Below are 57,671 nucleotides of genomic sequence, written 5' to 3'. Positions count from 1 at the left end.
TGCGGTTCGCGGCGTCGGCGCCGTCCCAGCGCGCCACGGTGTCGGAGATGACGGTCGCCAGCTCCGGCGCGAAGCGGCGCACCACGTGCCCGGCGGCGTCGGTGAGGTGGCGCTCCACGCGCGCGGCGAACGCTGCGTCGTCCACCATGCGGTGGCCCAGGTCCACCAGCGCCTCCTCGCTGCGGGTGCGCAGCGAGGAGGACGGGTCGGCCAGGGCGTCGTTGAGGTAGCCGCGCACGCTCGTCCACAGCCCGGCCAGGGTGTCGGCCAGGCCGGGGGAGCTCAGCAGCCGCCGCTGGAACTCGTCGGCCTTCGCCCGGGTGTCCGGGTCGTTCTGCAGGGCGTCGGCGTAGCGGGCCAGCAGGTCGTCGATGGCCCTGCGGCCCGGGTGCTCGCGGTCGGCGGTGACGTCGTCCACCCACCGCTGCGCCTCGGTGTGGACCCGCTTGCCGAGGCGCTCGTTGAGCCAGTCCGGTGCCCACAGCGGCGCCCGCTCCTCCACGAGGCGGCGCACCGTGTGCTCGTTGGCCCGCAGCCAGCGCTGCGCCTCCGCGAGGGTGAGGTCCACCACCGGGCGGTGGGTGCCGTCGCGCACCACCTCGGCCAGCAGGCGGCCCAGCAGCGGGCTCCACGGCTCGGCCGCCAGCCGGCGCACCACCACCTGGTCCAGGACCCCGGTGACCTCCTCGTCGCGCAGGATCCCCAGCGCGCCCGTCAGCACCGTGGCGGCCTCGTCGACCACCCGGGCGGCGCCCCCGCGCCCGTGCAGCCAGGAGCCGACCCGGGCGGGGACCCCGGCGCGCTGCACCTTGTCGCGCACGACGTCCTCGGCCAGGAAGTTCTCGGCGACGAACTGCTCCAGGCTCTTGCCCAGGGCCTCCTTGCGCCGGGGGATGAGGGCCGTGTGCGGGATCGGCAGCCGCAGCGGGTGCCGGAACAGCGCGGTGACGGCGAACCAGTCCGCCACCGCGCCGACCATCGCGGCCTCCGCGCCGGCGTTGACGAAGCCCCAGGCCCCGTCGCGGCCCAGCGTGGCGGCGTACACGAGCGCGGCCACCACCAGCAGGCTCGTGGCGACCAGCCGCATGCGCCGCAGCCCGCTGCGGCGCTCGGCGTCCCCCTCGCCGTCGCCGGGCAGACCGGGGGCGGTGGGCGTGGCGGGGGTGCGCGGCGCGGGGTGCGTGGTGCTGCTCACCGCGCCATCCTCGCCCACGTCCCGCCGGCCCTCACGCCGCCGCCCCCGCCACCACGACCGCCCCGCCCTCAGCTCACGGGGTGACCGCGGAGCGCACCGCCTGCTGCACCGCGCTGAGCAGCTGCGAGCCCGGCGCGGGCACGCCGGTCCCGGCGCAGGTGACGTCCTGCTCCGGGGCGACGCCCGTGGTGAGGAACTCGTCGACGACCGCGTCCACGCACGGGTTGCCCGCGGAGGCGTACAGGGCGTGGTCGCCCTCGTCCTCGACGGTGATCAGGACCGAGGAGCCCAGCGCCTCGTGCGTGGCGAGCGCGCCCTCGTAGGAGGTCGCCGGGTCGTGGCGCGACTGCACGATCAGCAGCGGCGGCAGGTCGCGACCGTCCGGGCGCGGCAGGCTCAGCGGGGCGCGGTCCCAGTAGCCGCACGGCTGCTGGGTCACGGCCCAGCCGCGCAGCGGGTACTGCGAGCCCTGGATCTGCCCCAGGTCGTTCCAGAACTCCTCCCCGCGCGACCACGCGGTGTCGTTGCACGTGGTGGCCAGGAACGTGGCGGCGAACGAGTCCGCGTGGGTGGGGCGCTCCTCGGCCAGGCGCTCGGGCAGCAGCTCCTGCACGCGGCGGGCCAGGTCGCCGGCCGCGGCGTCCGCGGCGGCCCCGGCCGCTGCGTCCGCACCCGCCGCGGCGCGCAGGCCCGTCACCACGTCCAGGCTCCGCAGGATCCACGCCAGGGACTCGAACTGGGTCTTGGAGTACATGGCCTGCGCGACGAGGGCGTCGACCACGCTGCCGTCCACGAGCGTGACGCCCGACAGCTGCAGGGGGCGGGCGGCCAGCTCGGCGCGGACCCGCTCGTAGGTGCCCTCGACCGCGCCGGCGGTCGGGCCCAGGCCGAACAGCCAGTCGTAGCTCGCGGCCCAGGTGGCGAAGTCGGCCTCGAAGCGCCGCTGGAACGCCGGCGGCTGGTTCTCGCTGAACACCTCCTGGAAGGCGGCGGTCGCCTCGACGCTGGAGTCCAGCACGAACCGGCCCACGCGCGCGGGGAAGTACGTGGCGTACTGCGCCCCCAGCCAGGTGCCGCCGGAGTAGCCCACCCAGTCGATCGTGTCGCGGTCCAGCGCGTGCCGGACCAGGTCGATGTCGGCGATGGTCTGCTCGGTGTTCACCACGTCGACCAGCGGGTCGTCCTCGCAGGCGGCCGCGGTGGCCCGCATCGCCTCGGCGGTGGCCGCCAGCGCCTCGGGCGAACGGTCGCGCGGGTCGGGCGCCTGGAGCATCGCCGCGTTGGCCTCCGCGCCGCACACCAGCGCCGAGCTGGCGCCCGTGCCGCGCACGTCCAGCCCGATCACCTCGGTGCCGGCCAGCGCGGGCTGCATCCCGAGCGTGGCCAGGGACAGGCCGGCCCCTCCGGGGCCGCCGGGGTTGGTGATCACGGTGCGGGCGGGGCGCTCGCCCTGCTGGGGCAGGCGGCTGATCGCGATGCGCAGCGGTTCACCGGCGGCCGGGTCGAGGTGGTCGCGCGGCACGAGCACCTCGGCGCACTCCAGCAGGGGGGCCAGCTGCGCGGAGTCCACGGCCTCGGCGGTGCACGGCGCCCAGGCCGGTTCCTGGTCGCGGTAGAACGCCGGGTAGCGCTCGGCGAACTGCCGCTGCGCCTCCTCGAGGGTCGCCGGCCGCGCGGTGGCCAGCGCCGACAGCGGGGCGTCGCCCGGCAGCGACGCGGTGGGGGCCGTGGTGGTGGGCGCGCTCACCGCCGCCGCGGTGCCGCCGGTGAGCAGGGTGGCGCCGAGGGCGACGGCGCCGACCGCCGCCAGCGTCGGCAACCGCCGGGCAGGGGGGGTCGGGGTGGGGCGTGCGGTGCGGCGCGGTGCCGGCTGCTGGTGCATGGGCGGCCTCTCCGGTGGGGCTGGCGGGACGGCCGCCCCGTCAGTGGGGCGGCTGTGAGCCATCCACCCGCACCGGCGCGGTCGCCGTCCAGGGACGACCGGCTCGGATCGGGTCCGACGTTCGTCGCACCCGCCGCGCCGGTAGCGTGCGCGGACGTGCCCGACGCCACACCGCCCGCCCCCCGCGCCACCGCCCCCGGTGCCGTGAGCGCACCGGCCGCCCTGCCGGGCACCGACCCGCGCGAGGCCGCCCGCACCGTGTTCGGCGAGCTCGGCGAGCCCCCGCACGCGCCGCACCTGCCCCAGCTGCCCGCCCGCGGCCCGGGAGCGGACCCGGTCGGGCGCACCGCCGCGCTCCTGGTGGACCTGCCGGTGGACCTGCAGCCGTCCGGCTGGCGCTTCACCGACGCGCCCGGCCGCGACGAGGAGCGCGCGCACGCGTACCTGCGCGCCGACCTGGACGAGCTGGCCGAGGCCGCCGACGGCTGGGACGGGCCGCTGGTGCTGGCGGTGCTGGGCCCCTGGTCGCTGGCCGCCGCCGTCGAGCTGCCCCGCGGGGAGCGCAGCGCCTCCGACCCCGGCGCCCGGCGCGACGTCGTCGCCTCCCTCGCCGAGGGCGTCGCCGCCCACGTCGCGGACCTGCGGCGGCTGGTGCCCGGGGCCCGCCCGGTGGTGCAGGTGGAGGAACCCTCGCTGCCCGCCGTGCTCGCCGGGCGGCTGCCCACGCGCTCCGGCTACGGCAGCCTGCGCGCCGTGGACCGCGCCGAGGTGCGCACCGGCCTGCGCGCCGTGGTCGACGCGGTGCGCGCCGCCGGCGGCGAGCCCGTCGTTCGCCTGGCCCCGGACGAGCCGCCGCTGGCGCTGGTGCGCGAGGCGGGCGCGGCCGGTGTCGCGCTGGACGTGACGCGCCTGGGCGCGCACGGGTGGGAGTCGCTGGCGGCGACCGTCGAGGACGGCGTGCGCCTGTGGGCGGGGGTCCTGCCCGCCGCGGCCGCCCCGCCGACGGTCGCAGCGCTCGTCGACGCGGTGCGGGGGCCGTGGCGACGCGTGGGGCTGGCCGCGGCCGGTCTGGCCGAGGTGGTCCTCACCGGCACCGAGGGCTTGCAGGACCTGCCGCCGGACTCGCTGCGCGGCCTGCTGCGCCGGCTGCGCGAGGCGGGTGCGGCGCTCGCGGAGACCTCCGGTGACTGACGCGGGACCGGTGTTCCGCGAGGCGGCGCTCGCGGACGTGCCCGCGGTGGTGGCGCTGGTGGAGTCCGCCTACCGCGGTGCGTCCAGCCGGGCGGGGTGGACGACCGAGGCGGACCTGCTCGACGGGCGGCGCACCGACGAGGAAGGCATCGCCGCGATCGTGGCGGACCCCGACGCGGTCCTGCTGCTGGCCGAGCGCCCCGCGGGCGGGCCGGCCAGCGCGCGCCTGCTCGGGTGCTGCGAGCTCCGCCGGACGGGGGACGCGGCCCACTTCGGCACCTTCGCGGTGCGCCCGGTGCTGCAGGGCGGCGGGATCGGCGCTTCGCTGCTGGCGCGCGCCGACGCGGAGGCGGTGCGGCGCTGGGGCTCGGCGGCGCTGGAGATGACGGTCATCGCCCAGCGCGCCGACCTCATCGCCTGGTACCAGCGGCGGGGTTTCTCCGCCACGGGCCACCGCCGGCCGTTCCCGTACGGCGACGAGCGCTTCGGGGTGCCGAAGCGCGACGACCTGGAGTTCCTGGTGCTGCGCCGGGCGACCGGTGGACCGCCCGGCGCAGCCTGAGGCGGGGCCTCAGCCGAGGTCGGCCTGCACCTCGATGGTGAGGAACTCGTTGTCGTCCGGTGCACCCTCGGTGCGGCCGGCGGAGAACGGGAAGTTGTTGTCGTTGCCGACGACGATGGTGTGCTCGTCCACCACGTCGACGCTCTCGATCGTCTGGAACGGGAACGTCACGTAGCCCGACTCCGCGCTGAGCTGCGGCGCGACGCCGTCCGGGTCCGGCACGGCCATGAGGTTCACCAGCTGGGTCTTCAGCGGGTGACCGGCCGCGTCGGTGCGGCTGGTGTCGACGAGGAACACCGCCTTGAACACTGCGGTGGTGCCCTGGCCGCTGTCGCGCTCGAGCACCAGGAAGCGGTGGTCGTCGACCTGGGTGAAGTCGCCGATGGCGTTCTTCGGCGACTCCAGCCGGTAGGTGAACTCCTCGCCGCGGTAGCGGGCCTGCTGCGTGTCGTAGCGCAGCACCCGCAGGTCCTGCGGGTCGTCGCCGGCGACGGCGCCTTCCAGCATCGGGAACAGGTAGCGCCCGTCCTGCGACTGAGCCATGCCCTCGAAACCCTTGCTGCCGCCGAGGTTCGCCTCGGCGTCGCCCAGGGCGGGGTTGTCGGGGGACGCCACGCCCGGCAGCGGCACGGGGGCCTCGACGAGCCGGCCGGCGGCGTCGGTGTGCAGCAGGTACGGGCCGAACTCCTCGCCGAACCAGAACGTGCCGTCGGGGGCCTGCCGGAAGGACTCCACGTCGAAGTCGGCGCCGGTCAGGCGGCGGTCCTCGCGGGTCAGCTCCCAGCTCACGTGCCGGTACGGGTCGGAGAGGGTGAACCCGCCGGGCACGAGCTCGACGGAGCCGTCCTCGGCGGGCTGCAGGCGGTGCACGGCCAGCAGGAAGTCCGCGCTGTTCGCCTTCGCGCCGTAGCCGTTGTCGGACAGCACCAGCCAGCTGCCGTCGGGCTGGACGAGGTTGCCGGAGAAGCCCTGCACGGGCTGGGCGTCGAACGGCACGGCCACGCCGTTGGCGCCCTCGATCGCCGAGCCGCTCGGCACGGGCTCGCCGAAGGTGGCGGCGGGCAGGACGTGGTGGCCCACGAGGCGGGCGGACTGTGCGGGGAAGTCCGCGTCGAAGCGGTCCTCGCGCGCGGAGGCCGCCGTGGTCCCGGCGAGGGTGCCGGCGAGCACGGCGCCGGTCAGGACGAGGGGGAGGGCGGCGCTGCGCCGCGGGCGGGGGGTCACGGGCGGGGACGCTAGGGCAGCGCGCCGGACCCCTGGAGGGACGCCGGGCGTCGCCCGGGTGAACGCTGGGTGCCCGCTCGGTGCGTGCCCGGTGCGTGCCCGGTGCGTGCCCGGTGCACCTCCGGGCCCCTCGCCCGGCACGTGTCGGGGCCGCGCGGCAGGATGTCCCGCGTGAGCCAGAGCGCCGAGAGCACCGCCCCGGACCCGCTGCACGGGGAGGTGCCCGCCGACGCGCGGCGCCGCTGGCAGGAGCTGGTCCAGCGGATCGAGGCCGCCCGGTTCGCGTACTACGTGCGCAACGCCTCGCCCATCAGCGACGCCGAGTACGACGGCCTGGAGCGTGAGCTGCGCGCCCTGGAGGACGAGCACCCGGCGCTGCGGACCCCGGACTCCCCGACGCAGACGGTCGGCGGCACGTTCTCCACCGACTTCACCGCCGTCGACCACCCCGAGCGGATGCTCAGCCTCGACAACGCCTTCTCCACCGACGAGCTGTCCGCGTGGGCGGCGCGCGTGGAGAAGGAGGTCGGCGCCGGAGCGCGGTACCTGTGCGAGCCGAAGATCGACGGCCTGGCGATCGACCTCGTCTACGAGGACGGCCGCCTGGTGCGCGGCGTCACCCGCGGCGACGGGCGCACGGGCGAGGACGTCACCCTCAACGTGCGCACCATCGCCGACGTCCCGCAGCAGCTCACCGGCGAGGACGTCCCGGAGTTCCTCGAGGTGCGCGGGGAGGTGTTCTTCCCCGTGGCCGCCTTCGAGGAGCTCAACGCCCGCGTGATGGACGCCGGGAAGCCGCCGTTCGCCAACCCCCGCAACGCCGCCGCCGGCTCGCTGCGGCAGAAGGACCCCCGAGTCACCGCCGCCCGGCCGTTGCGGGCGCTGGTGCACGGCATCGGCGCGCGCCGCGGCATGGAGAACGCCACCCAGTCCGAGGCGTACGCCAGGCTCGCCGCCTGGGGCCTGCCGACCTCCCCGCGCGTGAAGGTCGTCGACACCCTGCCCGAGGTCGCCGAGTACGTCCGGTACTACGGCGAGCACCGCCACGACGTGGAGCACGAGATCGACGGCGTCGTCGTCAAGGTGGACCAGGTGCCGCTGCAGCGCCGCCTGGGCGCCACCTCCCGCGCCCCCCGCTGGGCCATCGCCTACAAGTACCCCCCGGAGGAGGTGACCACGAAGCTGCACGACATCCGCGTCAACGTGGGCCGCACCGGCCGCGTCACCCCGTTCGCGTTCCTCGAGCCGGTGAAGGTCGCCGGGTCCACCGTGCAGCTGTCCACGCTGCACAACGCCGACGAGGTGAAGCGCAAGGGCGTGCTCATCGGCGACACCGTCGTGGTGCGCAAGGCGGGCGACGTCATCCCCGAGGTCGTGGGCCCGGTGGTGGACCTGCGCACCGGCGCGGAGCGCGAGTTCGTCTTCCCCGCGACGTGCCCCGAGTGCGGGACGCAGCTTCGCCGGATGCGCGCCGACGACGTCGACATCCGCTGCCCGAACGCGCGCAGCTGCCCCGCGCAGGTGCGCGAGCGCATCTTCCACGTCGCCGGGCGCGGCTCGTTCGACGTCGAGGCCCTCGGCTACGAGGCGGCGACGGCGCTGCCGCAGTCGGGGGTCGTCACCGACGAGGGCGACCTGTTCGACCTCACCGAGGAGGACCTGCTGCGGGTGCCGCTGTTCACCAACAAGAACGGGACCCTCTCGGCGAACGGGCGGCGGCTGCTGGCGAACCTCGAGGCCGCGAAGTCGCAGCCGCTGTGGCGGGTGCTCGTGGGGTTGTCCATCCGGCACGTGGGGCCGACCGCGGCGCGCGCGCTGGCGGGGCGGTTCGGTTCCCTCCAGGCGATCGAGGACGCCTCGCTGGAGGAGCTGGCCGCCACCGAGGGCGTCGGCCCCACGATCGCCGAGGCGGTGCGCGAGTGGCTGGAGGTGGACTGGCACCGCGCCGTCGTGGACAAGTGGCGCGCCGCCGGGGTGCGCACGGAGGACGAGCGCGACGAGTCCACGCCCCGCACCCTGGAGGGCCTGACGGTCGTCGTGACCGGTTCGCTGTCCGGGTTCACCCGTGACGAGGCGAAGGAGGCGATCCTGGCCCGCGGCGGCAAGGCGTCGGCGAGCGTGTCGAAGAGGACGAGCTTCGTCGTCGTCGGCGACGCGCCGGGCTCCAAGGCGGACAAGGCCGAGCAGCTGGGCGTGCGGATCCTCGACGAGGACGGCTTCCGCGCGCTGCTGGAGGGCGGGCCCGACGCCGTCGCCGAGCCCGAGCCCGAGGAGCACGGGGAACCCGGGGACGGCGCGGGAGGGTAGCGCTCAGCCCCGCAGCACGAGCGTGCAGCACTTCGCGCCCCCGCCGCCGCGCAGCAGCTCCGACAGGTCCACCGGCACCGGCACGTACCCGCGCTGCGCGAGCTGCTCTGCGTAGCGCTGCGCGCGCGGGGAGAGCACCACGTGCTTCCCGTCGCTGACGGCGTTCATGCCCAGCACCTGCGCGGTGGCGGCGTCGGTGCGCAGCGCGTGCGGGAACAGCCCGGCCAGCACGCGCTGCGACCCCTCGTCGAAAGCCCCGGGGAAGTACGCGACGTCCGGGTGCTCCGGGTCGTCGTCGAGCACCGTCAGCGCGGTGTCGAGGTGGTAGAAGCGCGGGTCCACCAGCCGCAGCGAGGTCACCGGCCGGCCCAGGACCTCCTCGACCTCCCGGTGCGCGGCCAGGTCGGTGCGGAAGCCGTGCCCGGCCAGCAGGTGCTCGCCCACCACGAGCAGGTCGCCCTCGCCCTCGTTGACGTGCACCGGCCGGTGCACCGGCCCCAGGCCGTGCTCCTCCAGCCAGCGCGCGTACGCCTCCGCCTCCCCGGCCCGCTCGGGGTGGGCGAAGCGCACCCCCACCGAGCCCTGCGGGGTGACCAGGGCGCCGTTCGCGGCGTAGACCATGTCGGGCAGGCCGGGCGCGGCCGGGACCACGTGGACCTGGTGGCCCAGCCGCTCGAACGTGGCGCGCAGCTCCTGCCACTGCTCCAGCGCGCGGGACGCGTCCACGGGCGCTGCGGCGTCCATCCACGGGTTGATCTCGTACGAGACGGTGAAGTGCTCCGGGGCGCACATGAGGTAGCGCCGCGGGCCGGCGAGGCGCTCGGCCGGGTGCGCGCTGTCGCGGGTGGAGGTGCTCACGGCTGCTCCGCGGGTCGTCGGGCTCGCGCCGCGCGGTCCGGTGCGGCGTCCCCGACACGCTACGCAGGAACCCCCGGGGGCGCCGCCCAGCGCCCGGAGCCCCTCACCCGCCGGGGTGCGCAGCGCCTGCGGTGGCGGTGCCGGGCGCCAGGTGATCGGGTGGGGTGCGCGCACCGCGCGACGAGGGTCGCGGGCTGGAGGGGTCAGGAGTGAGCACCGAGGTGGGGGACGCGTTGCCGGAGCCCGACTACGCGAAGGTCTTCGACGAGGCCCCGGCGCCCTTCCTGCTGCTGACGCCCGACCTGGTCATCGTCCACGCCAACCGCGCCCGGCTGGAGGCCACGGCCACCACGCTGGAGGAGCAGGTGGGCCGCCACCTCTTCGAGGTGTTCCCCGTCAACCCCGACGACCCCGCCGCGGACGGGCTGCGGAACCTGCGCGCCTCCCTCGAGCTGACGCGCGAGACCCGCCGGCCGCAGACCATGGCGCTGCAGAAGTACGACATCCCCGTGCCCGGCGGCGGCTTCGAGGAGCGCTTCTGGAGCCCGCGCAACGTGCCGATCCTCGACGAGGACGGCGAGGTGGTGCTGCTGCTGCACCGCGCCGACGACATCACCGGCTACGTCCACGACCGCGCCGTCGCGCGACGGGCCGCCGCCGAGGGCCGCCAGTGGTCCGAGCGGGTCCAGCAGGTCGAGGCCGACCTGTTCGAGCGCACCCGCGAGCTGGAGGAGCTGAACGCCCAGCTGCGCCGTTCCGGCGAGCGCGAGCGGCGCACCGCGCGACGTCTCGCGGGCCTGGCCGCCACGGCCTCGGCGCTGGCCGCCGCCGAGACCGTGCCCGACCTGCTCGAGCACCTCGCCCGGCACGGGCGCGCCGCGACCGGTGCCGAGGCCGTCGTGGTGGCGGTGCGCGAGGGCGCGGAGCTGTCGCTGACGTTCCTCGGGGGCGGGGGCGGGGGCCCGGCGGCGAGCGCCCCGACCGCCCGCGTGCCGCTGACCTCCCGGGCCCCGCTCGCCGCCGCCGCGCGCGGGCAGGTGGTGGTGGCGGGCGAGGGCTGCCGCTACGCGGCCGCCGTGCCGCTGCCCGGCGCGCCGGAGCTGCCGACGTGGGCGGCGCTGCCGCTGTCCACCGGCGGCGCCGAGCCGCTGGGGTCCGTCGCGGTGGGCTGGGCCGAGGCGCAACCCCCGGACCACGACGAGGTGCGGCTGCTGGAGGCGTTCGCCGCCCAGTGCGCGCAGGCCCTCGACCGGGTGCGCCGCCTGCAGGACGAGCGCCGCCGCGCGCGGGCCACCCGCACGCTGGCGGAGGCGCTGCAGCGCTCGCTGCTGACCGAGCCGCCGCAGCCGGACCACCTGCAGATCGCGGTGCGCTACCTGCCCGCGGCGCAGGACGCCCAGGTGGGCGGGGACTGGTACGACGCCTTCCTCACCCGGGACGGCTCGACGACCATCGTCATCGGCGACGTCACCGGCCACGACAAGGTGGCCGCCGCGGAGATGGGGCAGATGCGCGGGGTGCTGCGCGGCGTCGCGCAGGCCGTGACCGACCCGCCGGGGAAGATCATGGCGGTCTTCGACCGGGCGCTGCACCGGCTGGGGGTGAGCACCCTGGCCACGGCCGTCCTGGCGCGCGTGGAGCAGACGCCGGCCGAGCGGGCCTCGGGGATGCGGACCCTGCGCTGGTCCAACGCCGGGCACCCCCCGCCCCTGGTCGTGGAGCCCGGGCACGCACCCCGCCTGCTGGAGGCCCCCGCCGACCTGCTGCTGGGCCTGGCGCCCGAGCTGGACCGCGGCGACCACGAGACGCCGCTGGTGCCGGGCGCGACCGTCCTGCTCTACACCGACGGGCTCGTCGAGCGGCGCGACGAGACCCTCGACACCGGGCTCGCCCGGCTGCTGGCCGTCGTCGGCGACCTGGCCCACCTGCCGCTGGAGGAGTTCGTCGACGCGCTGCTGGAGCGGATCGTGGCCGAGCCCGGCGACGACGTGGCCGTCGTGGCGCTGCGGGCCCACCCCGAGGACCGCCCGCGCCCGGACGGCGCCGGGCGGCCCTGAGGGGGCCTCAGCCCTTGACCGACCCGGCCAGCAGGCCCCGGACGAAGAACCGCTGCAGGCCCAGGAACACGGCCAGCGGCACGGCCATCGCCAGGAACGCGCCGGGCGCCAGCAGGTACCAGGCGTTGTTGCGGGTGCCCGACAGGTCCGCGATGGCCGACGTCAGCGGTGTCGTGTCGCCGCCGGCGAACGTCAGGGCGACCAGGAGGTCGTTCCACACCCACAGGAACTGGAAGACGCCGAAGGCGGCGATGGCCGGGACCAGCAGGGGCAGCAGCACCCGGAAGAAGACCGTCACGTGCCCGGCGCCGTCCATGCGCGCCGCCTCCACCAGGGACGCCGGGACGTCCTTCATGAAGTTGTGCAGCAGGAAGATCGCCAGCGGGAGGCCGAACATGGTGTGCGAGAGCCACACCGGCCAGAAGGAGCCGGCGATCCCGGCGTCGACGTAGAGGCTCAGCAGCGGGATGAGGGTGACCTGCAGGGGCACCACCTGCAGCGCGAAGACCGCGACGAACAGCACTTCACGGCCCCGGAAGGGGATCCACGCGAACGCGTAGGCGGCCAGCAGCGCGAGCGTGATCGGGATGACCACGGCGGGGACCGTGATGACCAGGGTGTTCACGAAGTTGTCGCCGAGGCCGGTCTCCAGGGCGGCGGTGTAGTTGTAGCCGGTGAACAGCGGGCGGGTGAAGACGTTCCACCAGCCGTCCGCCTGGATGTCGTTCTGCACGCGCAGGCTGGTGACGAACAGCCCGAGCGTGGGGATCGTCCACAGCGCCGCGATGAGCAGCGCGACGGCCGAGGCCGCCGGGGAGCTGAGCCGGTTCTTGGCGGCGACGGCCCGCTTCTCCGACCGGGTCAGCCGGCGCTGCCCCGGGTCGATCTTCCCGGTGGGGTTCGTGACGACCCGCGTGGTGTCGGCCTGCTCGCTCACCGGACCTCCTCCGCCAGGCGCATCTGCCGGACGTTGTAGACGATGATGGGCACGACCAGGACGAAGAGCAGCACGGCGAGCGCGGCACCGAGCCCCTGGTTGAACTGCCGGAAGGACTGCGAGTAGAACTCGCTGGCCACCACCGACGTGCCGAACTGACCGCCGGTCATGACGTACACGATGTCGAACACCTTCAGCGTGCTGATGGCGACGGTCGTGAGGACCACGACCAGTGCGGGCCGGATGCTCGGCACGGTCACCGAGCGGAACATCTGGAAGGCGCTGGCACCGTCCAGCCGGGCGGCCTCGACGATGTCGTCGGAGATCGCCTTGATCGACGCCGACAGCACCGTCATGGCGAAGCCCGCGTTGATCCAGATCATCACCACGATGATGAACAGCGTGTTCCACGGCTGGACCAGCAGGAACTGGTAGGGCTCCAGCCCCAGCCACACCAGGAACTGGTTGAGCAGGCCGATCTGCTCGATGCCCGGCTGGTCGGGGCGGTACTCGTAGACGAACCGCCAGATGAGGCCGGCGGCCACCCCCGAGATGGCCATGGGCAGGAAGATGAGCGCCTTGGCCAGCGACTCGAAGCGGGTGCGGTCCACCAGGTAGGCGTAGACCAGCCCGAACGCGGTCGACACGAGCGGCACCAGGACCACCCAGAGCACGGTGTTGCGCAGCACCAGCTGCAGGTTCTCGCTGGTGAAGACCTGCTGGTAGTTGTCGAGGCCGACGAAGCTGCTGCCGTCGGCGGACTTCAGCGACAGCCACACCGTCCTCAGCGCCGGGTACACCAGGCCGACCGTCACGAGGAGCAGGGCGGGGCCGACGAAGCCGGCGACGACGACCCAGGTGGGGACCCGCTTGGGCTTGTCGACGGCGAAGAGGATCACGGCCATCACCACCACGAAGGCGAGGACGGCGACGGCCATGAGGGCGAACTTGTGGGCGGTGCTGTCGGCGTCGAGCAGCCAATCCACCGGGGGACCTCCTCAGCGAGGTGTGCGGACGGCGGGAGAGGGGCCGGGCACCGCCGCGCGGTGCCCGGCCCCGGGTCACGGGGGCGTCAGCCGGCGGGCCAGGCGGCCTCGATGTTGTCCAGCGTCGTCTGCGTGTCCTGACCGCTGGCGATCCAGGCCGTCAGCTCGCGCCACTCCGCGGCCGCACCCACCGCGGCGGGCATGAGGTCGGAGGCGTCGAAGCGGAAGGTGACGGACTCGTCCTGCAGCTGCTCGGCGGCCAGCTGGTCGATCGGGCTGCTGAGGTTCTCCAGGTCCAGCCCCGTGTTGGCGCTGAGCCAGCCCGGACCGGAGGCCTGCGCCTTGAGGTTGGCCCACTCCGGGGTGGACAGGTAGTACTGCAGGGCCTGCACCTCGGGACGGTCGGCGAAGGCGGCGACGAACTCACCGCCACCGACCACGCTCTGCCCGGCCGACTCGCCGATCCTCGGGAAGGGGAAGGCGAACACGTCGCCGTCCTCGGCGACCTCGGTTCCCGCCGGCCAGTTCGCCTGGTAGAACGACGCCTGCCGGTGCAGCCAGCAGTTCCCCTGCGTGATGGGCACCCCGGCGTCCTGGAACGTGGTGGTCGCGATCGTCGACACGTCGCCGAAGCCGCCGTTGACGTAGGCGGGGTCGCGCAGGATCGAGCCGACGCGGTCGAGCGCCGCCACGATCCGCGGGTCGTTGAACGGGATCTCGTGAGCGATCCACTGGTCGTAGACGTCGGGCCCCAGCTCGTGCAGGACCACGTCCTCCAGCCAGTCGGTCGCCGGCCAGCCGGTCGCCTCGCCGGAGCTGATGCCGGCGCACCAGGGCTTGGAGTCGGGGTGCTCCTGCACGATCCGGTCGGTCAGCGCCATGAGCTCGTCCCACGTCTGCGGGACCTCGTAGCCGGCCTCCTCGAACGCCGTCGGCGAGTACCACACGAAGGACTTCGCGTTGGCGCCCAGCGGGGCGGCGTAGAGGGTCCCGTCGACGGAGCCGTAGTCCCGCCAGGCCTCGCTCCAGTGCTCGTCCACGTTGTCGGCCACCGCCTGCGGCGCGGCGGCGACCTGCCCGGTGGACACCATCTGCGCCAGCAGGCCCGGCTGCGGCAGGAAGGCGATGTCCGGCGCGTTGCCCGACTGCACGCGCACGGGCAGTTGCGCTTCGAACTGCTTGGTGCCGTTGTACTCCACGGTGATGCCGGTGCACTCGGTGAACGGCTGGAAGGTGTCGATGAACGGCTGGTCCTCCGGGGTGACGATGGAGGTGTAGACCTCCACCTCGGTGCCGTCGAGGTCCGCGCCGAACTGCTCGAACTGCGCGCAGTCGATCTCGCTGCCGGTGACGTCGGTGCCGCCGCCGGTCCCCTCGTCGACCCCGGCCTCCTCGGCGGTGGCGCAACCGCTCGCGGCGATCGCCAGGCCGAGACCGCCGGCCAGCAGTGCGAGGCGACGGGCGCGGGTGAGGACGGTCATCGGTGTTCTCCTCTCAGGCGCGGCCTCTTCGCCGCGCCGGACGTGCGCCCATGATGACCCACGAGCGCCGGGTCCGCGCGCGTGGCGCTGATCACAGCTCGGACACGCACCGTTCGCCGGACGCGGACGTCGACGACCGGGGGACGCGCGGGGCGGGGGGCGCGGGGACACTGCGCCGGTGAGCACGAGGGAACCCACCGGCACCCCCACCGGCACCCCCACCGGCGGCGACGGCCCCGCGGTCCTGCCGCTGCGCGAGGCGGGACGGCTGCTGCTGCCGCACCTGCGCCCGCACCGCGCCGCGATCGCCGTCGCGGTGCTGCTCTCGCTGGTCGGCGCGGTCACCGCGCTGGCGCAGCCGCTGGCCGTGGCGGGCGTGGTGCGGGTCGTGCAGGACGGCTCCGCGCTCGCGCCGGTGGCGACCCTGCTGGTGGCGGTCGTGCTGCTCGGCGCGGCCGCCGACGGCGTGCGGCAGTACCTGCTGGAGCGGGCCGGAGCCGGCGTCGTGCTCGGCGTGCGCACCTCCCTGGTGACCCGGCTGGCCCGCCTGACGGTCGCCGCGCGCGACGCGCGGGCCTCCGGGGACCTGCTCTCGCGGGTGTCCGGCGACACCACCGCCCTGGCCGCCGTCGTCACCTCCGGCCTGTTCGACCTGCTCGCCACCGTCCTGACGTTCCTGGGCGCCGTCGTGCTCATGGCGACCCTGGACCCGGTGCTCCTGGTGGTCACGCTCGTCGCGATCGCCGTGGCCGGCACCGCCATCGCGATCGCCTCCAGCCGGCTGGGCCGGCTCACCCTGGCCACCCAGACCGAGGTGGGCGCGATGAGCTCCGCGGTCGGCCGGGTGCTGGGGGCGCTGCGCACCCTGCGGGCCAGCGGCGCCACCGACCGCGAGCTGGACGGCGTGGTCGCCGCCGCGAGGCGCGCCCGCGACGCCGCCGTGCGCGCCTCGAGGGTGCGGGCGCTGCTGGGCCCGGCGATGCAGGTGTCGGTGCAGGGGGCCTTCGTCGCCGTCCTGGGCGTGGGCGGGGCCCGCGTCGCCTCGGGCGCCACCAGCGTGGCCGAGCTCGTCGGGTTCGTGCTGCTGCTGTTCACCCTCGTCGCGCCGCTGGGCCAGCTCGTGCAGACCTGGACGGTGGTGCAGAGCGGCGCGGCGGCCCTGACCCGCGTGCAGGAGGTGCTGGGCCTGCCGGTGGAGCGGGACGAGGCGTCGGCGGGCCGGGACGGACCCCGTCGCGCGCCCGCGCGCACGGCCGCCGTGCCCGCTCAGCGCGCCGGGGACGTGCCGCTGCTGGAGTTCGACGACGTCGCCTTCGCCTACCCCGACGGAACGCCCGCCCTGCGCGGGGTGAGCTTCGCCGTGCCGCGCGGCACCCGCACCGCGCTCGTGGGCCCCTCGGGGGCCGGCAAGTCGACCCTGCTCTCGCTCGTGGAGCGCTTCCACGAGGTCTCCGCGGGCAGCGTGCGCCTCGACGGCGCGGACGTGCGCGACCTGCCGCTGGCCGCCCTGCGCGCCCGCCTGGGGTACGTCGAGCAGGACGCCCCCGTCCTGGCCGGCACGCTGCGCGAGAACCTCGTCCTGGCCGCGCCGGACGCCACCGACGAGCAGGTCCTCGCCGCCCTGGACGCCGTCGGCCTGCGCGAGCTGGTCGAGCGCGGGCCGGGCCTGGCCGCCGAGGTCGGCGAGCGCGGCGTGCTGCTCTCGGGCGGGCAGCGTCAGCGCCTGGCCATCGCGCGCGCCCTCCTGGCGCCGGGGGAGCTGCTGCTGCTGGACGAGCCCACCGCCAGCCTCGACGCGCGCAACGAGGCCCTGCTGCGCGACGCGCTGGCCGCCGCCGCCGACCGGCGCACCCTCATCGTCGTCGCGCACCGGCTGTCCACCGTCGTCGACTCCGACCAGATCGTCGTCCTCGAGGACGGCCGCGCCACCGCCGCGGGCACCCACGCCCAGCTGCTGGAGCGCTCGCCGCTGTACCGCGAGCTCGCCGCCACGCAGCTGCTGGTGGGCCCGTCCTAGACTCACCCGTCGTGTCCACCATCTCCCGTCCCGAGGTCGAGCACCTCGCGCGCCTGGCGCGCATCGACATGACCGACGAGGAGCTGGACCGGATGGCCGGCCAGCTCGGAGCGGTCCTCGACGCGGTCCAGCAGGTCGCCTCCGTCGTCTCCGACGACGTGCCCGCCACCTCGCACCCCGTGCCCCTGACCAACGTGACCCGCCCCGACGTCGTGCGGCCCGGGTTGAGCGCCGAGGAGGCGCTCGCGGGCGCCCCCGAGGCCGAGGACGGGCGTTTCCGCGTCCCGCAGATCCTGGAGGAGGACGCGTGAGCGCCGTGTCGGAACTCGTCCGCTGGGACGCCGCGCGCCTGGCGGAGGGGCTGCGCGCGAAGGTGGTCTCCTCCGAGGAGGTCGTGCAGGCGCACCTGGAGCGCATCAAGGCCGTCGACGGCCCGACCTCCGGGCCGAACCCCGACGGGGTGCACGCCTTCCTGCACGTCGACGCCGAGGGGGCGCTGGCCCGCGCGCGCCAGGTGGACGCCGACCGCGCCGCCGGCGCGGTGCTGGGCCCGCTGGCCGGGGTGCCGATCGGCGTCAAGGACGTGCTGACCACCAGGGGCATGCCCACGACCTGCGGCTCGCGCATGCTCGCCGGATGGGTGCCGCCGTACGACGCGACCGTGGTGCGCGAGCTGCACGCCGCAGGTCTGGTGGTGCTGGGCAAGACGAACATGGACGAGTTCGCGATGGGCTCGACCACCGAGCACTCCGCGTTCGGCCCCACCCGCAACCCGTGGGACCCCACCCGCATCCCCGGCGGTTCCGGCGGCGGTTCCGCCGCGGCGCTGGCCGCGTTCGAGGCACCGCTGACGATCGGCTCGGACACCGGCGGTTCCATCCGCCAGCCCGCCGCCGTCACCGGCACCGTCGGCGTCAAGCCCACCTACGGCGGGGTCTCCCGCTACGGGCTGGTGGCGCTGGCCAGCTCCCTGGACCAGGCGGGCCCGTGCGGGCGCACCGTGCTGGACACCGCGCTGCTGCACGCCGTGATCGCCGGGCACGACCCGTACGACTCCACCTCCATCCCCGAGGCCGTGCCGGACGTCGTGGGCGCCGCGCGGCTCGGCGCCGGCGGCGACCTGACCGGTGTGAAGGTCGGCGTGGTGCGCGAGCTGTCCGGCGAGGGCTACGAGCCGGGCGTCCTCGCCCGGTTCACCGAGGCCCTCGACGAGCTGCGCGCCGCCGGGGCCGAGGTCGTCGAGCTGAGCCTGCCGAACATCGTGCACGCCCTGGCCGCGTACTACCTGATCCTGCCCAGCGAGGCGTCCAGCAACCTCGCCAAGTACGACGGCATGCGCTACGGCCTGCGGGTCACCCCCGCCGGCGACGGCGTCACCGCCGAGCAGGTCATGCGCGCCACCCGCGCCGCCGGTTTCGGCGACGAGGCCAAGCGCCGCATCATCCTGGGCACCTACGCGTTGTCGGCGGGCTACTACGACGCCTACTACGGCAGCGCGCAGAAGGTCCGCACCCTCGTGCAGCGCGACTTCGCCGCCGCCTTCGGGCGGGTGGACGTGCTGGTGTCCCCGACGGCGCCGACCACGGCGTACCGGCTGGGGGAGAAGCTGGACGACCCGCTGGCCATGTACGCCGGCGACGTGGCGACCATCCCGGCGAACCTCGCCGGCATCCCCGGCATGTCCCTGCCGGTCGGGTTGTCCGACGGGCTGCCGGTGGGGCTGCAGGTCCTCGCGCCGCAGCAGGCCGACGACCGGCTGTACCGGGTGGGTGCCGCGCTGGAGGCGCGGCTGACGGCGACGTGGGGCGGCCCGCTGCTGGCGCAGGTCCCGGAGTGGAAGGGGTTGTCCGCATGAGCACCACCGACGTGGAGCTCGTCGACTACGACGAAGCCGTGGCGCAGTTCGACCCGGTGCTGGGCCTGGAGGTCCACGTCGAGCTGTCGACCGTGACGAAGATGTTCTCCGCGGCGCCCACCGAGTTCGGCGCCGCGCCGAACACCCAGGTGGACCCGACGTCCCTGGGCCTGCCCGGGGCGCTGCCGGTGCTGAACGCCAAGGCGCTGGAGTCGGCCGTCCGCATCGGCCTGGCGCTGAACTGCACGATCGCGTCGTACTGCCGCTTCGCCCGGAAGAACTACTTCTACCCGGACATGCCGAAGAACTTCCAGACCTCCCAGTACGACGAGCCCATCGCGTACGACGGGTGGCTGGACGTCGACGTCCCCGCCAGCGAGGACGGCTCCAAGCCGGCGTTCACCTACCGGGTGCAGATCGAGCGCGCCCACATGGAGGAGGACACCGGCAAGTCCCTGCACGTGGGCGGCTCCACCGGGCGCATCCACGGCGCGGAGTACTCCCTCGTGGACTACAACCGCGCCGGCATCCCGCTCATCGAGATCGTCACCAAGCCCCTGGAGGGCACCGGTGACCGCGCGCCGGACGTGGCCCGCGCCTACGTGGCGACCCTGCGCGACCTGCTGCGCGCGCTGGACGTCTCGGACGTGAAGATGGAGCAGGGCTCGCTGCGCTGCGACGTGAACCTCTCGCTGCGCCCGACCCCGCAGTCCCCGCTGGGCACCCGCTCGGAGACGAAGAACGTCAACTCGCTGCGCTCGGTGGAGCGGGCCGTGCGCTACGAGGTCTCCCGGCACGCCGCCGTGCTCCGCTCGGGCGCGAAGGTGGTGCAGGAGACGCGCCACTGGCACGAGGACACCGGCCTGACCACCTCGGGCCGCGAGAAGTCCGACGCGGAGGACTACCGCTACTTCCCCGAGCCGGACCTGGTGCCGATCACGCCCGACCCGGCGTGGGTGGAGGAGCTGCGCGCCACGCTGCCCGAGCCGCCGGCGCAGCGCCGCAAGCGGCTGCAGGCCGAGTGGGGCTTCTCCGACCTGGAGATGCGCGACACCGCCAACGCCGGCGCGGTCGACCTGGTGGAAGCCACCGTCGCAGCGGGCGCCTCCCCGGCCGGCGCACGGAAGTGGTGGACCGGCGAGCTCTCGCGCCGCGCCAACGCCGAGGGCGTGGAGCTGACCGCGCTGCGCGTGGGCCCGGCCGACGTGGCCGAGCTGCAGGCGCTCGTGGAGGCCGGCACCCTCACCGACCGCCTGGCCCGCGAGGCGCTGGACGGCATGCTCGCCGGCGAGGGCTCGGCGGCCGAGGTCGTCGAGGGGCGCGGCCTGGCCGTCGTCTCCGACGAGTCCGCGCTGGTGGCGGCCGTGGACGCCGCGATCGCCGCCAACCCCGGCGTCGTGGAGAAGATCCGCGGCGGCAAGGCCCAGGCCGCCGGTGCGCTCATCGGTGCGGTGATGAAGGAGATGCGCGGCAAGGCCGACGCCGCCCGCGTGCGCGAGCTGGTCGTGGAGCGCGTCGGGAGCTGACCGCCGCGCCCACCGGGCGAGCACCCCCGCCGGAGGCCGGCGGGTCCTGAGGGACCCGCCGGCCTCCGGTGTCCCCGGGACCCACCGTCTTCAGCGTCCTCTCAGCGTCCCCGTGCCAGCCTGCGCGCCGGCAGCACGGTGGACGAGCGGGAGGACAGGGGCGTGGCGGTCGTCGACAACGGGCGTGACCAGCGGAGCCCGGCGGCGCACGGGGGCGGCAGGGGCTTCCGCCCCGACGTGGAGGGGCTGCGGGCGGTGGCCCTCGGCATGGTCCTGCTGTTCCAGGCCGGCGCCCCCGTGGTCCGCGCGGGCAACATCGGGGTCGACGTGTTCTTCGTCATCTCCGGGTTCCTCATCACCGGCCTGCTGGTGCGCGAGGCGGGACGGACCGGTCGCATCTCGCTGCGGGACTTCTACGCCCGCCGGGTCCGCCGTATCCTGCCCAGCGCCGCCGCCGTGGTGCTGGCCACCCTGCTGGGCGCCGCGCTGCTGCTGCCGGCCGAGCGGGTCTCCGCGATCGCCCGCGACGCCGTGGCGGCGAGCCTGCAGGTGGCGAACTGGTGGCTGCTCTCGTTCGGGCACGACGAGCTGGGCGAGGAGGTGGCCCACAGCCCGCTGAAGCACTACTGGACGCTGGCGGTGGAGGAGCAGTTCTACCTCGTGTGGCCGCTGCTCGTGCTGGTGGTCGCCCGCCGCGCCCGCGCCGGCCGCCTGCGGCGCGACCTCGCCGTGGCCCTGGCCGTTCTGAGCGCCGCCTCCTTCGCGGCGTGCGTCGTCCTCACCGCGCGCGCGGGTCTGTTCGGTTACCTGAGCACCGTGACGCGGGCGTGGCAGTTCGGTGCCGGCGGGCTGCTGGCCCTCGCCGTGCCGTGGATCGCGGCCCGCTGCGCCGACGGGCGCGGCGCCGCGCTGCTGCGGTCCGCGGGCTGGGGCGGCGCCCTCGCGCTGGCGCTCAGCGCCGTCGTCGCCAACCGCCTGCCGTACCCGGGGAGCATCGCCCTGGTGCCCACGCTGGCCGCGGTCGCGCTGATCGCCGCGGGGACCTGCGGTTCGGGTCGCGGCTCGGTGGGGCGGGTGCTGTCGTGGGGCCCGTTGCGCGCCTGCGGACGCCTGTCGTACGTCTGGTACCTGTGGCACGTGCCCGCCGCGGTGCTCGCCGTCGAGGTGCTGGGCGCCACCTCCTGGTGGGCCGTGCTGGCCGTGGAGCTGGCGGCCGTGGTGCCCGCGCTCCTCACGGCCCGGTTCGTGGAGGGCCCGCTGCGGTTCTCGCCGCTGGTGGCGGCCTCCGCCCGCCGCGGGCTCCTCCTGGGGGCCGTCACCACCGCGCTCACGCTCACCGCGGGGCTCGCGCTGGCCTGACGCGCCTGCACCCGTCCGGGTGCCGGTGGGCCCGGACGGCGTCCCGGCTGCCTACTCTGCCCCCGTGGGCCCGGGGCGGACGTCGTGAAGGTGCTGGTGGTCGAGGACGAGGTGGCCCTCGCCGAGACCCTGCGCCGGGGCCTGTCCGCCGAGGGGTTCAGCGTGGACGTCGCCCACGACGGGCGCGAGGGGTTCTGGCGGGCGAGGGAGCTCGCGTACGACGTGCTCGTGCTGGACCTCATGCTGCCGCTGCGCAACGGCTACGAGGTGTGCCGCGACCTGCGCGCCGCCGGCGTGTGGACCCCCGTGCTCGTCCTGACCGCCAAGGACGGCGAGTACGACGAGGTCGACGCCCTCGACCTGGGCGCCGACGACTTCCTCACCAAACCGTTCTCCTTCCCCGTCCTGGTCGCGCACCTGCACGCGCTGGTGCGCCGCGGCGCCCCCGAGCGGCCGGTGGAGCTCGCGGCCGGCGACCTGCGCCTGGACCCCACCACCCGCCGGGTGCACCGCGGCGCGGTGCCCGTGGAGCTGACCGCGCGCGAGTTCGACCTGCTGCACCACCTGATGCGCCACCGCGACGAGGTCGTCAGCAAGGCCCGCATCCTCGACGCCGTGTGGGACCCGCACGCCTGCACCGACCCCAACGTGGTGGAGGTGTACGTGCGCTACCTGCGCCGCAAGATCGACGTCCCGTTCGGGCGCGCGGCGATCCAGACGGTGCGCGGCGCCGGTTACCGGCTGGCCGCCGACGGCGGCTGACCCCCGCCCACCGGCTCGTCGCCCACCGGCTCGTCGTCCGCTCCGTCCGGCTCGTGCGCGGCCAGCGGCAGGCGCACCTCGAACACCGCGCCCGGGCCCGGCCGCGCACCGGTGCAGCGCACCGAGCCGCCGTGCGCGGCGACGGCCCCGGCGACGATCGCCAGCCCCAGCCCGGTGCCGCCCGAGGCGCGGTCCCGGCTGCCCTGCAGGCGCACGAAGCGGCCGAACACCCGCTCGCGCTCGGCCTCCGGCACGCCCGGGCCGTCGTCGGTGACGCTCAGCACCGCCTCGGGGCCGGCGGCGTGCACGGCCAGCACCACCCGGCCGCGCGCGTGCCGGGCTGCGTTGTCGATGAGGTTGCGCACCACCCGCGTCAGCTGACCCGCATCGCCCAGGACGCGCGCGGGCGCGGTGCGCACCACCACCTCAAGCGCCGTGCTGGCGCGAAGCCGGGCGCCCTCCGACTCCACCAGCTCGTCCAGGTCCACCTCGGCGCGCGCCGGTGCCGCCGCCCCCTCGTCGGCGCGGGCCAGCAGCAGCAGGTCCGCGACCAGGCGCTCCAGCCGCACGGCCTCGCCGCCCACCAGGTCGGCGAACTCCGCGGGCGCGGTGGCGCCGGGGTGCAGGCGCTGCACCTCGGCGGCCGCTCGCAGCGTCGCGACGGGGCTGCGCAGCTCGTGGCTGGCGTCGGCGACGAAGCGCCGCTGGGCCCGCTGCGAGGCGGCCAGGCGCGCCAGCATCGCGTTCATCGTCCGCGCCAGGCGGGAGACCTCGTCGTCGCCGGCGGGCACGGGCACCCGGCTCTCCAGGTCGGTGGAGGTGATGCCGTCGACCGTGCGGCGGATCGCCTCCACCGGGCGCAGCGAGCGCCCCACGAACACCCGGGTGGCGGCCCCGGCGGCCACGAGCAGCAGGGCGCCGCCACCGGCGAGCAGCACGGCGGCGGTGCGCAGGGTGGCCCGCGCGCCGGCGGTGCTCTCGGCGACCACGACGGTGTACCGCCGGCCGTCCGCGCTCGCGCCGAGCACGGCCACCAGCCAGGGCCCCTCGCCCAGCGCGGGCAGCGTGCGCACCCGCACCTCGTCCTCCGCGACCGCCGGCAGCCGCAGCGACAGCGGCGGCAGACCGCTGAGGGCGCGGCTGGCCGTGACCACGGCCCCGTCGGTGACCACCTGCACGTGCGTGCCGCGGGCCTCGTCGGCGCCGACGAGCGCGTCCAGCCGTGCGCGGGCGGCCGGGTCGGTGCCCTCGAGCACCCCGGGGGTGACGGCGACCCGCACCAGCCGGGCCTGCACCAGCGCGGCTGTGGCGACCGTCTCCAGCAGGGAGCGGCGCAGCACCAGCAGGCCGGCGGTGCCGGTGGCGACGGCGATCAGCGCCAGCACCAGCACGGCCGCGACGGTGGAGCGCACCCGCATGCCCGCTGCGGCCCACCAGCGGGCCGGGTGCGTGCGGGGCGCCGCGCGCGCGGGCTCGACGGGTGCCACGGGTCCCTCCCGGTGGTTCGGTGCAGGGGCAGGCTAGCCAGCGCGGCCCGGCGCGGGGGTGTCGCGGGCGGCCCCGCTCGCCCGTCCGGGGGCCTCCCCCTAGGTTCGGGGGCATGGAGCTGAGGGGTGAGGTGGCGCTGGTCACCGGCGCGGGCAGCGGGCTCGGCGCCGCGATCGCGCAGGAGCTGGCCGCGGCCGGTGCGAAGGTCTGGGTCAGCGACGTGCGCCAGGAGGCCGCGGACCGGACGGTCGCCGCGATCGCGGAGCGCGGCGGGGCCGCCGCACCGCTGGTGCTGGACGTCGGCGACCCGGTGGCGGTGCAGGCCGCGGTCGCCTCGGTGCGCGACCAGGACGGGCCCGTCGACGTGCTGGTCAACAACGCCGGTTTCGACGTGTGCACCCCGATCGAGCACCAGACCCCCGAGCAGGCGCAGCGCGTCGTCGCCACGAACCTGCTGGGGCCGATGTACCTGGTCGCGAACACCTACCCGGCGATGCTGGAGCGCAACCACGGCTACGTGGTGAACACCCTCTCGACCGCGGCGCGGCGCGTGTGGACGGAGGCGTCGGCGTACGCGGCGAGCAAGCACGGGCTGCGCGCCTACACCGCCGCGCTGTTCAAGGAGGCCCAGCGCGACTGCAAGCAGCGCCACGGCTCCATCGGCGTGGGGGTCAGCGGCCTGATCCCCGGCGGCATGGCCACGCCGTTCGTCACCGACCGCTTCCCCGACGCGGACCTGACGAAGCTGCAGGAGCCCGCCACGGTGGCGCGGGCGCTGATGACGGTGTTCGCGACCTGGCCGGACAGCGTCGTGCCCGAGCTGGCGGTGCTGCCGCCCGGCGAGACGTCCTGGTGACGGGGCCGGCCCACCGCTGACCCCGGCCGCCCGCGCGCACCGGGGCGGCGCGCACGTCGTCGACCCAGCGCGCCCTCGGGGCCGCGTCAGCCGCGGCGGGTGACCGTCTCGCGGTGCGCGGCGCGCAGCGCCAGGCCCGCCAGGAGCGCCGCGCCGCCGAGCACCCAGGCCAGGTGCACGAGCACGGGCTGGGTGGCTGCGCCGGTCAGCGCCTCGACGTCGCGGTCCTCCACGACCGCGCGGAGCACCAGCTGGCCGAAGTGGTACGTCGGCAGCCAGCGGGCGACGTCGCCGACCGCGTCGGGCAGTTGCGACAGCGGCACCAGGAACCCGGACGCGAAGGACAGCGGCAGGAAGACGACGTTGGTGACGACCACGGCCGCGCGCGGCCGGGCGAGGTAGGCGATCGCGAAACCCAGCGGGCTGGACGCGAGCACCCCGGCGACCAGCAGCGCCCCCAGCGCCAGCCAGCCCCCCGCGGCCAGGCGCACACCGCCGGCGACGGCGGCGAACGCGCACAGGGCGGTGACCATCAGCACGCCGTGCACGAGCCCCGCGCCCAGCTTGCCCAGCTGGTACGCCCCGGCGGGCACCGGCGTCGCGGCCAGCGTCCGCAGCCACCCGCGGCCGCGGTCCTTCGCGACGTCCTCGCCGAACACGACGATGCCCAGGGTCAGCGCGCCGTAGCAGCCGAGGCCCGCCAGCATCGCCAGGCCGGTGGGCGTGCCGCCCGGCAGTTCACCGCCCGCGTTCGGCAGGGCGAAGACCGCGTACAGGATCACGGGCATCGCCATCCCGAGGACGGCGAACTCGGGCGTGCGCAGGCCCGCGCGCACCTCGGTGAGCACCGCGAGGGCGAGGAACCCGGCGCGCGGGCCGGTGGGCCGGGCGCCGGCGGGGGAGGCGGGGACGGCGGGGGAGGTCATCGCTGCGCTCCGGGGTCCGTGAGGGGGCTCTGCAGGGTGAGGTCCAGGAAGGCGGTCTCGAGGTCCCCGTTCCCGGCGAGGGACGCGGGGGTGCCGTCGGCGACGACCCGGCCGGCGGCGAGGACGACGACGCGGTCGGCGGCGGCCGCGGCCTCGGCGAGGTCGTGGGTGGCGAACAGGAGCGTCGCGCCACCGGCGGCGGCGGCACGGGCCTGGGACCAGAACGAGCGGCGCGAGAGCACGTCCATCGCGGCGGTGGGTTCGTCGAGCAGCAGCAGTTCCGACTGCCCGACGAGCGCGAGGGCCAGCAGCAGCCGCTGGCGCTCCCCGCCGGAGAGGGCGGTCACCGTCCGGCCGGCCCGTGACGTCAGCCCCGTGCGCGCCAGCACCTCGTCGACGGGCAGTGCGCGGGGGTGCGCGCGCCCGACGAGCCGGACCAGTTCGCGCACCGTGACCTGCTCGGGCAGCCCGGCGGACTGCAGCATCGCCCCGACGCGTCCGCGGGCCGCGGCGGGCGGCCCGCCGAGGACCTCGACCCGCCCGGCCGTGGGCCGCACGAGGTCCAGCAGCACGTCGAACGCGGTGCTCTTGCCCGCCCCGTTCGGCCCCAGCAGGGCCACGATCTCGCCCTCGTCCACGCGCAGGTCGATCCCGTCGAGGGCCCGCACGGGCCCGTGGGTCTTCACGACCCCGGTCATCTCGATCGCGGCCACCACCGCCTCCTCCCGGTAGGGGGTCGACGCTAGGAGCGCGACCGGCACCGCCCGCAGTGCCGGAGGTCACCACCTCGGACCGTGACCTCCGGCAGGGGTCGCGCGCGCGGCGGCGCTCCTACGATCGGCGGGTGCCCACCGGTGCCGAGGAGCGCGCGACGGCGGTGACCGGCTTCGTCGCCGTCGCCGCCGTCGGTGCGGCCACCGCCCTCGGGCCCTGGGACGGCGCGCCGGGGACCCGCACCTGGTGGTGGGTGGCGTACGCCCTCTTCGCCGCCGCGTTCGTCGCCGACGACGTCGCCGACCGCCGCGCCCCCGGGCCGCGACCCCGCTGGCTGCCGCGGGGAGCGCTGCTGGCGGTGCAGGTCGCCACCGCCCTGCTCGCGTGGTCCCTCGCCCCGGGGGCGAGCTGGACGGCCGTGCTCTTCGTCGTCACCGTCGTCCCCGCCGCCCTGCTCCTGCCCCTGGCGGGGACCGTCGCGCTCGTGGTGCTGCAGAGCGCCGCCGTCGTGGCCGGGACGGCCCGCGCGGGTGGCGGCACGGACCAGGTCGTCGTCGTGGGCCTGCTGTACGGCGCCTTCCAGGTCTTCGCCGCCCTCGTCGTCCTGGCCGGCCGGCGCGAGGCCGAGCAGCGCGCTGCGCTCGCCGGGGCCCACGCGGAGCTGCGCGCCGCCTCCGCCCTCCTGGCGTCGAGCGCCCGCGACGCCGAGCGGCTGCGGATCGCGCGCGACCTGCACGACGTCGTCGGCCACGGCCTGACCGCGCTGGCGCTGGAGCTGGAGGTCGCCTCCCACCGGGCGAGCGGCCCCGCGGCCGAGCACGTCGCCCGGGCCCGGTCGATCGCGAAGGACCTGCTGGGCGACGTGCGTTCCGCCGTGGGCGGTCTGCGCGGGGAGGTGCGCGGGCTGGAGGCGGCCCTGCGCGAGGCGGTGGGGGGCGCTCCCGGCCTCGAGGTGGTGCTGGCGGTGCGGGAGGAGGGCCCGGTGGACCCGGACCGGGCGCTGGTGGTGGTGCGCTGCGTCCAGGAGCTCGTGACGAACGCGCTGCGCCACGCCGCCGCCCGCCGCCTGACCGTGGACCTCACCGCCACCGCCGCGGGGCTGCACCTGCTCGTGCGGGACGACGGCCGCGGCACCCGGCACCTGCGACCGGGCAACGGCCTGACGGGCATGGTCGAGCGCGTGGAGGACACCGGCGGCACGATCCGCTTCTCCACCGCCCCCGGGCGGGGCTTCACCGCCGAGCTGGAGGTGCCCGCGTGATCCGCGTCGCCGTCGTGGACGACCAGACCCTGGTGCGCCAGGGCATCCGCAGCCTGCTGGCGCTCAGCGACGAGGTGGACGTGGTGGGGGAGGGGGACGACGGCGAGAGCGCGCTGGCGCTCGCGGCGGGCGGCGGTCTCGACGTGCTCCTGCTGGACCTGCGGATGCCGCGCCGCGACGGGTTGTGGGCGCTGGGGGCGATGCGCGAACGGGGTCTCGCCGTCCCCGTGCTCGTGCTGACGACGTTCGACGACGACGAGCTCGTCCTCGCCGCGCTGCTCGCCGGGGCCCGCGGTTACCTGCTGAAGGACGTCACCCTGGAGCACCTCCTGAGCGCGGTGCGGACCCTGGCCGACGGGGGGACCGCGCTGGAGCCGGCGCTGACGGACCGGCTGCTGCGCGCCGCCGCCGCGGCCCGGCCGGCGGCTCCGGCCGGGCTGCTCGCTCCCGAGCCGCTCACGCCGCGCGAGCTCGACGTGCTGCGCCTGGTCGCCGCCGGGTGGTCGAACAAGGAGATCGCCGCCGCGCTGCACCTGGCCCCGGGCACGGTGAAGAACCACGTCACGGCGGTCCTGCTCAAGCTCGGTGTCCGCGACCGGACGCGGGCGGTGCTGCGGGCGCTGGAGCTGGGGTTGCTGGGGGGGGTGAGGTCTTCCGGCGAGCCGCGTCGTTCCCTAGGCTGACGCCGGTCGACCGGGGAGGTCAGGGGTGCGGTTCGTCGAGCGGGACCAGGTCGTCGTGGTGGGTCTGCCCGTGGTGGGCACCTTCGACCAGCTCGGCGCGCTCGTGCCCGCCGCGTGGGAGCGGGTGCTGTCCCGCCGCCACGAGCTGCCCCGGCCGGAGGGCGGGTACGCCGAGTTGAGCACCTACCTGGGGGACGGCACGTACCACGAGGTCGTGGGGGTACCGCTGCCCCGGCCGCCGCAGCGCCCGAGCCGGTGGGTGGTGGCCGTGGCGCCGGCGGGGCTCTACGCCCACCACCGGTACGAGGGGCCGGTGCGGGGGATCGGCGAGGGGTTCGGCGCGCTGCACGAGTGGGTCCGCGCGCAGGGCCGCACCCCCGGGGACCTCAAGCTCGACGTCGGGTACGCGGCGGACGGCGCCGAGGGCCCGCACGACCTGCACGTGGACCTGCTGCCCTGAACGCGGGGGCTCCGGCACCCCGTCAGCGCAGCGGCACGCTGACCAGCCGGTCGTCACCCGCTCGGGGCTGACCGCGGAAGGTGTTGGACGTCAGCACCCACAGGGAACCGTCCGGGCCGACCTCGACGGTGCGCAGCCTGCCCAGCGCCCCCTCCAGGTGGGCCTGCGGGGTGCCGGTGGGCCCCTCGGGGGTCATCGGCACCCGCCACAGCCGCTGTCCGCGCAGCGCGGCGAGGTACACGGCGTCGGGCGTCACGACGAGGCCGCTGGGGGAGGCCTCGTCCGTGCCCCACGTCTGCACCGGTGCGACGAAACGGCCCCCGCCGTCGCCGGGCCCCTCCACCTCCGGCCAGCCGTAGTTCCCGCCGGGGCGGATGACGTTCAGCTCGTCGTAGGCGTCCTGGCCGAACTCCGCCGCGATGAGCCGGCCGGTGGAGTCCCAGCCCAGGCCCTGCGGGTTGCGGTGCCCGTAGGACCACGTCGGCGAGCCGGCGAAGGGGTTGTCCGGCGGCACCGCCCCGTCGGCGGTGATGCGCAGGACCTTCCCGCCGAGGGCCCGCGGGTCCTGCGCGGCCCGCCGGTCCTCCGCGTCACCCGTGGCGACGTAGAGCATCCCGTCGGGCCCGAACGCGATCCGGCCCCCGTTGTGGACGGTGCTCTCGGGGATGCCCGTCAGGATCGGCCGCGGATCGCTGAGCCGGTCGTCCGCGTACGTGTAGCGGACCACGCGGTTGTCGTCCCGGGCGGTGAAGTACAGGAACACCTGCCCGTCCTGCGCGAACCCCGGGGACAGCGCGATGCCGAGCAGGCCCCCCTCCCCGCCGGGCACGACGCCGTCGACCCTGCCGTCCTCGCCGGTGGCGGTCACCTGCGTCAGCACCCCGGGGCCCGTGCGCACCACGCGCGCCTGGTCCCGCAGCGTCACCAGGGCGGTGCCGTCGGGCAGGACGGCCATCCCCCAGGGCACGTCCAGGCCCGTGGTGATGTCCTGCGGGTCGCCGGGGACGCCGACCGCCGGTGCGGAACCGGTGGAGGGGTCGGTGCTCGCGGTCGGGCTCGCGGTCGGGCTCGAGGTCGGGCTCGAGGTCGGGCCGGGCGTGGCCGGTGCGCCGCCGCCCGCGCTCCCGCAGGCGCCGGCGAGCAGCGCGGTCAGCAGGGCCGCGGTGGTCCGCGGCCCCGCGGGGCGGTGCGTCGTCCGGCGCATGCGGCCATCGTCACCCGCGCGGGGCGGGCGCGCACGGCCTCGCCGGTAGCGTGCGGGCGTGAGCGCCCGCGAGCCCCTCGTCGTCAGCCTCCCCTCCCCGTCCTGGGTCCGCGCCGTCGGCCCGCTGGAGGGTGCGGACCTCGTCGTCTGGGACGGCGCCGGCGCTCCGCCCGACCCCGCGCCGGCCCTCGTCGTCCCGCCGTACGTGGCGACCCCCGACCTGGGCGGGGTCGCCGGCTGCGGCGCCGTGGAGGCCGTCCAGCTGATGACGATCGGTTTCGACGGGGTGCCGCAGCAACTGCCCCCCCGCGTCGCGCTGTGCAACGCGGCCGGCGTGCACGAGGCCTCCACCGCGGAGCTCGCCGTGGGCCTGGTCATCGCCCGGCTGCGGGGCGTCGACGACGACGTGCGCGCGATGGCGGACGGGCGCTGGGGACCCTCGCGGCGCACCGCCCTGGCCGACCGCCGCGTGCTCGTCGTGGGGTTCGGCGGTGTCGGGCGCGCGGTGGCCGCCCGCCTGGCGCCGTTCGAGGCCGCGGTGACCGCCGTGGCCTCCCGGGCGCGGGTGCAGGACGGCGTGCCGGTGCACGCCCCGGAGGACCTGCCCGCGCTGCTGCCGGAGCACGACGTCGTGGTGCTGGCGTGCCCGCTGACCGAGAGCACCCGGGGCCTGGTGGACGCGGGTTTCCTCGCCGCGATGCCGGACGGTGCCCTGCTGGTGAACGTCGCCCGCGGCCCCGTGGTGGACACCGCCGCCCTGCTCGCGCAGGTGCGCACCGGGCGGCTGCGCGCGGCGCTGGACGTCACCGACCCCGAGCCGCTGCCGGCCGACCACGAGCTGTGGCGCACCCCCGGGGTGCTCGTCACCCCGCACGTCGGCGGCAACACCAGCGCCTTCCGCCCGCGCATGGTGCGCCTGGTGCGCGAGCAGGTGCGTCGCCGGCTGGACGGGCGGGAGTGGCTGAACCTCGTCCGGTGACGCCCCCGGGCCCGGGGTCAGGCCGCCCAGAGCGCCGTCAGCGCGTCCCCGGCCTGCGGACGACCGCAGTGGAAGCCCTGCAGGTAGTGGCAGCCGGCCTCGGCGACGTGGTCCGCCTGGGCGGCGGTCTCGACGCCCTCGGCGACGACGCGCAGGTCCAGGCTCGCGGCGACGGTCACCACCGCGTCCACCAGGGCCCGGCGGCGGGTGTCGTGCTCCAGGCCGGCGATGAAGCTGTGGTCGATCTTGGCGATGCGCACGGGAAGCTCCACCAGGCGCGACAGCGAGGAGTAGCCGGTGCCGAAGTCGTCCACCGACAGGGGGTGCCCGCGACGCTGCTGCTCGTGCAGGCCGGGCAGGACCTGGGGGTCGCTGAAGCTGTTCTCCAGCAGTTCCAGGCCCAGCTGCTCCGGCTGCAGGTGGTGGGTGCGCAGCGCGTTCGTGAGCGTGGTCGTCAGGGCGGGGTCGACCAGCTCGCGGGCGCTGAGGTTGACGTAGGCGGTCCGCGGGGCCCGCTCGCCGAGCTCGCGCTGCCAGCGGTCCATCTGCGCGCACGTCTGGTCGATGACCCACTGCCCGATGGCGACCATCAGCTCGGCACCGGCGGCCAGGTCGATGAACTGCGCCGCCGTCAGCAGCCCGAGCTTGGGGTGCTGCCAGCGCAGCAGGGCCTCCACGGCGTGCAGGCCGCCGGCCGGGTCGGTGATCGGCTGGTAGTGCACCTGCAGCTGCCCGCGCGGCAGGGCCTGGACCAGCTGGCGCTCCAGCCTGCGCGCGGAGCGGTGGGGCTGCGACGCGGCGGCGCCGGCGGCCGGGTCGTGGCGCTGGTCGTGCTTGGCCCGGTACATGGCCTCGTCGGCGTCGGCGAGCAGGTCGTCGGCGCTGCGGTGCTCGTCGCTGAGGGCCACGCCGGCGCTGGCGCGCACGATCAGCTCCACCCCGCCGATGCGCAGGGGCTGGGCCAGCGCGCGGCGCAGGCGGGAGGTGACCGCGTCCACGTGCTGGGCCAGCTCGGCCGGCTCGCCCCGGGGCAGGTCCTCGCACAGCACGACGAACTCGTCCCCGGACAGGCGGGCGAGGGTGTCCTCCGCGCGCAGCGCGGCGGCCATCCTGGTCGCCGCGGTGGCCAGCACGGTGTCGCCGGCCGCGTGGCCGAAGGTGTCGTTGACGGCCTTGAAGCGGTCCAGGTCGATGAAGAACACCGCGACGACGCGGTGGTGGCGGCGGGCGGTGCGCAGGGCGTGCTCGAGGCGGTCGAAGAGCAGCGTCCGGTTGGGCAGGCCCGTCAGCGGGTCGTGGGTGCTGCGGTGGGCCAGTTCCTGCTGGGCGCGACGGGCCTCGTCGCGGTCGGCCGCCATCACGAGGTAGGAGACGGCGACGTGCGCCAGCAGGTGCGCCGCCCCGAGGTCCTCGGCCGTCCAGGGTCCGGCCCGGTGCCGGTAGAGGTCCAGCACGCCCCAGGTGCGGCCCCGGCTGAGCAGCGGGACGGCCACCACCGAACCGAGCCCGAGCTCGAGCGCCCGGCCGACGAACTCCGGCCAGGCCGTCTGCGCGGGGTCGCCGAGGTCCTCGACGACCACGTCCGCCCGGGAGTCCGCCGCGTCGCGGCAGGGCCCTTCCTGCATGAGCTGCTGCAGCCGTTCGACCGCGTCGACCGCGTCGTGGTCGGCGTGCACGAAGCGGGCGGCGCCGTCCTCGACGATCATCACACCGATCCCGTCGACGGCCAGCTGCTGCGCGGCCACGTGCGCCAGGCGCCGCAGCAGGTCGTCGGGGGTGAACTGCCCGGTGGCCGCTGCGGCCAGCTCGGCCACGGCGTCCAGCAGTGCTCGGGTGGTCATCGGCGGCCGGGGCCGCGGGCGTGGTGTGGACGGTCCATGGAGCAGCTCCGCTCCCCGTGCCGGTGAGCCGCTGTCCGACTCGGTGCCACCGATCCTAACCGCTCGGCGCTCGCCGTGCCCGGGCCCGTGGCGACCTCTTGAACCCGCAAGCTAAAGCCATTAGCTTGATGTGCCGTGACCACTCCGGACCTCCTCGCCCGCCCCGGCGGCCGCATCGCCACCACGAGCCGCGGCACCGGCCCCCTCGTCGTCGCCGTGCCCGGCATGGGGGACACCACGAGCGTCTACCGCGACCTCGCCGGCCCGGTGCTCGACGCCGGGTTCCGCCTCGTCCTGGCCGACCTGCGCGGCCACGGCGCCTCGGACACCACCTTCCGCGAGCACGGCGACGAGGCCACCGCCGCCGACCTCGTCGCGCTGCTGGAGCACGCCGGGGAACCGGCCGTGCTGGTGGGGAACTCGATGAGCGCCTCGGCCGCCGTCCTCGCGGCCGCCCAGCGCCCGGACCTCGTGGCCGGCCTGGTGCTCATCTGCCCGTTCCTGCGCCCCACCGGACCGCGCTGGGCCGCCCCGCTGCTGCGCGGCCTGTTCCGGGTGCTGCTGGCCCGCCCGTGGGGCGCCCGTGCCTGGACCGCGTTCTACGGCCACCTCAACCGCGGGTGCACCGCGCCCTGGCTGACCGAGCACCTCGGGGAACTGCGCGCCCGCCTGGCCGACCCCGCGCGCCTGGCCCAGCTGCGGCGCCTGGCCGTGTCGCTGGACCACTCCGTCGTCCCGCCCGCCCTGCCCCGCGTGAGCGCCCCGACCCTGCTCGTCGTCGGCGAGCTCGACCCCGACTACCGCGATCCCGCCGCCGAACTGACCTGGATGGCCGGGCAGCTGCCCGCGGAGGCGTTCCTGGTGCCGCGGGCGGGGCACTACCCGCACGCCCAGCGCCCCGACCTCGTCGCCCCCCGCGTCGTGGAGCTCGTGCAGCGCGCCCACCGCGCCCACCGCGCAGCTCGCACGGGTTCCGCCGGTGCCTAGGGCCGGGCTCTCGCGCGAGGTGGTGGTGGCGCTCGCGGTGGAGCTCGTGGCCGGTTCGTGGTCCGGGCCGGCGGGACTGTCGCTGTCGGCGGTGGCCGCCCGCGCCGGGGTGGCCACCCCCAGCCTCTACAAGCACGTCGGCTCGCTGGCCGAGCTGCGCGCCGAGGTGGCGCTGGTGGGGGTGCGGGAACTGACCCGCGCCTGCACCGCGGCGGCCCTCGGCCGGCAGGGCGAGGACGCGCTGCGGGCCCTGGCCCGCGCCGTGCGGGGTTTCGCCGCCGAGCGGCCCGGGCTGTACGCGGCCGCCCAGGTGGACGCGGCCACCGGCAGCACCCCGGAGCTGGCCGCCGCGGCCGGTGACCTCGTCGGGGTGTTCACGGCCGTCCTGCACGGTTTCGGCGTCCCGCCCGAGCGCCACGTGGACGCCGTGCGCTCCGTCCGCGCGGCCGTGCACGGTTTCGCCGTCCTGGAGGCGCAGGGGGGTTTCCAGCTCCCCGACGACGTCGACGGGAGCCTGGAGACGCTGCTCGACGTCCTCGCCGCCGGGTTGCGCTCGCTCGGGCCCTGACTCAGCGCCCCGGAGCCCGGGGCAGGCGGGTGTCCAGCACGCGCAGCACCAGCGCCAGCACGATCCCCGCCACCAGCACCGCACCCGTCCCCAGCAGCGCCGCCGCGTACCCGGCGGACGCCGCGTCCAGGAACGGGTACGGGTACCACCCGGTCGCCGCCCCGTGCGCGAACGTCCACGCCACCCACGCCAGCGGCCACGCGAACGCCAGCAGCAGCGTGCGCCGCTCCAGCCGCGGCCGCGGGCCGAACAGCACCCACCCGGCCAGGGCCGCCACGGGGGCGGCGTGGTGCTCGACGGCGTTCACCCACCGGTCGGCCCCGTCCAGCCGGACGCCCGGGGCGAGCAGCGTCGTGTACACCACCCCGGTGATCGCGATGCCCAGCAGCGCGTCCAGGCGCAGCACCCGCCACCCGGCGCCGTCGCGGTCCGGGCGCAGCGCCAGCGTCGCCGAGACGGCCAGCACCAGCAGGTTGCTCTGCACCGTGAAGTAGCTGAACAGCCGCAGCAGGTCCGTCCCCGTGCCCGCGGCGGCGGTCACCACCTGGAACGCGAGGCACGCGCCGACGGCCACGGCGAGCGCGCCGTGCCAGGCGCGCGAGGCCGCCCGCCACGACGGCCCCGCGGCGGCCCCGCGCCCGCCGTTCAGCCCGCCGTTCAGCGCGCCCCCGCCGCCGCTCCGTACCGGCGCACGACGAGGTCCACCAGCAGCGGGTGCGGCCCCATCGGCTCGGCCACGGCGTCGGCGCCGGCGCCCGCCAGCCGCCGGGAGAACACCCCCGGTGCCAGCAGGTAGCTCGCCACCGCGACCCGTCGCGCTCCCGCCGCGCGGGCGGCGGCCACCGCGTCCGCGACCGCGGGTTCCTGGGCGGACAGGAACCCGCAGGTCACCGGGGCGCGCAGCCGGGCGGCGAGCAGGTCCGCGGCGGTGCGCACGTCGGCCTGCGCGACGGCGTCGGAGGAGCCGGCCGCGGCCAGCACGACCGCGCCGTCGAAGGCCGCCGGGTCCTCGCCGAGCGCCTCACCGAGGCGCTGCAGCACCACGTCGGTCACCTCCGGACCGGGACCGAGGGCGGCGGCCGCCACGGACAGCCCCGCGCCGGCGGCGACGGCGTCGGCGATGTCGACGCGCACGTGGTAACCGCTGGACAGCAGCAGCGGCACCACGACGCCGCGGCGCCCGGCGCCGGTCAGCTCGCCGACCACGTCGGGCAGCTCGGGACCGTGGACGTCGACGTGGGCCGCGCGCACGTCCAGGTCGGGTCGGGCGGCGGCCACGGCGGCGCGCAGCGCGTCCACCGTGCGCCGGCCGGTCTCGGAGCGGGTGCCGTGCGAGCAGGCCACGAGGACGGGCGGGAGCGCCGCGGCGCCCGTCCCGGGGGCGGGCGCGGGGGTGGCTGCGGGGGTGCTCGGGGGTGCGCTCACGAGTTCTCCACGACGTCCAGGCGGTAGCCGCGCTTGACCAGGGTGCGCACGAGGTCCGGGGTCGGCAGCCCGCTGCGCAGCCGCGCGACCGTCACCTCCACCGCGTGCGCGTCCTGCGCCCCGGGCAGCTCGGCGAGCAGTTCGTCGCGGGCCACGACGGCCCCCCGCGCGCGGGCGAGGCGGCGCAGGACCGCCAGGGGCCCGGGGGCGAGGTCCAGGACCTGCCCGTCCAGCACCGCCGCCTGCGCGCGCAGCACGAGCTCCCCGCGGGGGGTGCGCACGCGGTCCAGCGGGTTGGCCGCCAGGTGCTCGGTGAGGGTGCGCAGCAGCGCTCCCAGCCGCCAGCGGTCGGGCACCAGCGGGTCGACGCCCGCCGCGCGCAGCGGCTCGGCGGTGACGTCGCCGACGGCGCAGGCCACGACCCCGCCGGCGAAGGCCCGCACGACCTCCTCGCGCCGGCCCGCCGCGTCGGCCGCGTCGAGCAGCGCGACCGCCCCCGGGGCGCTGGTGAACGTCACCGCGTCCAGCCGGCCGGCGACGATGAGCTCCACGAGCCGCTGCACCGCCTCGGGGTCCTCCGGGGGCAGCCAGCGGTACACCGCCACGCCCCGCACGCGGGCCCCGGCGGCGACCAGGGGCTCGAGCTGGTGCTGGTCGGCGGCGCCGTGCAGCTGCACGACGACCGATCGGCCGGCCACGCCCTCGTCGACCATGTGCTGCACGGCCTCGGCGGTCTGCTCCGAGGACGCCGACCACGCCTCGCGCAAGCCGTTGGCGCGGATCGCGCCGGTGGCCTTGGGGCCGCGCGCCAGCAGGCGCGCGGAGGCGAACGTGGCCAGCAGGTCGTCGGCCAGGCCGGCCGCGTCGGCGGCCTCCACCCAGCCGCGCAGCCCGATGCCGGTGGTCACGAGCACGTCGTCGGGCGGGTCGGCGATGACGTCGCGCGTGCCGGCCAGCAGCTGCTCGTCCTCGCTGAGCGGGACGATCCGCATGGTGGGGGCGTGCACGACGCGGGCGCCCTTGCGGGAGAACGTGGCGATCATGTCGTCGGATCGGCGGTCGCTGGTCACGCCGATGCTCACCCCGAGCAGCTGGGGTGCAGCCGCCGCGGTGTCCGGCGCGGCGTCCGGAGCGGGCGGGGTCTGGGCCGCGGGTGCCGCGGCCGGCATGTCGTTCACCCTCCCGGACAGTAGGCGACGGCGCCGGGCGGCGCCACGACCTCCGGCGCGGGCGCGGACGACGGGCGGGCCGCGGCGACCTCCCCGACCGTCGCGGCCAGGTCGGCCACCGCGCCGACCACGACGACGGCGGGGGAGCGCACGCCCCGCTCGGCGGCCACGGCCGCGATCCGCTCCAGCGGCGCGGTGGTGGTGCGCTGGCGCGGCGTCCACCCCTCCTCCACCACGGCCACGGGGGTCGCGGGGTCCTTGCCGTGGGCGACGAGGCCGGCGGCGAGGGTGGGCAGCGTCGACACGCCCATCAGGACGACGAGGGTGCCCTCGAGGGCGGCCAGCGCCGTCAGCGCGGTGCCGTCGAGCGCGTCGTGGCCGGTGACGACGGTGACGGAGCGGGACAGGCCCCGGTGGGTGACGGGGATCCCGGCGGCCGCGGGCACCGCGAAGGCGCTGGTCACGCCCGGCACGACCTCCACCGGGACACCGGCGGCGCGGCAGGCGAGGACCTCCTCGCCACCGCGGCCGAGGACGTAGCCGTCGCCGCCCTTGAGCCGCACGACGTGCCGCCCGGTGCGGGCGGCCTCCACCAGCAGGCGGTTGATCTCCTCCTGCGGCACCGGGTGGTGGTCGGGCGTCTTGCCGACGTCGACGACCTCGACGTCCTCGCCGAGCTCGGCGAGGACGCCGGTGGGGGCCAGGCGGTCGACCACGACGAGGTCGGCCTCGGCCAGGCGCCGGCGGCCCCGCAGGGTCAGCAGGTCCACCTCCCCCGGCCCGCCGCCGACGAGCGTGACGCGCCCCGGCCGGCCCGGCTCGCGCCCGCCGGCGCGCAGCGGGGCGCCGCCGGCGTCCAGCCAGCGGCCCAGGGCCTCCTTCAGGGCCCGTGCCCGGCGCGGGTCGCGGCCGGCGGAGACGGACACGGTGACGTCGCCGCCGGTGCTCCCGCGGCGCACCACGGCCGGGGTCCAGGCCGTCGAGGCCGCGGCGTCGTCGGCGCGCACGCACCAGGTGCGCCGCTCCTCCGCGGCCGCGGCCAGCGCCCCGTCGGTGGCCGGGTCGCCGGTGGCGGTGTGCACGAGCCAGGCGCCGTCGGCGTCGGCGGCGACCGCTTCGCGCTCGTGCCACGTCAGGCGCGGCAGCAGGTCGCGCAGGTCCTCGCAGACGGCCGGGGCGACCACGTGCACGTCGGCGCCGGCGGCCACCAGGTCCGCGGCGCGGCGCGCGGCGACGGGGCCCCCGCCGGCCACGAGGACGCGGCGGCCCGCCACGTCCAGGTGCAGCGGGTAGGGCACCCGGTCCGCGCTCGTCACAGCTCCACCGTGACACGGCCGTCGGGCCCCACCGAGCAGGGGTGCACGGTGAGCGGCGGCTGCCCGCTGGTGGACTCGCCGGTGCGCAGGTCGAAGGTGTTCAGGTGCAGCGGGCACACGACGACCCGCTCGTCGATCTGCCCGTCGGCCAGCGGCCCGCCGGCGTGCGGGCAGGCGGCCTGCACGGCGCTGACCCTGCCGCTGCGGTGGCGGAACACCGCGACCTGCGTCTCGCCGACGGCGAAGGCGCGTCCCTCACCGACGGGGATCTCCTCCAGCGGGCACACGTCGTGGCGGGTCGTGGTGGAACGGGTGTCGACGCTCATCGGGAGACCTCCGCGGTCGTGGGGACGGCACCGGAGTTGGAGTGGACCGCGGGGAGCACCCCGCCCGGGGCGCCGGCGGGGCGGTGCGGCACCAGCGGCAGGTCCACCAGGGGCAGCGAGGGGCGGAACTGGCCGGGCGTGACGGGCTGCTCGCCCTCCTGCCACGGGTCGCGGTAGTTGTCGACCGTGGCCTGGATGCGCTCGTCGAGCCCGGCGGCCATGCCGTCGCTGTCCTCGACGAGGACGGCGCGGACCCGCTCGATGCCCAGCCGGGGCACGAACTCGTAGGTGCGTTCCAGCCAGTTGCCCCACTCGCGGTAGAACTGGATGAACCGGCCGGTCAGCGCGATGACCTCCTCGGGGGAGTCCACAGTGGCCAGCAGGTCGGCCTTGCGCACCGAGGCGCCGGCGGCGCCGCCGACGTGCACCTCCCACTTCCCGCCGCCGACCGCGACCACGCCCACGTCCTTGACGTACGCCTCGGCGCAGTTGCGCGGGCAGCCGACGACGCCGAGCTTGAGCTTCGCCGGGGTCTCGATGCCCTGGAAGCGGGTCTCGAGGTCGATGCCCAGCTTCGTGGAGTCGCCCAGGCCGAAGCGGCAGAAGTCGGTGCCCACGCAGGTCTTCACGGTGCGGAAGCTCTTGCCGTAGGCGTACCCCGAGGGCATGCCCAGGTCCTTCCAGACCTTCGGCAGGTCCTCCTTCTTCACGCCCAGCAGGTCGAGCCGCTGCCCGCCGGTGACCTTGACCATGCCGACGTCGTACTTGTCCGCGACGTCGGCGATCTTCCGCAGCTGCTCGGGGGTGGTGACCCCGCCCTTCATCTGCGGGACGACGGAGAACGTGCCGTCGCGCTGGATGTTGGCGTGCACGCGGTCGTTGATGAAGCGCCCGTCGCGCTCCTCCTCGATGCCCTCGGGCCACATCATCCGCAGCAGCGAGGTCAGGCCCATCTTGGACTTGGCGTCCTCCTCGCCGCCGGGCGCCAGTTCGCGGAAGACGGCCGAGACCGACTTCAGGCCCTTGGCGCGGATGGCGGCCATCAGTTCCGGCTTGGCCATCGGGACGCCGGGCACGTACCAGTTCGCGGACTCGTCGACGGTGAGGTTCCCGCCGGCGGCCCACTCGGTGATCTGCTCCACGACGGACTTGCAGGAGCCGCAGCCCTTGGCGGCCTTCGTCGCGCCCATGACGGCGTTCAGGGAGGTGGCGCCGCCCTCGACCGCCTGCACGATCGCGCCCTTGGTGACGCCGTTGCAGTTGCAGACCTGCGCGTGGTCGTCGAGCTCGGCGACCCCGACCTCCTCGGCGGGCGTGCCCAGGTCGAACAGCAGCGACATGCGCTCCTGGGGGAGCGGCAGGTTCTGGTCGAAGGCCTGCTGCAGGAACGTCGTTTTGCGCACGTCACCCAGCAGGGTGGCGCCCACGAGGCGGTCGTCGCGGATGACGACGTTCAGGTAGACGCCGCGGTGCGGTTCGGAAAACACGACGAACTCGTCGTCGTCGTTCTCCGGTCCCGGCAGGCCCATCTGCACCAGGTCGACGCCGGCGACCTTCAGCTTCGTGGCGGTGCGCGAGCCGTGGTACTCCGCCGCCGGGTTCGCGCCGGTGAGGTGGTCGGCCAGGACGCTCGCCTGCTCCCACAGGGGGGCGACCAGACCGTAGGTCTGGCCGCGGTGCTGCACGCACTCGCCGACGGCGTACACGTCGCCTGCCCCGCCCTCGCAGCGCATCCGGTCGTCCACGACGATGCCGCGCTCGACGTCCAGGCCCGAGGCCAGCGCCACGGCGGTGTTGGGACGGATGCCCGCGGCGACCACGACCAGGTCGGCGTCCAGGACGCGCCCGTCCGGCAGTTCGACACCCGTCACCCGGTCGGTGCCGTGCACGCCCTTGGTGCGCACCCCGGTGTGCACCGTGATGCCCAGCCCCTCGACGACCCGGCGCAGCACCCGCCCGGCCTCGGGGCCGAGCTGCTGGTTCATCAGGTGCTTCGGCGAGTGCACGAGGTCGACCTGCAGGCCGTGGGTGGCCAGGCCGTGGGCCGCCTCCAGGCCGAGCAGGCCACCGCCGATGACGACGGCCCGGCGGTGCTCGCGCGCCGCGGCGAGCAGCGCCCGCGTGTCGTCGAGGGTGCGGAACCCGAACACCCCGTCCAGCATCGAGCCGTCCTCGCGGCGAAGCCCCTCCATGGTCGGGAAGAACGGCGACGAGCCGGTGGCGATGACCAGCACGTCGTAGGGCGTGGTGCCGCCCTCGGCGTCGTGGACGACCTTGGCGAAGGTGTCCACGCGGGTGACGGCGACACCGGCACGCAGGTCGATGCCGTTCTCCGTGTACCAGGGCAGGGAGTTCAGGAAGATCGAGTCCTCCTGCTCCTGGCCGGTCAGCACGTGGGAGAGCATGATCCGGTTGTAGTTGCCGTACGGCTCGGCACCGAAGACCGTCACGTCGAACTGCTGCGCGCCGCCGCGCTCGAGGACCTCCTCGACGGCGCGAACGCCGGCCATGCCGTTGCCGACGACGACGAGGCGGCGCTTGTGGCCGCGCTGCTGCGGCAGGGCCGAGGTGCGGGTGGTGGTCGCGGTCACGGGGATCAGACCTCCACGAGTCCGAAGTCGACGACGACGGTGCCGCTGACGCCCTCCGGCGCCGCGACACGCAGTTCCAGGGTGGCGGGCGCCTCGACGTCCTCCACGATGCGCAGCGGGACGTGCACGGACGACCTCGCTCCCACGGGGAACCAGCGCATGGCCACCCCGTCGCGCAGCAGGACCACGCTGATCAGCTCGTCGCAGGAGTTGCCCGCACGCAGGTACACGGGCTGCGCGCGCACGCCGTCCGGCACCGTGTAGGAGGGTGCGCCCTCCAGCGCGCTGGGCTTCTCCAGCCCTGCGCCGGTGAAGGGGTGCGCGCCCTGCAGGAATCGGGGGGTGGAGCTCACGGGGGGTCCTCCTGGTGGTCCGGTCTGGGTCCTGGCCGGGCGGGACGTCAGATGCTGCTGCCGGCGAAGCGGGTGGCGCGGCCGTGCACGTAGACGACCGCGGTGACGACGCCGCAGACGGCGTAGAAGGCGATGAAGCCGGTGAGGGCGGGGGCCAGCGAGCCGGTGTTCGTGATGGAGGTGGCGAACACGCGCGGAATGATGAACCCGCCGTAGGCGCCGATGCCGGCGGCGATGCCGATGCACGCCGCGGCCTCGCGCTTGGCCAGAGTCAGCGCCGCGGTGTCGCCCGGGGTGATCCCGGCGCGGAACACCGCGGGGATCATCCGGTAGACCGAGCCGTTGCCCATGCCGCTGGCGACGAACAGCACGAGGAACGAGCCGAAGAACAGCGCGAAGCTGCCGATGCTCAGCGCCGCGACGACGCCGATCGCCCCGGCGGCCATGACGGCGTAGGCGCCGATGCTGACGGCGGCACCGGACACCCTGTCGGACAGGCGGCCCCCGTACGGGCGGGCGAGCGATCCGACGAGGGCGCCGATGAACGCCAGGGTCAGCGGCACGGCCGGCAGGCCGATGAAGCCCCAGTCGAAGGAGACCTCGGGGAACTCGCGCTGGATGAGCGTGGGGAACACCCCGGCGTAGCCGATGAACGAGCCGAAGGTGCCGATGTACAGGAAGGAGATGATCCACGTGTGCTTGTTGCGCACGGCGGCCGCGTAACCGGCGAAGTCGGCCTTCGCGGCGGACAGGTTGTCCATGGACCGCCACGCCAGCACCGCGGCGAGCACCGCCAGGGGGATGATCACCAGCCCGGCGCGCTCCAGGGCCAGCCCGCCGCCGATGACGACGATGATCGGCACGGTGAGCTGGACCACGGCGACGCCGAGGTTCCCGCCGGCCGCGTTGAGGCCGAGGGCGGCGCCCTTCTCCCGCTCGGGGAAGAAGAAGGAGATGTTCGCCATGCTGCTGGCGAAGTTGCCGCCGCCGACGCCGGCGGTCGCGGCCACGAGCACCATGACCCAGAACGGTGTCTGCGGGTTCTGCACGACGACCACCAGGCCGGCGCAGGGGACGATCAGCAGCAGCGCCGAGACGATCGTCCAGTTGCGCCCGCCGAAGCGCGGCACGGCGAAGGTGTACGGGAAGCGCAGCGTGGCGCCCACCAGGTTGGGGACGGCGATCAGCCAGAACATCTGGTCGGCGGTCAGCGAGAAGCCCGCGCCGTTCAGCGACGGCGTGACGATCGTCCACAGCTGCCAGACGGAGAAGCCGAGGAACTCGGCGAAGATGGACAGCCGCAGGTTGCGCCGTGCGGCGGGACGGCCCGTGGACTCCCACTGGGCGCGGTCCTCGGGGTCGTAGTGGTCGATCCACCGGCCGGGACGGGGCCGCGGGATCGTGCCGAGCGCCGGGTCGCGCTCCTCGGTGACGGCCATGTGCTGACTCCTCGCTGGGGTCGGGTCGTGGCACCGACGGTAGGCAGGGCGTGTTACCGGCCTCGTTCACCCGTGTTTCGCGGGCGACACGTTGTCCTCACCCCCCGGACCCGCTGCTGTGAGGCCGCGCGGTGGACGCCGCCCCGGTGGGCGTCCCGTCAGTAGACGTCGCGCAGGTACCGCTTGTCCGCGGCCAGTTCCTTGACGTGGTTGGCGGCCTCCTGGTCGTCCATGCCCCCGTGCACCTCCGCGATCCGCCGCAGCGCGGCGTCGACGTCCTTGGCCATCCGGGTCGCGTCGCCGCACACGTAGAGCGAGGCGCCCTCCCGCAGCCACGCCCACAGCTGCTCACCGTGCTGCAGCATGCGGTCCTGCACGTAGACCTTCTCGTCCTGGTCGCGCGAGAACGCCAGCGTCAGCCGGGTGAGGAAGCCGTCCTCGCGCATGCCCTCCAGCTCCTCGCGGTAGTAGTAGTCCGTCGCGGAGCGCCGCTCGCCGAAGAAGAGCCAGTTGCGACCGGTGTGCCCCAGAGCGCGCCGCTCGTGCAGGAAGGCCCGGAACGGCGCCACGCCCGTGCCCGGGCCCACCATGATCATCGGAGTGCCGGGGTCGGACGGCGGGCGGAAGGAGGTGGCCGGCTGCACGAAGACCGGCACCCGCTCGCCCTCGCGGCAGCGGTCCGCCAGGAACGTCGAGCACAGCCCGCCGCGCTCACCGCCGTCGACCTCGTAGCGCACCACGCCCACCGTCAGCTGGACCTCGTGCGGATCCACCAGCGGCGAGGAGGAGATCGAGTACTGCCGCGGCTGCAGCCGCTTCAGGACCGCCGCCCACTCCTCGCCGTCGGCGCGGGCGGGGAAGCGGGCCAGCACGTCGGCGACCGAGCGCCCGTGCAGCCAGGCGCGCAGCTCCCCGGCGCGCTCCGGGGCGAGCAGCCCGCCGAGCTGGCCGGTGCGGGTGCGGGCGGCGACCAGCCGCAGCAGGTCCGGGCCCACCCGCCGCAGGTCCAGGTGCCGGGTGGCGGCCTCCCGCCAACTGGTCCCGCCGACGCCCTCCAGGTGCACCGCGCCGTCGGCGGGCAGGCCGGTGGCGCGCAGGAAGTCCCGCACGTCCGCCTCGTCGTTGACGGCCCACACCCCCAGCGCGTCGCCGGCCCGGTAGGTCACGTCCTCCGGCAGGGCGAAGCCGAAGCGGCGCACCTCCTTGCCGGAGGACGGCGCGGTCAGGCGCTCGTTGCGCACCAGCGGTGCGGGGACCGGCGCGCTGCGGCTCCCGCCGCGCGCCGGCCGGACCGCCGGCGCGGGGTCGGTGCCCACCCGGGGGGCGGGGACGGTGGCGGGGGCCTGCGCGGGCGGTCCCAGCCGTTCCAGGACCGCGCGGAACCAGCGCTCGGCCTTGTCCTCCTCGCCGGGCTCGCAGTCGGCGCGCTCGGCGAGGCGCGCCGCCCCCAGCTCCTCCAGGCGCTCGTCCAGCCGCCGCCCGTGCCCGCAGAAGTCGGCGTAGCTGGAGTCGCCCATGGCGAGCACGGCGAACCGGGTCGACTCCAGCCGGGGGGCGTCGGACGCGCTCAGCGCCGACCACAGGGCGGCGCCGTTGTCGGGGGCGTCGCCGTCGCCGAAGGTGCTGGTGACCACCAGGACGGTGCCCGCCCGCGCCACGGACCCGGGGTCGGCGGTGTCCATCCCGCGGAGGTCCACGGCGTACCCGCCGGCGCGCAGCTGCTCCGCGAAGGCCGCGGCGCGCTCCTCGGCGCCGCCCGTCTGCGAGGCCCACAGCACGGTCACGCGGTGCCCGGCCGGCTCCTGGACCGCACGCTCCGGCGCGCGCGAGAACATCCCCGCCAGCACCCCGTCCACCCAGGTGCGGGTGCGGTCGTCGAACGGCGCGGTCGGCGGGAGCACCGGCACGCCCGTGACCCCCTCCTGCCGGCGCCCCCACAGCAGGCCGTCGAGGTAGGTGCGCTGCACCTCGTCCAGCACCGGTGCCGCCCCCGCGGCGAGGAGGGCGGGCTCGTCCCCGTGCCCGGCCGCCGCGGGAGCGGCCGGCGGCGGCCCCACCCGGGTCAGGCGCACCGCGCACGCTTTGAACTCCGGCTGGAACGAGACCGGGTCCACCGCGTCGTTCGTCACGGCGTTGACGGCGAGGTACTCGCCGTGCGAGTCGTTCCAGTGGAACGGCGCGAAGCAGGTCCCCGGCTGCACACGGTCGCTGACCCGAGCGGGCAGGACGGCCCGCCCGCGCCGGGAGGCCAGCTCGACGAGGTCGCCCTCGGCGGCGCCCAGGGCGCTCGCGTCCTGCGGGTGCAGCTCCAGGAACGGCGCGGGGTTCAGCTTCGTCAGCTTGGCGACCTTCCCCGTCTTCGTCATGGTGTGCCACTGGTGCGGGAGCCGGCCGGTGGTCAGCAGGAAGGGGTGGTCCTCGTCGGGCAGCTCGGCGGGGTCCACGTGGGGACGGGCGTGGAACTGCGCCCGCCCGTTCGGGGTGGCGAAGCGGAAGCCGTCACCGTCGCGGTACCGCACCGGGTTGCGCCGCCCCTCGTCGCCGGGCGGGCTGGGCCACTGCGCCGGCCCGCCGCGCAGCTTGGCGTGGTCGATGCCGCGCAGGTCGTAACCGGTCGCCGGGTTCGCGAAGCGGCGGATCTCCTCGAACACCTCCTCGGCGGAGTCGTGCGCGAACGCCTCGCCGTACCCGAGCGCGGTGGCGACCATCGCGATGAGCTTCCAGTCGGGCAGCGCGTCGCCGGGTGCGTCCACTGCCTGCGGCAGCAGCGTGAGGGTGCGCTCGGAGTTCACGGTGACGTACGTGGACTCCGCCCACAGCGCCGCCGGCAGCAGCACGTCGGCGTAGGCGGTGGTCTCGGTGTCGGCGAAGGCGTCCTGGCAGATGACCAGGTCGGCGGCCTCCAGGCCCTCGATGACGGTGCGGCGGTTGGCGACCGAGGCGACCGGGTTGGTGCACACGATCCAGCACGCCTTGACCTCCCCGGCGGCCATCCGCTCGAAGACGTCGATCGTGCCGGTCCCGGCGTCCGGGCGGATCGTGCCGCGCGGCAGGCCCCACACGTCCTCGGTGAACGCCCGGTCCTCCTCGACGAGCACGGAGCGCTGCCCGGGCAGGCCCGGGCCCATGTACCCCATCTCCCGGCCGCCCATCGCGTTCGGCTGGCCGGTCAGGGAGAACGGCCCGCTGCCGCGCCGGCCGATGGCGCCGGTGGCCAGGTGCAGGTTGCACAGGGCGTTGGTGTTCCACGTGCCGTGGGTGCTCTGGTTCAGCCCCATCGTCCAGCACGACATCCACTCGCCGGCCTCGCCGATCCAGCGGGCGGCGGTGCGCAGGTCCTCCTCGGGCACCCCGGTGACCGCGCTGACGGCGGCGGGGGAGTAGTCGGCGAGCATCGCCTCGACGGCGTCCCAGCCGTCGGTCCACCTCTCGATGAACCCGGTGTCGACGTGACCGGCCCGGACGAGCAGGTGCAGCAGTCCGTTGAGCAGCGCCAGGTCGGTGCCGGGGCGGATCTGCAGGAACAGGTCGGCGCGCTCGGCGGTGGCCGTGCGGCGCGGGTCCACCACGATCAGCTTCGCACCCGCCTTGAGGCGGTCCGCCATGCGCAGGAAGAGGATCGGGTGGCAGTCGGCCATGTTGGCGCCCGTGACCAGGAAGACGTCGGCGTGGTCGAAGTCGTCGTAGGAGCCCGGCGGGCCGTCGGAACCCAGGGAGGACTTGTAGCCGGCCCCGGCGCTGGCCATGCACAGCCGCGAGTTCGACTCGAGGTGGCGGGTGCGCAGGTACCCCTTGGCGAGCTTGGTCGCCAGGTACTGCGCCTCCAGCGACATCTGCCCCGACACGTACAGGGCGACCGCGTCCGGGCCGTGCTCCTCGACGATCGCCCGCAGCCGCGCCGCGGTCCGCTCGACCACCTCGTCCAGGCGCGCGGCGACCGGTTGCGTGCCGCGCTCGGGGCGCACCTGCGCACGCTCCAGGCGCCCGCCGGCCCGCATGAAGTCCGCGCTGGTGGCGCCCTTGGTGCACAGCCGCCCCCGGTTGGCGGGGTGCTCGGGGTCCCCGCTGACGCCCTGGACCACCCGGCGCCCGGTGGTCGCGTCGGTACCGACCTGCAAGAGCATCCCGCAGCCCACGCCGCAGTACGAGCAGGAGGTGCGGACCGTCCGCCGGGAGGCGTCGGCGGGGATCTCGGGCGCCATGCACTCAGCACAGCCCACGCGTGTTTCCGGATCGTTTCCCGGCCGTCACGCCGGCGCTGCCTCGTCCTCTCAGCGCCGGCGCAGGCCCGTGAGCACCGGGGCGCCCGTCCCGGCGGTAGGATGCGCCCCGCCTGAGCCCGCCCGCCGCGCCAGGCCACCCACCCCGCCGGCCGCCCGGCCCGCGGGGACGCACGCCCGGGCCGGCGCACCGGGGCGAGGAGAGGCACCGATGGACGAGCTCACCCTGCTGCAGGTCAGCCACCGCTACGACGTGGACGTGGCCACCCTGCACCAGCTCGTCGGCCGGCGGCTGCTGCCGGCGCCGACGTGGACCGACGGCCGGCTGGGCTGGCGGGCCGAGGACGTCCGCGAGCCGCTGCGCGGGCTGGGGCTGACCCGCCGTTGACCCACTGCTGACCCGCCGCTGACCCGCTGCTGCTGCCCCCGCCTCAGTCGTCGCGCAGGTCCAGCCGGGCCACCTGCGCCTCGTCCAGCTGCACGCCGAGCCCGGCCGTCGACGCGCGCAGCTCGTCGACGCTGCGCGGTCCCACGACGGGGAACGTGGGGAACGGCTGGGCCAGCACGAACGCCAGCGCCACCGCGGTCGCCGGCACGCCCAGCTGCGCCGCCAGCTCCTCCGCCCGCCGCTTGCGCTCGAAGTTGGCGTCGCTGTAGTAGCAGCGCACCAGGTCGGCGTCGCGGCGGTCGGCCGGGTCGGCGCGGGCGAAGAAGCCGCGGGCCTGGGAGGACCACGGCAGCAGCGGCACCTGCCGCTCGGTCAGCCAGCGCTTGGAGGCCGCGTCGGTGACGTGCCGGCACCCGGCCCAGGGGACGTCCAGCGCCTCGGCCAGGCCGAAGTGGTTGCTGAGCACCGAGAAACCCCGCTTGCCGTTCGCGGCGGCCCACGCGTTCGCCTCGTCGAAGCGCTCCGTCGTCCAGTTGGAGACGCCGAACACCCCGATGCGCCCGGCGTCGGCGTGCTCGTTGAGCACGTCGACGAACTCGCCCACCGGCACGTCGGGGTTGTCGCGGTGCAGCAGGTACAGCTCGGCGCGCTCGCGCTGCTGGTTCTCCAGCGACTCCAGCAGCTGCCACGTCATGCCCTGCGGGGTGCACTCGGGGGTGTGCCCGCCCTTGGCGACGACGACGGCCTCGGAGTGCAGCCCGCGGTTGGTCAGCCACTGCCCCAGCAGCTTCTCGAAGCGGCCCCGCCCGTACCACCAGGACGTGTCGAACGTCGTCCCGCCGGCCTCCCAGAACGCGTCGAACAGCGCGGAGGCGTGCGCCAGGTCGGGCTGGTTGTCCACGCCCATGACGATGCGGGACAGGGGTTTTCCCAGCCCGGGGACCACCCCGTAGCGCATCGGGTTCGGGGAGGCGACGCGCAGCGGCAGACCGGAGGCGGTCGGGATCGCGGCGGTGTCGCGCTCGAACGGGTAGCGCACGCCGACCGCCGCGCGCCAGCGGTCCAGGACCGCGGAGGTGGCCAGGGAGTCGTCCAGGGAGTGCTCGGCGGCGCCGGCCGAGACGTCCTCGCCGCGGCGGGCGGCCTCCACCAGCCGTGCCAGCGCCGCCGCCTCGGCGGCGTAGGGCAGGTGCCCCTCGGTCCCGGGGCCGAACGTGAGGACCTGCTCGGGTTCGCCCGCGCGGCGCACCACGATCCCGGTGCCGGCCCCGATCGCCCACGGGTCGGCCAGGTGGATCGAGCCGGCCGTGCCGTGCACGGCCACCGCAGGTGGTTCGGCCAGCCGCACCCCGGTGCGCACCGTCGCGGTGACACCGCCGTCGGCGCCGCCGTCGACACCGCCGTCGAACTCCAGGGCGGCCACCGCCCACTCGTCCACGCCCGTGGTCCCGACGGTCCCGCCGCCGCGCAGGGAGGTCAGCACCGCCGGCCGCCCCAGCGCGGCGCCGGCCACCGCCCGCGCCATCGTGACGGGGTAGCCGCCCACGTCGAGGACGCCGCCGCCGGCCAGGTCCGCGTCGAAGAGGCGGCCGGTGGGGGAGGCGGCGGCGAAGGAGAAGCTCGCGTCGACGTGCAGCACCCGCCCCACGGCGCCGGATCGCACCAGGTCCAGCAGGGCGCGCTGCTGCGGGTGGAAGGCGTACATGTACGCCTCCAGGAGCACGCTGCCGCTGGTGCGCGCGGCGTCCACGACGGCCATGGCGGTGCCGTGGTTCGGGGCCAGCGGCTTCTCGCACAGCACGTGCTTGCCGGCGCGCAGCGCAGCGATCGCCAGCCGGGCGTGGGTGGTGTGCACGGTGGCGACGTAGACGGCCTCGACGTCCGGGTCGGCCAGGACCTCGGCGTGGGTGCCGGTGCGCGCGCCGGGGGCGACCTCGTCGGCGAACGCGCGCGCCCGCTCGGCGGCGGAACTGCCGACGGCGACGATCCCGCCGGCCCCGGAGGAGGGCAGCTGGGAGGCGAAGCGGCGGGCGATGGAGCCGGGGCCGAGCACGGCCCAGCGCAGGGGAGCAGCAGGGGGCGTCACGGGACGCTCCTTCGCGGTCGTGGGGGATCACCGTGATCGGCCACGGCGGCTCCGGGAGCCTAGGGACGCGCCGCGCGGACGGTCAACGCCCCGCGCCGCCGCGCCCGGGAGCGCCCGGGAGCGCCCGGGGGCGCTCGGGACCTAGGATCCCGGGGTGAGCACCGACACCCCCGCGAACGCCCCCGCAGCGCAGCCGGACGGTCCCGCCGCGGTGCCCGGCGTCGACATCAAGCCCCGAAGCCGCCAGGTGACCGACGGCCTGGGGGCCACGGCCTCGCGCGGCATGCTCCGCGCGGTCGGCATGGGCGACGACGACTGGGTCAAGCCCCAGATCGGCGTCGCCTCCAGCTGGAACGAGATCACCCCCTGCAACCTCTCCCTGGACCGGCTGGCCAAGGCCGTCAAGGACGGCGTGCACGCCGCGAAGGGGTACCCGCTGGAGTTCGGCACGATCTCCGTCTCCGACGGCATCTCCATGGGCCACGAGGGGATGCACTACTCCCTGGTCAGCCGCGAGGTCATCGCCGACTCGGTGGAGACGGTGATCAGCGCCGAGCGCCTGGACGGCTCGGTCCTGCTGGCCGGCTGCGACAAGTCCCTGCCCGGCATGCTCATGGCCGCCGCCCGCCTGGACCTGGCCAGCGTGTTCCTCTACGCCGGCACGATCCTGCCGGGGCGCGCGAAGCTGTCCGACGGCAGCGAGCACGAGGTCACCCTCATCGACGCCTTCGAGGCCGTGGGCGCGTGCGCGCGCGGGCTGATGTCCCGCGAGGACGTCGACGTCATCGAGCGCGCCATCTGCCCGGGCGAGGGTGCCTGCGGCGGGATGTACACCGCCAACACCATGGCGGCCGCGGCGGAGGCGCTGGGCATGTCGCTGCCGGGCAGCGCGGCCCCGCCGGCCACGGACCGGCGCCGCGACGGCTTCGCCCGCCGTTCCGGCGAGGCCGTGGTGAACCTGCTGGCCAAGGGGATCACCGCGCGGCAGGTCATGACGAAGGAGGCGTTCGAGAACGCCATCGCCGTCGTCATGGCGCTGGGCGGCTCGACGAACGCGGTCCTGCACCTGCTGGCCATCGCCTACGAGGCCGAGGTGGACCTGACGCTGGCCGACTTCGACCGGATCGCGGGGGAGGTGCCGCACCTGGGCGACCTCAAGCCGTTCGGCAAGCACGTCATGGTCGACGTGGACCGCATCGGCGGCATCCCGGTGGTCATGCGCGCGCTGCTGGACGCCGGGCTGCTGCACGGCGACACCCTGACCGTCACGGGCCGGACGATGGCGGAGAACCTCGCCGAGATCTCCCCGCCGGACGTGGACGGCGTGGTGCTGCGGGCGCTGGACGACCCGATCCACCGGACCGGCGGCATCACGGTCCTGTCGGGCAACCTCGCCCCGGGCGGTGCGGTCGTCAAGAGCGCCGGGTTCGACTCGGAGGTCTTCGAGGGCACCGCGCGGGTCTTCGAGCGCGAGCGCGCGGCGCTGGACGCGCTGGAGGACGGCACGATCGGCGCGGGCGACGTCGTCGTGATCCGCTACGAGGGCCCCAAGGGCGGCCCCGGCATGCGCGAGATGCTCGCGATCACCGGTGCGATCAAGGGTGCGGGGCTGGGCAAGGACGTGCTGCTCATGACCGACGGGCGCTTCTCCGGCGGCACCACGGGCCTGTGCGTGGGGCACGTGGCGCCCGAGGCCGTCGACGGCGGGCCGATCGCGTTCGTGCGCGACGGCGACCGCATCCGGCTGGACGTGGCCGCCAAGACGCTGGAGGTCCTGGTCGACGACGCCGAGCTCGCGGCGCGCCGGGAGGGCTGGGAGCCGCTGCCCCCCGTCTTCACGCGCGGCGTGCTGGCCAAGTACGCCAAGCAGGTGCGCTCGGCGTCCGTGGGCGCAGTCTGCACGTGAGCCGCCGCGGGGGCGACCCTGTCCAGCACGTGGACCACGTGTCCACGATGCGAGACGGGGCGCCCCGCCGGCTGACACCGCCGGGGTGGGCGACTACCGTGCTGCTCATGCGGTTCCTCGTAGCCATCGGACAGCGCGCCCGCTGAGGTCGACGACGATCGACCCGCCGAGCGCGCGACCCCTCACCCACCTCGCGGCGGAGGGGTCTTTTCGCGTCCGGCGCACCGAGCGGCCGGTCGCGTCCGACGACTGCAGGACCCGAGCCGCACCGCCGAGGAGGACTCCGAGATGGCCCACGAGCCGATCAGCGCCCCGCAGACCAGCACCCAGCAGGCCGGCGAGCACAGCCGCAGCGGCCTGCCCCTGGACCCCACGCTCCCCGTCGCGTCGCTCACCGGCGCGCAGAGCCTGGTCCGCTCCCTCGAGGCGGTAGGGGTCGAGGTCGTCTTCGGCATCCCCGGCGGCGCGATCCTGCCCGCGTACGACCCGCTGATGGACTCCCCGCACGTGCGGCACATCCTCGTGCGCCACGAGCAGGGCGCCGGCCACGCGGCCGAGGGGTACGCGGTGGCCACCGGCAAGGTCGGCGTCTGCATGGCGACCTCCGGCCCCGGCGCGACGAACCTCGTCACCCCGATCGCCGACGCCAACATGGACTCCGTCCCGATGGTGGCGATCACCGGTCAGGTGGCCGCGGCGGCGATCGGCACGGACGCCTTCCAGGAAGCCGACATCGCCGGGATCACCATCCCGATCACCAAGCACAACTACCTCGTGACCGACCCCGCGGAGATCCCGCGCGTGATCGCCGAGGCGTTCCACGTCGCCGGCACCGGCCGCCCCGGCCCGGTGCTCGTGGACATCGCCAAGTCCGCCCTGCAGGCGCGCACCTCCTTCGAGTGGCCCACCTCGGTGGACCTGCCCGGCTACCGCCCCGTGGTCCGCCCGCACGGCAAGCAGGTCAAGGAGGCCGCGCGCCTCATCGCGGCCGCCCAGCGGCCCGTGCTCTACGTCGGCGGCGGCGTGATCAAGGCCGACGCCGCGCCCGAGCTGCGCGCCCTGGCGGACCTGACCGGCATCCCCGCCGTGACGACCCTCATGGCCCGCGGCGCGCTGCCCGACTCGCACCCGTCCAACCTGGGCATGCCGGGCATGCACGGCACCGTCGCGGCGGTGGCGGCGCTGCAGAAGTCCGACCTGCTCGTCACCCTGGGCGCGCGCTTCGACGACCGCGTCACCGGCGAGCTGTCCAGCTTCGCGCCCGGCGCCAAGGTCGTCCACGCCGACATCGACCCCGCCGAGATCGGCAAGAACCGGGCGGTCGACGTGCCGATCGTCGGCGACGCCAAGCTCGTCCTGGCGGAGCTGACCACCGCGGTGGCCGCCGAGTTCGAGGCGAACGGCCGCGCCGACATCGGCGCCTGGACCGCCCAGACCGACGCGTGGCGCTCGACCTACCCCCTGGGCTACACCGCGCCGGACGACGGCACCCTCTCGCCGCAGCACGTCATCGAGCGCATCGGCGCCATCGCCGGGCCGGACGCCGTCTACGTCTCCGGCGTGGGGCAGCACCAGATGTGGTCCGCGCAGTTCGTCAAGTACGAGAACCCGCGCACCTGGCTCAACTCCGGTGGCCTGGGAACCATGGGCTACGCGGTGCCGGCGGCCATGGGCGCCAAGGTCGGCCGCCCCGACACCGTCGTGTGGGCCATCGACGGCGACGGCTGCTTCCAGATGACGAACCAGGAGCTGGCCACCTGCACCCTCAACGGGATCCCCGTGAAGGTGGCCGTCATCAACAACTCCAGCCTGGGCATGGTCCGGCAGTGGCAGACGCTCTTCTACTCCGAGCGCTACTCCAACACCGACCTGCACTCCGGCGACCACTCGACGCACTCCGCGCCGGTCCCGGACTTCGTCAAGCTCGCCGACGCCTACGGCTGCGTGGGCCTGCGCTGCGAGCGGCCCGAGGACGTCGACGCGACCATCGAGAAGGCGATGGCGATCAACGACGTGCCCGTGGTGATCGACTTCCGCGTCCACCGCGACGCCATGGTCTGGCCGATGGTCGCCGCCGGCGTCAGCAACGACCAGATCCAGTACGCCCGCGGGCTGTCCCCGGAGTGGGACCGCGAGGCCGACAGCGACGGCGTGTCCAGCGACGACCCCGCCGCGCAGAAGGTGATCTCCTGATGAGCCGCCACACCCTCTCCGTCCTGGTCGAGAACCGGCCGGGTGTCCTGATGCGCATCACCTCGCTGTTCGCGCGCAGGAACTTCAACATCCACTCCCTCACGGTCGGACCGACCGAGCGCAGCGAGATCTCCCGGATGACCATCGTCGTCGACGTGGAGTCGCAGCCCCTGGAGCAGGTGACGAAGCAGCTCAACAAGCTGATCAACGTCTTGAAGATCGTCGAGCTGGAGGACGACGCCTCGGTCCAGCGCGAGCTGCTGCTCGTGAAGGTCCGCGCCGACGCCTCCGTCCGCGGCGAGGTCGTCGACACCGTGGCGCTGTTCCGCGCGCACGTCGTCGACGTCTCCCCGGACGCGGTCACCGTCGAGGCCACGGGCAGCCCCGGCAAGCTGGCCGCGCTGTTGCGGGTGCTGGAACCGTTCGGCATCCGCGAGCTCGTCCAGTCCGGCTCCGTCGCGCTGGCGCGCGGCGGCCGGGCCATCTCCGACCGCGCCCTGCGCTCGGCCTGATCCGTACCACCGACCCGAACGAAACCCGAGGAGAGAACCCCACGTGGCCGAGATGTTCTACGACGACGACGCCGACCTGTCCAAGATCACCGGCAAGAAGGTGGCGGTCCTGGGCTTCGGCAGCCAGGGCCACGCCCACGCCCTGTCGCTGCGCGACTCCGGCGTCGACGTCGTCGTCGGCCTGAAGGAGGGCTCCAAGAGCCGCGCCAAGGCCGAGGAGCAGGGCCTGCAGGTCCTCACCCCGTTCGAGGCCTCCAAGGCCGCCGACGTCATCATGGTCCTGGTGCCGGACCACCTGCAGCGCGGCTTGTACGCCGAGGCGATCGAGCCGAACCTGACCGCCGGCAAGGCGCTGTTCTTCAGCCACGGCTTCAACATCCGCTTCGGCTACATCAAGCCCCCGGCGGACGTCGACGTCGTCATGGTCGCCCCCAAGGGCCCGGGCCACCTGGTGCGCCGCGAGTACGTCGACGGCCGCGGCGTGCCGGTCATCGTCGCGGTGGAGCAGGACGCCACCGGTGGCGCCTGGGACCTCGCCCTGGCCTACGCCAAGGCGATCGGCGGCCTGCGCGCCGGCGGCATCAAGACCACCTTCACCGAGGAGACCGAGACCGACCTGTTCGGTGAGCAGGCCGTGCTGTGCGGCGGCGCCTCCGCGCTGGTGCAGACCGGTTTCGAGGTCCTGACCGAGGCCGGCTACCAGCCGGAGGTCGCGTACTTCGAGTGCCTGCACGAGCTCAAGCTCATCGTCGACCTCATGTACGAGGGCGGCATCGCCAAGCAGCGCTGGAGCGTCTCGGACACCGCCGAGTGGGGCGACTACGTCTCCGGCCCGCGCGTCATCGACGCCTCGGTGAAGGAGCGCATGAAGGAGGTCCTGAAGGACATCCAGGACGGCACCTTCGCCCAGCGCTTCATCGAGGACCAGGACGCCGGCGCGCCGGAGTTCAAGCGCCTGCGCGCCGAGGCCGAGCAGCACCCGATCGAGGCCACCGGCCGCGAGCTGCGCAAGCTCATGGCGTGGGTGAAGTCGGACGACTCCGACTACGTCGAGGGTTCCGCCGCCCGCTGACCCGGTGCGTCCCGTGCCCCCGCGTCCCTCCCGGGACGCGGGGGCACGGTCGTCCCCGGCGCATCAGCCCTGAGGCACCTCGAACGCCGGGGTGCCGTCGGCGTTCCAGGACAGGCGCTGCACCCGCGCGTGCCGGTTCGGGTCGTACAGCGGGTCCTCACCGTGGAAGCCCGGGTAGTCGCGCGCGTGGAAGACGAACAGGTCCGTCACCCCGTCCTCGGCCACCGTGAAGGAGTTGTGGCCCGGGCCGTACCGGTTCACGTCAGCCCGCGTGGCGAACACCGGTTCGGGGTGCTTGCGCCACGAGGCGGCGTCGAGCAGATCGGCGTCCTCGTCGGCGGTCAGCAGACCCACGCAGTACCGCTCGTCGGTGGCGCTGGCGGAGAACGCCACGAAGACGCGGCCGTTGCGCACCAGCACCGCCGGGCCCTCGTTGACCGCGAACCCCTGCACCTCCCACGGCAGGGTCGGCGTCGCGATCCGCACCGGTTCACCGCCCAGGGCGGTCGGGGAGGCCATCGGGGCGATGTACAGGCTGGAGTTCACGTCGATGCCCGGTTCGCGCTGCGCCCACAGGTAGTAGCGCTGCCCGCGGTGCTCGAACGTCGTGGCGTCGAGCTTGAACGAGCCGAACGGGGTGGTGACCTCCTGCGGTTCCCCCCAGCCGGCGGGATCGCGCGGGTCGGCCAGCGACGACTCGATGACGTACATCCGGATGGCGAAGACGTCGTCGGAGTCGCCGGCCGCGAAGTACACGTACCAGCGGCCGTCGATGCGGTGCAGCTCCGGCGCCCACACGTGACCACCCATCCGGCCGCTGGAGGGACGGCGCCACACGACCGTCTCGGGCGCGGTGCGCAGCCCGGCGATCGTGGGCGCCCCCCGCACCACGATGCGGTCGTACTCCGGCACCGAGCCGGTGAAGTAGTACGTCCCGTCCACCGGCGGGGTGATGAACGGGTCGGCGCGCTGCTCCACGAGCAGGTCGGGGGCGGGTGCGCCGCGGGGCGGGGCGGGCGGGGCGTCGGTCAACGTTCCTCCATCGCAGTCGGGCCCCGAAGGCTAGTGGGGCGCTGCACCGCCGCCGCGCCGATGGAACTCCTCGCGCACCCGCTCCGCACCCGCACCGGTGCGCAGCAGGCTCGCCAGCAGCACCCGCGCCTGACCGCTGCGCAGCCGCCCCGACGCCACCGCCCCCGCGGCGGCGAGGTCGTGCCCGCCACCCCCGCCGCCGTACCCGGTGCTCACCGGGCCCTCGGGCACGCGGGTGGTGACCACCACGGCGACGCCCTCGGCGGTGCAGCGGCGCACGGCCCCCACCACGGCGCTCGTGGTGTTGCCCGACCCCAGCGCCTGCAGGACCACCCCGCGCGCCCCGGCCCCGCGGGCGGCGTCCAGCAGCACCCCGTCGCCGCCCGGGGAGGCGGCCACCACGTCCACGCGCGGCCACGGCGCCTCCGTCCACGCCAGCGCCCCGGTGCGCGGCAGCGGCGGGACGGGGGAGGAGAAGGCGTCCAGGTCGGTGGTGTGCCGCTTGGTCAGGCCCGCCGCCGGGTGCACCCGGCCGCCGAACGCGACGAGCACGCCCCGCCCGCGGGAGGCCGCCGCCAGCGCCACGCGCGCCGCGGCGGCCACGTTGGCCGGCCCGTCCGGCTCGGGGTCGTCGGCGGTGCGCTGCGCGCCGGTCAGCACCACGGGGCGCTCGTCGTCGTGGTGCAGGTCGATCAGGTACGCCGTCTCCTCCATCGAGTCCGTGCCGTGCAGCACCACCGCGCCGCTGACCGCCGGGTCGGCCAGCGCTGCCGCGACCACCTCGCGGACCCGGGCGGCGTCTGCCAGCGTCAGCGAGGAGGAGTCCGCGCGCAACGCCTCCACGGTGCGCACCCGCACGCCCGGGGTGAGGCCGGCGAGCAGCTCGACCGCTCCCAGCGAGGGCGTGCTGATCCCGTGCCCGTCGCGGGTGCTGGCGATCGTGCCGCCGGTGGTCACGACGGCGAGGAGGGGGCCGGCGGTCTCGTCGGGGAGCACCCGCCCAGGATGCCCGGCCGGGTGCCCGCGCCGGGGTGCGGGGCAGGGGGGCCGGTGGGAGGCTCACGCGCATGAGCAACCTCAGCGACGACGACATCACCACCACCCCGCTCGGCGCCGGTGGCGGCGGCGACGCCGACTCCGGCGACAGCGACGCCACCCAGGCCGACCCCTCCGGCTCGGACCCCGCGGGCGTGGACGCGGCCGGTGGCGAGGGCGGCGACGCCGACTCCGGCGACAGCGACTCCACCCAGGTCGACCCCTCCGGCTCCGACCCGGCCGGTTCCGACGCCTCCGGGAGCTGACGTGACGCTGGCTCCACCCCGGCCCGGGGGGGGGGGGGGGGGGGGGGGGGGGGGGGGGGGGGGGGGGGGGGGGGGGGGGGGGGGGGGGGGGGGGGGGGGGGGTCGGGGGGCGGGCGCGGGTATGTGACGCCTAGGAC

46 protein-coding genes and 1 pseudogene (1 of these 47 running past the window's edge) are annotated in these 57,671 nt (G+C 75.6%); 23 read left to right on the top strand and 24 right to left on the bottom strand.

The features are described from left to right. Both ACRYR8_RS07515 and ACRYR8_RS07510 read right to left on the bottom strand, forming a co-directional pair. A protein-coding gene (locus tag ACRYR8_RS07515) for a DUF445 domain-containing protein (RefSeq protein ID WP_432483710.1) crosses the window boundary here: on the bottom strand, positions 1-1,195 show its 5' portion. Its footprint begins 107 nt before the window's first position; the window shows 1,195 of its 1,302 coding nt (coding positions 1-1,195); it begins with the start codon at positions 1,193-1,195; its stop codon lies beyond the left edge, outside the window. Between the two features lie 73 nt (positions 1,196-1,268). Beyond that, positions 1,269-3,077, bottom strand: coding sequence for an alpha/beta fold hydrolase (locus ACRYR8_RS07510; RefSeq protein ID WP_432483709.1), 1,809 nt, complete (start codon positions 3,075-3,077; stop codon positions 1,269-1,271). A 156-nt stretch (positions 3,078-3,233) separates the two neighbouring features. Between ACRYR8_RS07510 and ACRYR8_RS07505 the strand changes: the two genes are divergently transcribed. Further along, positions 3,234-4,268 carry a uroporphyrinogen decarboxylase/cobalamine-independent methonine synthase family protein gene (locus tag ACRYR8_RS07505; protein WP_432483708.1) on the top strand — a complete coding sequence of 345 codons (1,035 nt, stop codon included), beginning with the start codon at positions 3,234-3,236 and terminating at the stop codon, positions 4,266-4,268. Beyond that, on the top strand, positions 4,261-4,830 hold the full coding sequence (locus ACRYR8_RS07500) for a GNAT family N-acetyltransferase (protein WP_432483707.1): 570 nt from the start codon (positions 4,261-4,263) through the stop codon (positions 4,828-4,830). The genes ACRYR8_RS07505 and ACRYR8_RS07500 overlap by 8 nt, the downstream gene beginning before the upstream one ends. A gap of 9 nt (positions 4,831-4,839) precedes the next feature. Here ACRYR8_RS07500 and ACRYR8_RS07495 read toward each other — a convergent pair whose 3' ends face one another. Continuing rightward, positions 4,840-6,054, bottom strand: a complete 1,215-nt coding sequence (locus tag ACRYR8_RS07495) for an esterase-like activity of phytase family protein (RefSeq protein ID WP_432483706.1) — start codon at positions 6,052-6,054, stop codon at positions 4,840-4,842. Between the two features lie 162 nt (positions 6,055-6,216). Between ACRYR8_RS07495 and ligA the strand changes: the two genes are divergently transcribed. After that, a complete protein-coding gene (gene ligA, locus ACRYR8_RS07490; protein ID WP_432483704.1) occupies positions 6,217-8,361 on the top strand; it encodes an NAD-dependent DNA ligase LigA in 2,145 nt (714 codons plus the stop codon). Positions 8,362-8,364: 3 nt separating this feature from the next. On the opposite strand, the gene ddaH is transcribed toward ligA, so the two are convergent. Continuing rightward, complete coding sequence (gene ddaH, locus ACRYR8_RS07485; RefSeq protein WP_432483703.1) at positions 8,365-9,219, bottom strand: dimethylargininase; 855 nt, start codon at positions 9,217-9,219, stop codon at positions 8,365-8,367. A gap of 209 nt (positions 9,220-9,428) precedes the next feature. Here ddaH and ACRYR8_RS07480 point away from each other — a divergent pair, with 209 nt between their 5' ends. After that, positions 9,429-11,276 (top strand): SpoIIE family protein phosphatase, encoded by a 1,848-nt coding sequence (locus tag ACRYR8_RS07480; RefSeq protein WP_432483702.1) that lies wholly within the window; start codon positions 9,429-9,431, stop codon positions 11,274-11,276. A 7-nt stretch (positions 11,277-11,283) separates the two neighbouring features. Here the strand turns inward: ACRYR8_RS07480 and ACRYR8_RS07475 are convergent, their stop codons facing one another. The 3 genes from ACRYR8_RS07475 to ACRYR8_RS07465 form a co-directional block, all read right to left on the bottom strand. Further along, positions 11,284-12,162 carry a carbohydrate ABC transporter permease gene (locus ACRYR8_RS07475; RefSeq protein WP_432483725.1) on the bottom strand — a complete coding sequence of 293 codons (879 nt, stop codon included), beginning with the start codon at positions 12,160-12,162 and terminating at the stop codon, positions 11,284-11,286. Positions 12,163-12,209: 47 nt separating this feature from the next. Beyond that, positions 12,210-13,199 carry a carbohydrate ABC transporter permease gene (locus ACRYR8_RS07470; RefSeq protein ID WP_432483700.1) on the bottom strand — a complete coding sequence of 330 codons (990 nt, stop codon included), beginning with the start codon at positions 13,197-13,199 and terminating at the stop codon, positions 12,210-12,212. An 86-nt stretch (positions 13,200-13,285) separates the two neighbouring features. Further along, a complete protein-coding gene (locus ACRYR8_RS07465; protein WP_432483698.1) occupies positions 13,286-14,680 on the bottom strand; it encodes an ABC transporter substrate-binding protein in 1,395 nt (464 codons plus the stop codon). A gap of 178 nt (positions 14,681-14,858) precedes the next feature. Here ACRYR8_RS07465 and ACRYR8_RS07460 point away from each other — a divergent pair, with 178 nt between their 5' ends. From ACRYR8_RS07460 to ACRYR8_RS07435, 6 genes are all read left to right on the top strand, one after another. Next, the gene (locus ACRYR8_RS07460; protein ID WP_432483696.1) at positions 14,859-16,697 is read left to right on the top strand and encodes an ABC transporter ATP-binding protein; all 1,839 of its coding nucleotides are present in this window, start codon (positions 14,859-14,861) and stop codon (positions 16,695-16,697) included. Between the two features lie 11 nt (positions 16,698-16,708). After that, a complete protein-coding gene (gene gatC / locus ACRYR8_RS07455; protein WP_432483694.1) occupies positions 16,709-17,008 on the top strand; it encodes an Asp-tRNA(Asn)/Glu-tRNA(Gln) amidotransferase subunit GatC in 300 nt (99 codons plus the stop codon). Positions 17,009-17,013: 5 nt separating this feature from the next. Beyond that, positions 17,014-18,552: an Asp-tRNA(Asn)/Glu-tRNA(Gln) amidotransferase subunit GatA gene (gatA, locus tag ACRYR8_RS07450; protein ID WP_432483723.1), complete on the top strand. Its 1,539-nt coding sequence runs from the start codon at positions 17,014-17,016 to the stop codon at positions 18,550-18,552. Beyond that, on the top strand, positions 18,549-20,078 hold the full coding sequence (gatB, locus tag ACRYR8_RS07445) for an Asp-tRNA(Asn)/Glu-tRNA(Gln) amidotransferase subunit GatB (RefSeq protein ID WP_432483692.1): 1,530 nt from the start codon (positions 18,549-18,551) through the stop codon (positions 20,076-20,078). Before gatA ends, gatB begins: the two co-directional genes overlap by 4 nt. 162 nt (positions 20,079-20,240) lie before the next feature. Further along, the gene (locus tag ACRYR8_RS07440) at positions 20,241-21,437 is read left to right on the top strand and encodes an acyltransferase family protein (RefSeq protein WP_432483690.1); all 1,197 of its coding nucleotides are present in this window, start codon (positions 20,241-20,243) and stop codon (positions 21,435-21,437) included. 84 nt (positions 21,438-21,521) lie between these two features. After that, on the top strand, positions 21,522-22,199 hold the full coding sequence (locus tag ACRYR8_RS07435; protein ID WP_432483688.1) for a response regulator transcription factor: 678 nt from the start codon (positions 21,522-21,524) through the stop codon (positions 22,197-22,199). Here the strand turns inward: ACRYR8_RS07435 and ACRYR8_RS07430 are convergent. Then, on the bottom strand, positions 22,172-23,686 hold the full coding sequence (locus ACRYR8_RS07430) for a sensor histidine kinase (RefSeq protein ID WP_432483686.1): 1,515 nt from the start codon (positions 23,684-23,686) through the stop codon (positions 22,172-22,174). The two genes, ACRYR8_RS07435 and ACRYR8_RS07430, sit on opposite strands and share 28 nt — an antisense overlap. Positions 23,687-23,799: 113 nt before the next feature. Between ACRYR8_RS07430 and ACRYR8_RS07425 the strand changes: the two genes are divergently transcribed. Then, a complete protein-coding gene (locus ACRYR8_RS07425) occupies positions 23,800-24,543 on the top strand; it encodes an SDR family oxidoreductase (protein ID WP_432483684.1) in 744 nt (247 codons plus the stop codon). 86 nt (positions 24,544-24,629) lie between these two features. Here ACRYR8_RS07425 and ACRYR8_RS07420 read toward each other — a convergent pair whose 3' ends face one another. Beyond that, entirely contained in the window at positions 24,630-25,469 is an 840-nt protein-coding gene (locus ACRYR8_RS07420; protein ID WP_432483682.1) for an ABC transporter permease, read from the bottom strand. Further along, positions 25,466-26,182 (bottom strand): ABC transporter ATP-binding protein, encoded by a 717-nt coding sequence (locus ACRYR8_RS07415; protein ID WP_432483680.1) that lies wholly within the window; start codon positions 26,180-26,182, stop codon positions 25,466-25,468. The genes ACRYR8_RS07420 and ACRYR8_RS07415 overlap by 4 nt, the downstream gene beginning before the upstream one ends. 131 nt (positions 26,183-26,313) lie before the next feature. On the opposite strand from ACRYR8_RS07415, the gene ACRYR8_RS07410 reads away from it, so the two are divergent. Genes ACRYR8_RS07410 through ACRYR8_RS07400 form a run of 3 tightly spaced genes read left to right on the top strand, consistent with a single transcriptional unit; the run spans position 26,314 to position 28,587 of the window. Then, complete coding sequence (locus tag ACRYR8_RS07410) at positions 26,314-27,444, top strand: sensor histidine kinase (protein WP_432483678.1); 1,131 nt, start codon at positions 26,314-26,316, stop codon at positions 27,442-27,444. Continuing rightward, positions 27,441-28,127, top strand: a complete 687-nt coding sequence (locus tag ACRYR8_RS07405) for a response regulator (RefSeq protein WP_432483676.1) — start codon at positions 27,441-27,443, stop codon at positions 28,125-28,127. Before ACRYR8_RS07410 ends, ACRYR8_RS07405 begins: the two co-directional genes overlap by 4 nt. Positions 28,128-28,152: 25 nt before the next feature. Continuing rightward, entirely contained in the window at positions 28,153-28,587 is a 435-nt protein-coding gene (locus ACRYR8_RS07400) for a GyrI-like domain-containing protein (protein ID WP_432483674.1), read from the top strand. A gap of 22 nt (positions 28,588-28,609) precedes the next feature. Here the strand turns inward: ACRYR8_RS07400 and ACRYR8_RS07395 are convergent, their stop codons facing one another. Continuing rightward, positions 28,610-29,791 (bottom strand): PQQ-dependent sugar dehydrogenase, encoded by a 1,182-nt coding sequence (locus ACRYR8_RS07395; RefSeq protein WP_432483672.1) that lies wholly within the window; start codon positions 29,789-29,791, stop codon positions 28,610-28,612. Positions 29,792-29,849: 58 nt separating this feature from the next. Here ACRYR8_RS07395 and ACRYR8_RS07390 point away from each other — a divergent pair, with 58 nt between their 5' ends. Beyond that, positions 29,850-30,770 carry a 2-hydroxyacid dehydrogenase gene (locus ACRYR8_RS07390; RefSeq protein ID WP_432483670.1) on the top strand — a complete coding sequence of 307 codons (921 nt, stop codon included), beginning with the start codon at positions 29,850-29,852 and terminating at the stop codon, positions 30,768-30,770. A 17-nt stretch (positions 30,771-30,787) separates the two neighbouring features. Here the strand turns inward: ACRYR8_RS07390 and ACRYR8_RS07385 are convergent, their stop codons facing one another. Beyond that, on the bottom strand, positions 30,788-32,611 hold the full coding sequence (locus ACRYR8_RS07385; protein ID WP_432483668.1) for a putative bifunctional diguanylate cyclase/phosphodiesterase: 1,824 nt from the start codon (positions 32,609-32,611) through the stop codon (positions 30,788-30,790). Between the two features lie 174 nt (positions 32,612-32,785). Between ACRYR8_RS07385 and ACRYR8_RS07380 the strand changes: the two genes are divergently transcribed. Both ACRYR8_RS07380 and ACRYR8_RS07375 read left to right on the top strand, forming a co-directional pair. After that, entirely contained in the window at positions 32,786-33,637 is an 852-nt protein-coding gene (locus ACRYR8_RS07380) for an alpha/beta fold hydrolase (protein WP_432483666.1), read from the top strand. After that, complete coding sequence (locus ACRYR8_RS07375) at positions 33,630-34,205, top strand: TetR/AcrR family transcriptional regulator (protein ID WP_432483664.1); 576 nt, start codon at positions 33,630-33,632, stop codon at positions 34,203-34,205. The genes ACRYR8_RS07380 and ACRYR8_RS07375 overlap by 8 nt, the downstream gene beginning before the upstream one ends. Position 34,206: 1 nt before the next feature. Here ACRYR8_RS07375 and ACRYR8_RS07370 read toward each other — a convergent pair whose 3' ends face one another. From ACRYR8_RS07370 to ACRYR8_RS07330, 9 genes are all read right to left on the bottom strand, one after another. Beyond that, positions 34,207-34,779: a Pr6Pr family membrane protein gene (locus tag ACRYR8_RS07370; RefSeq protein ID WP_432483662.1), complete on the bottom strand. Its 573-nt coding sequence runs from the start codon at positions 34,777-34,779 to the stop codon at positions 34,207-34,209. Positions 34,780-34,862: 83 nt separating this feature from the next. Continuing rightward, positions 34,863-35,630: a sirohydrochlorin chelatase gene (locus ACRYR8_RS07365; RefSeq protein ID WP_432483660.1), complete on the bottom strand. Its 768-nt coding sequence runs from the start codon at positions 35,628-35,630 to the stop codon at positions 34,863-34,865. Next, positions 35,627-36,799 (bottom strand): uroporphyrinogen-III synthase, encoded by a 1,173-nt coding sequence (locus tag ACRYR8_RS07360; RefSeq protein ID WP_432483721.1) that lies wholly within the window; start codon positions 36,797-36,799, stop codon positions 35,627-35,629. Before ACRYR8_RS07360 ends, ACRYR8_RS07365 begins: the two co-directional genes overlap by 4 nt. Positions 36,800-36,804: 5 nt before the next feature. Beyond that, positions 36,805-38,115 (bottom strand): uroporphyrinogen-III C-methyltransferase, encoded by a 1,311-nt coding sequence (cobA, locus tag ACRYR8_RS07355; protein ID WP_432483658.1) that lies wholly within the window; start codon positions 38,113-38,115, stop codon positions 36,805-36,807. Then, on the bottom strand, positions 38,112-38,441 hold the full coding sequence (locus tag ACRYR8_RS07350) for a Rieske (2Fe-2S) protein (protein ID WP_432483656.1): 330 nt from the start codon (positions 38,439-38,441) through the stop codon (positions 38,112-38,114). Before ACRYR8_RS07350 ends, cobA begins: the two co-directional genes overlap by 4 nt. Then, positions 38,438-41,032 carry a nitrite reductase large subunit NirB gene (gene nirB, locus ACRYR8_RS07345; RefSeq protein WP_432483654.1) on the bottom strand — a complete coding sequence of 865 codons (2,595 nt, stop codon included), beginning with the start codon at positions 41,030-41,032 and terminating at the stop codon, positions 38,438-38,440. Before nirB ends, ACRYR8_RS07350 begins: the two co-directional genes overlap by 4 nt. Before the next feature lie 5 nt (positions 41,033-41,037). Beyond that, entirely contained in the window at positions 41,038-41,385 is a 348-nt protein-coding gene (locus ACRYR8_RS07340) for a molybdopterin oxidoreductase (RefSeq protein ID WP_242127858.1), read from the bottom strand. A gap of 47 nt (positions 41,386-41,432) precedes the next feature. Further along, a complete protein-coding gene (locus ACRYR8_RS07335) occupies positions 41,433-42,824 on the bottom strand; it encodes an MFS transporter (RefSeq protein WP_432483652.1) in 1,392 nt (463 codons plus the stop codon). A gap of 158 nt (positions 42,825-42,982) precedes the next feature. Next, entirely contained in the window at positions 42,983-47,026 is a 4,044-nt protein-coding gene (locus ACRYR8_RS07330) for a bifunctional nitrate reductase/sulfite reductase flavoprotein subunit alpha (protein ID WP_432483650.1), read from the bottom strand. Between the two features lie 229 nt (positions 47,027-47,255). Between ACRYR8_RS07330 and ACRYR8_RS07325 the strand changes: the two genes are divergently transcribed. Continuing rightward, positions 47,256-47,432 (top strand): hypothetical protein, encoded by a 177-nt coding sequence (locus ACRYR8_RS07325; RefSeq protein WP_432483648.1) that lies wholly within the window; start codon positions 47,256-47,258, stop codon positions 47,430-47,432. A gap of 43 nt (positions 47,433-47,475) precedes the next feature. Here ACRYR8_RS07325 and ACRYR8_RS07320 read toward each other — a convergent pair whose 3' ends face one another. After that, positions 47,476-49,518, bottom strand: a complete 2,043-nt coding sequence (locus ACRYR8_RS07320) for an aldo/keto reductase (protein WP_432483646.1) — start codon at positions 49,516-49,518, stop codon at positions 47,476-47,478. Between the two features lie 211 nt (positions 49,519-49,729). Here ACRYR8_RS07320 and ilvD point away from each other — a divergent pair, with 211 nt between their 5' ends. The 4 genes from ilvD (at position 49,730) to ilvC (ending at position 55,201) form a co-directional block, all read left to right on the top strand. Then, positions 49,730-51,424, top strand: a complete 1,695-nt coding sequence (gene ilvD, locus ACRYR8_RS07315) for a dihydroxy-acid dehydratase (protein WP_432483719.1) — start codon at positions 49,730-49,732, stop codon at positions 51,422-51,424. A gap of 288 nt (positions 51,425-51,712) precedes the next feature. Further along, positions 51,713-53,617 carry an acetolactate synthase large subunit gene (locus tag ACRYR8_RS07310; protein WP_432483644.1) on the top strand — a complete coding sequence of 635 codons (1,905 nt, stop codon included), beginning with the start codon at positions 51,713-51,715 and terminating at the stop codon, positions 53,615-53,617. Continuing rightward, the gene (gene ilvN / locus ACRYR8_RS07305; RefSeq protein WP_242127871.1) at positions 53,617-54,129 is read left to right on the top strand and encodes an acetolactate synthase small subunit; all 513 of its coding nucleotides are present in this window, start codon (positions 53,617-53,619) and stop codon (positions 54,127-54,129) included. Before ACRYR8_RS07310 ends, ilvN begins: the two co-directional genes overlap by 1 nt. 43 nt (positions 54,130-54,172) lie before the next feature. Continuing rightward, entirely contained in the window at positions 54,173-55,201 is a 1,029-nt protein-coding gene (ilvC, locus tag ACRYR8_RS07300) for a ketol-acid reductoisomerase (RefSeq protein WP_432483642.1), read from the top strand. A 66-nt stretch (positions 55,202-55,267) separates the two neighbouring features. Here the strand turns inward: ilvC and ACRYR8_RS07295 are convergent. Both ACRYR8_RS07295 and ACRYR8_RS07290 read right to left on the bottom strand, forming a co-directional pair. Continuing rightward, positions 55,268-56,221, bottom strand: a pseudogene (locus ACRYR8_RS07295) (glycoside hydrolase family 43 protein); the annotation flags it as partial. Positions 56,222-56,263: 42 nt separating this feature from the next. Next, a complete protein-coding gene (locus ACRYR8_RS07290) occupies positions 56,264-57,229 on the bottom strand; it encodes an asparaginase (protein WP_432483640.1) in 966 nt (321 codons plus the stop codon). Positions 57,230-57,300: 71 nt separating this feature from the next. On the opposite strand from ACRYR8_RS07290, the gene ACRYR8_RS07285 reads away from it, so the two are divergent. After that, entirely contained in the window at positions 57,301-57,534 is a 234-nt protein-coding gene (locus ACRYR8_RS07285; protein ID WP_432483638.1) for a hypothetical protein, read from the top strand. Positions 57,535-57,671 lie beyond the last annotated feature (137 nt).

The sequence above is a fragment of the Kineococcus esterisolvens genome (genome assembly GCF_050871405.1).
Taxonomy (GTDB): Bacteria; Actinomycetota; Actinomycetes; order Actinomycetales; family Kineococcaceae; genus Kineococcus.
Note: the sequence above shows the minus strand (reverse complement) of the source record. Positions and strands in the feature narration are given on the sequence as shown.

Coding starts and splice junctions, on each gene's coding strand:
- ACRYR8_RS07465 (WP_432483698.1), bottom strand. CDS start 14,680: ATGACCGTCCTCACCCGCGCCCGTCGCCTCGCACTGCTGGCCGGCGGT.
- ACRYR8_RS07420 (WP_432483682.1), bottom strand. CDS start 25,469: ATGACCTCCCCCGCCGTCCCCGCCTCCCCCGCCGGCGCCCGGCCCACC.
- ACRYR8_RS07335 (WP_432483652.1), bottom strand. CDS start 42,824: ATGGCCGTCACCGAGGAGCGCGACCCGGCGCTCGGCACGATCCCGCGG.
- ACRYR8_RS07330 (WP_432483650.1), bottom strand. CDS start 47,026: ATGGCGCCCGAGATCCCCGCCGACGCCTCCCGGCGGACGGTCCGCACC.
- ACRYR8_RS07310 (WP_432483644.1), top strand. CDS start 51,713: ATGGCCCACGAGCCGATCAGCGCCCCGCAGACCAGCACCCAGCAGGCC.
- ACRYR8_RS07350 (WP_432483656.1), bottom strand. CDS start 38,441: ATGAGCGTCGACACCCGTTCCACCACGACCCGCCACGACGTGTGCCCG.
- ACRYR8_RS07285 (WP_432483638.1), top strand. CDS start 57,301: ATGAGCAACCTCAGCGACGACGACATCACCACCACCCCGCTCGGCGCC.
- ACRYR8_RS07510 (WP_432483709.1), bottom strand. CDS start 3,077: ATGCACCAGCAGCCGGCACCGCGCCGCACCGCACGCCCCACCCCGACC.
- ilvN (WP_242127871.1), top strand. CDS start 53,617: ATGAGCCGCCACACCCTCTCCGTCCTGGTCGAGAACCGGCCGGGTGTC.
- ACRYR8_RS07395 (WP_432483672.1), bottom strand. CDS start 29,791: ATGCGCCGGACGACGCACCGCCCCGCGGGGCCGCGGACCACCGCGGCC.
- ACRYR8_RS07385 (WP_432483668.1), bottom strand. CDS start 32,611: ATGACCACCCGAGCACTGCTGGACGCCGTGGCCGAGCTGGCCGCAGCG.
- ACRYR8_RS07360 (WP_432483721.1), bottom strand. CDS start 36,799: ATGCCGGCCGCGGCACCCGCGGCCCAGACCCCGCCCGCTCCGGACGCC.
- ligA (WP_432483704.1), top strand. CDS start 6,217: ATGTCCCGCGTGAGCCAGAGCGCCGAGAGCACCGCCCCGGACCCGCTG.
- gatB (WP_432483692.1), top strand. CDS start 18,549: ATGAGCACCACCGACGTGGAGCTCGTCGACTACGACGAAGCCGTGGCG.
- ACRYR8_RS07325 (WP_432483648.1), top strand. CDS start 47,256: ATGGACGAGCTCACCCTGCTGCAGGTCAGCCACCGCTACGACGTGGAC.
- ACRYR8_RS07425 (WP_432483684.1), top strand. CDS start 23,800: ATGGAGCTGAGGGGTGAGGTGGCGCTGGTCACCGGCGCGGGCAGCGGG.